Raw genomic sequence first — 57,671 nt, 5'->3', positions numbered from 1 at the left:
CCGGCCACCTCGTTCGACACGTCCTCCACGGCGCCGAAGCCCGCGGTCCCCACCGTCACCAGAACCCCGTCGAGCCCCGCCAGCACCCGCGTCGCCCACGGACCCAGCGCGGAGCACTGGTCCAGGTCGCACGCCTCGAAGCTCCGCGCCGGACAGCCGCCGAGGTCCCGGGCGAGCGCGGCGAGCCGCACCGGATTGCGGCCGGCCAGCGCCACCCGCGCGCCCCGCTCCGCCAGGGCCCGGGCGGCGAGGCCGCCGAGGACCCCGGTGGCGCCGGCCACCAGGACACGGGCACCCGTGAGTTCCATCTCCCTGCCTCCAACAGACGTCGAATGCCCGGTACTTCACCCCTGGGGGCGAGCGTGGATGCACCTTCCCCGCGCCGCCCCTGACGGCGCGCCGTCGGCGTCGGACGCCGCCGTGACGTCTACTCCCCGTCGATGCGTACATCCTCCGGAACCGACGGAGTCCACCCCAGATTGGTGACAGACGGTGAGAGCGGCAACCTGCAGCGGTTGTGCGTCGTATCGTGCCGGGATGGGAGCCACAGGGTGGCCGGGCCCCGCCCGGCACAGCGCCGTCGACGCCGCGCTGACCACAGGATCCGTCGCCCGCAGACTGGGCGTCGCACCCACCACGCTGCGCTCGTGGGAACGGCGGTACGGCATCGGCCCCGCCCACCGCGAGCACGGCAGGCACCGCCGCTGGACCCCCGTCGACGTGGTCCGCGTCGAGGAGATGTGCCGCCTGACCGCGCTCGGCGTCCCGCCCGCCGAGGCCGCGCGGGTCGCCCTGCGGGAAGCCGCCACGGAGGCGCGGGTCCCGCGCGCCCGGCAGCACAGCGACCCCGGCGCGCTCCCGCTCGGCAACGTCCGTCAGGAGTGCCGGGGCCTCGCCCGCGCGGCCGTGCGGCTCGACGCGCCGGCCGTCGAGGCGCAACTGCGCAGCACGCTCGCCGACCACGGGGTCACCGTCGCGTGGGAGGAGGTGATGGCTCCGGCCCTGCACGCGATCGGCCGCAAGTGGGCCTCGTCCGGCGAACGGTACGTGGAGGTGGAGCACCTGCTCTCCTGGCACGTCTCCTCGGCCCTGCGGCGGCCTTGGGGCGCGGCGCCGGAAGCCGGCGGGGATGCCCCCGTCCTGCTCGCCTGTGTGCCCGCCGAACAGCACACCCTCCCGCTGGAGGCCCTCACCGCGGTCCTCGGCGAACGGGGCGTGCCCACCAGGATGTTCGGCGCCGCGCTCCCGGCGGAGGCCCTGTACGAGGCGGTGCGCCGGATCGGCCCGTCGGCCGTGGTGCTCTGGGCCCACTCGCGGAACACCGCCGACCGGGCCCTCGTGCACCTCGTCACCTCGGCGGAGTGGGGCGTGCGGGGTGCGAGGACGCATCCCACCGTGCTGGTCGCCGGCCCCGGCTGGTCGCCGCGGCCGGGGCCGCACGCGCCGGGCGCCGAACGGCTCACCGGCCTGCGGGCGGCGGCGGACCGCATCGGGTCCCTCTTCCCGGACTGAACACGGCCGTTGCGGTTTCAGGGCTGAACACGGCCGTTGCGGCTTCGGGGCTGACCACCGCCGTTGCGGTTTCAGGACTGTCCACGGCCGTCGCGACTTCACGGACCGACCGCCTCCGCGAAGCCACCGCCTCCGCGGACCGACCGCTTCCGCTCCGGCTCGTGACCCGCGCCGTGGCTGAAGCTAGCCTGCTGATCATGTTCACGACGCGCCCCACCCTGCAGGGCACCTTCGGCATGGTGTCGTCCACCCACTGGCTCGCCTCCCAGTCCGCGATGGCCGTACTGGAGGACGGCGGCAACGCCTTCGACGCCGCGGTCGCCGCCGGGTTCGTCCTGCACGTGGTCGAACCCCATCTGAACGGCCCCGCGGGCGAGGTGCCGATCATCCTCGCGCCCGCGGGCGGCGACGTGCGGGTGCTCTGCGGCCAGGGCGGCGCCCCGGCCGGTGCCACGGTGGCCCATTACCGCTCCCTCGGCCTGGACCTCGTGCCCGGCACCGGACCCCTCGCCGCGGCGGTGCCGGGCGCCTTCGACGCGTGGCTGCTGCTCCTGCGCGACCACGGCACGAAGTCGCTCGCCGACGTCCTCACGTACGCGATCGGGTACGCGGAGGACGGGCACGCGCCCGTGGAGCGGGTCGGCGAGACCGTGGAGACGGTACGGGAGCTCTTCGAGCGCGAATGGCCCTCCTCGGCCGAGGTCTACCTCCCCGGCGGGCGCTCCCCGCGCCCCGGCGAGCTGTTCCGCAACCCGGCGCTCGCCGCGACCTGGCGGCGGCTGATAGCCGAGGCACAGGCACAGGCACAGGCACAGGCCGGGGCCGGGTCCGACGCGCGCGTGGCGCAGATCGAGGCCGCGCGCGAGATCTGGCGGAGCGGATTCATCGCCGAGGCCCTCGTGCGGCAGGCGGGCCGGCCGACCCTGGACACGAGCGGCGAACGGCACGTCGGCACGCTCACGGCGGAGGACCTGCGCGGCTGGTCGGCCCGCTACGAGGACCCCGTCACCTACGACTGGAACGGCTGGACGCTGTGCAAGGCGGGCGGCTGGAGCCAGGGACCTGCGTTCCTGCAGCAGTTCGCGCTGCTGCCCGCGCGCGCCGAGGAGCTCCCGGCGTACGGGTCCGCCGCGTACGTCCATCTCCTGGTCGAGGGCTGCAAGCTCGCCATGGCCGACCGGGAGGCCTGGTACGGGGACGCGGGGGAGGGCGCCGACGGCGGCGTGCCGGTGGACGACCTGCTCTCCGCCGCGTACAACGCGACCCGGCGCGCGCTCGTCGGGGACAAGGCGTCCTACGAGTTGCGCCCCGGCGCGCCCGGCGGTCGTGCGCCGCGCCTGTCCGTGCACGCGCGCGGGGCGGCGGCCGGACGTGCCCCCGGTGCCGACGGCGGGGCCGCGTTCGGTGCGGGGGAGCCGACGGTGGCCGGGGACGGCGGGACGCGCGGCGACACCTGCCACGTCGACATCGTCGACCGCTGGGGGAACATGCTGTCCGCGACGCCGAGCGGCGGCTGGCTGCAGTCCAACCCCGTCGTGCCCGAGCTGGGGTTCCCGCTCGGGACACGGCTGCAGATGACGTGGCTGGAGGAGGGCCTGCCGAACTCCCTGACGCCCGGGCGGCGGCCGCGGACCACGCTGACGCCGTCGCTCGCGCTGAGGGACGGCGTGCCGGTGCTGGCCTTCGGAACGCCCGGCGGCGACCAGCAGGACCAGTGGCAGGTGCACTTCTTCCTGGGGGTCGTGCTGCGGGACTCCGTACGGGGCGGACTCGACCTCCAGGGCGCGATCGACGCGCCGAGCTGGCACACGGACGCCTTCCCCGGCTCGTTCCACCCGCGCGAGATGCGCGCCGGGAGCCTGACCGTGGAGTCACGGACGGCCCCCGAAGTCGTGGCGGAGCTGCGGCGGCGGGGCCATGACGTGACGGTGGGCGGCGCCTGGTCGGAGGGCCGGCTGTGCGCGGTGGCGCGGGATCCGCGGACCGGGGTGCTGTCGGGGGCGGCCAACGCGCGAGGGATGCAGGGGTACGCGGTGGGCCGCTGACCGGCCGGGGCGGGCCCGGGTGCACCCCAGGGGTTCACCCGGGGTTCAGGCCGCGTTGGTGCGGGCCGCACGCGTTGTCAGCGCAGCGTGCTCTCATGGACACATGATCGAAGACTTTCTGACGCAGGGTGTACGTGACGTGGAAGAGGCCCTTCGCAAGGCCGCCGCGGCGGAGGTGACCCCCCGGTTCCGGCAGCTCGCCGAGGGCGACATCGTGGAGAAGAGCGGTCCGCACGACATGGTCACCGTCGCCGACCGGCGCGCCGAGGAGCGGCTGACGGCCGACCTCGCCGCGCTGCTCCCGGGCTCGGTCGTCGTCGGCGAGGAGGCCGTGCACGCGGACCCGTCGACGTACGGGGCGATACGGGAAGAGGCGCCGGTCTGGATCGTCGACCCGGTCGACGGGACCCGCCAGTTCGTGAACGGCGACCCGGGCTTCTGCATGCTCGTCGCCCTCGCCGTGCGCGGCGAGGTCCAGGCCTCCTGGACGTTCGCCCCCGCACTGGACGAGTTCGCCGTGGCGGTCCGCGGCGAGGGCGCCTGGCTGAACGGCCGCCGTCTCCAGGCGGGTTCGCCCGCGCCGGGCGCGGACATCGAGGTGGCCACCTCCCACCCGGACTACACCACCGACGACCAGAAGCGCGCCCTGCTCGGCCTGCGCACGGACGGCGTGCGCCCCCGGCCGTGCGGCTCGGCCGGCCTGGAATACCTGGCGATCGCCAGGGGCGCGCTGGACGCCGTCGCGTTCTCCTGGGAGCTGGCCTGGGACCACGCCGCCGGGCTGCTGCTCGTCACCGAGGCGGGCGGCGCCGACCTGACGCTGACGGGCGAGCCGTTCCGCATCGGCGGGGGCAACGCACTGCCGTTCACCGCCGCGCGCGACGCCGCGACCGCCCGCCGGGTCAGGGACCTGCTCGCGGCCGGCGCCTGAGAGGGGCTCGAGGGGCCCTGCCGGTGCCCCGTCCTATCCTGGGCGCCAGTGGCCATCGGCTGACAAAGGAGCCCGAAGGTGCCGTCGATGCTTGATGCCGTCGTCGTGGGGGCGGGACCGAACGGTCTGACCGCTGCCGTCGAGCTGGCCCGCCGCGGCTTCTCGGTGGCCGTCTTCGAGGCCAGGGACACCGTGGGAGGCGGCGCCCGCACCGAGGAGCTGACGCTGCCCGGCTTCCGCCACGACCCCTGCTCCGCCGCCCACCCGCTGGGGATCAACTCCCCGGCGTTCCGCGCCATGCCCCTGGACCGGTACGGACTGGAGTGGCTGCAGCCCCCGCTGCCCATGGCCCACCCCTTCCCCGACGGCACCGCCGCCGTGCTCTCCCGTTCCGTCGCCGAGACCGCCGCCTCGTTCGGGCCGCGCGACGCGGGGGCCTACCGACGGCTCGTGGAGCCCTTCCTGCCCCGCTGGGACACCCTGCTGCGGGACTTCATGTCCCTGCCCGCGACCTCGCTGCCGCGCGACCCCGCGACGCTCGCCCGGTTCGGCCTCGCCGGGATCCCGCCGGCCACCTGGCTGATGCGGCGCTTCCGCGACGAGCGGGCCCGCGCCCTGTTCGCCGGGCTCGTCGCGCACGTCATCGCGCCGCTCGACGGCATCGCCACCGGTGCTGTCGGCCTGGTCTTCGCGCTGGCGGCACACGCCCGCGGCTGGCCCGTCGCCCGCGGCGGCTCGCAGGCCGTCTCCGACGCGCTCACCGCGTACCTGAAGGACCTCGGCGGGACCGTCCACACGGACTACGAGGTCAAGCGTCTCGACGACCTGCCGCCCGCCCGCGCCTACGTCTTCGACACCTCGCCGACCGCCCTCGCCAGGATCGCGGGCCTGGGCCGCAGCTTCGAGGGATACCGGTACGGCGCCGCCGCCTTCAAGATCGACTACGCGCTCGACGGGCCCGTCCCCTGGACCGCCGAGGCGCCGCGCGCCGCCGGGACCGTGCAGATCGGCGCGAGCAGCAAGGAGATCGGCACCGCACTGCGCGCCGCCTCGCGCGAGGGCCGCGCGCCGGACGCGCCCTTCCTGATCACGGTCCAGCCCGGGGTCGTCGACCCCTCCCGCGCCCCCGAGGGCAAGCACGTCTTCTGGGCCTACGGACACGTTCCGCACGGCTGGCAGGGCGACCTCACCGACGCGATCGAGCGGCAGCTCGAACGCTTCGCCCCCGGCTTCCGCGACCGCGTTCTCGCCCGCGCCACGGCGGGCCCGCCCGAACTCGCCGCGCGCAACGCCAACTACGTCGGCGGCGACATCGCCTGCGGCGCGGCGAGCGGACTGCAGCTGCTGCTGCGGCCGAGGCCCACCCTCTTCCCGTACGCCACCCGGCACCCCGCCGTCTTCATCTGTTCGTCCGCCACCCCGCCGGGCCCCGGCGTGCACGGCATGTCCGGGCACAACGCGGCCAAGGCCGTGTGGAAGAGGCTCAGGAGCACCTCGTGACCGTCCGCATCACCCTGGTCCAGGGAGACATCACCCAGCAGCGGGCCGACGCCCTCGTCAACGCCGCCAACTCCTCCCTGCTGGGCGGCGGCGGTGTCGACGGAGCCATCCACCGGCGCGGCGGCCCCGACATCCTCGCCGAGTGCCGAGCGCTGCGCGCCGCGCAGTACGGCAAGGGGCTGCCCACCGGGCACGCCGTCGCCACCACCGCGGGCCGGCTCGACGCCGCGCACGTGATCCACACCGTGGGGCCCGTCTGGTCGGCCGGCGAGGACCGCTCGGCGCTCCTCGTGTCGTGTCACCGCGAGTCCCTGCGCGTCGCCACCGAGCTCGGCGCCCGCACGGTCGCCTTCCCCGCGATCTCCACCGGCGTCTACCACTGGCCCCTGGACGACGCGGCGCGCATCGCCGTCCGCACGGTCCGCGAGGCCGCGGATCCCGCGCTGTTCGACGAGGTCCGGTTCGTGCTCTTCGGCCACGAGGCGCACGAGGCGTTCGCCGCGGCCCTCGCCGAGCAGGCCGACGAGCCCGACGAGCCCGACCAGGCAGGCCAGGCAGGCCAGGCCGATCAGGCAGGCCAAGCCGACCAGGAGTAACGGGTGCCGGGGAAAAGGCCTGGGCAGCGCGACGTCCATGTCGGATTTCCGCCAGCCGGACCGGGCGCGATCCGCGATCCTTGACCGCATGCACACCGACACCGAGCGCTGTGTCCGCGCCGTTCAGTCGAAGGACGCCCGGTTCGACGGCTGGTTCTTCACGGCCGTCGTCACCACCCGGATCTACTGCCGCCCCAGCTGCCCGGTCGTACCGCCCAAGGCCGAGAACATGACGTTCTACCCGAGCGCCGCCGCCTGCCAGCAGGCCGGGTTCCGGGCCTGCAAGCGCTGCCGCCCGGACAGCAGCCCGGGCTCCCCGGAGTGGAACCGGCGGGCCGACCTCGTGGCCCGCGCCATGCGTCTCATCGCCGACGGCGTCGTCGACCGCGACGGCGTCCCCGGCCTGGCCGCCCGCCTCGGCTACAGCACCCGCCAGGTCGAGCGCCAGCTCCGGGCCGAGCTGGGCGCGGGACCGCTCGCGCTCGCCCGCGCCCAGCGCGCCCAGACCGCACGGCTGCTCATCGAGACGACCGACCTGCCGATGGCCGAGATCGCCTTCGCCGCCGGGTTCGCCTCCATCCGCACCTTCAACGACACGGTCCGCGAGGTCTTCGCGCTGGCCCCCGGCGAGCTGCGTGCCCGCGCGCCGAAGCGGCCCGGGGCGCCCGCCGCCGCGCCCGGCGGAGTCCTCTCGCTGCGGCTGCCGTTCCGTGCGCCCCTCAACCCCGACAACCTCTTCGGCCACCTCGCCGCCACCGCCGTGCCCGGCGTCGAGGAATGGCGGGACGGCGCCTACCGCCGCACCCTGAGCCTCCCGTACGGGCACGGCGTCGTCGCCCTCACCCCGCACCCCGACCACATCGGCTGCCGGCTCGGCCTCACCGACCTGCGGGACCTGACCATCGCCATCAGCCGCTGCCGCCGCCTGCTCGACCTGGACGCCGATCCCGCGGCGGTCGACGGCCTGCTGCGGACCGACCCGCTGCTCGCGCCGCTCGTCGACAAGGCGCCGGGGCGCCGCGTGCCGCGCACCGTCGACGAGGCCGAGTTCGCCGTGCGCGCCGTCCTCGGCCAGCAGGTCTCCACGGCCGCCGCCCGCACCCACGCGGCCCGCCTGGTCACCGCGCACGGCGTGCCGGTCGAGGACCCCGAGGGCGGCCTGACCCACCTCTTCCCCGGCCCCGAGGCGCTCGCCGCGCTCGACCCGGAGTCGCTCGCCCTGCCCCGCAGCCGCCGCGCCACCCTGACCACACTGGTCCGCCACCTCGCCGACGGCAGCATCGGACTGGGCGTGGAGCGGGACTGGGACGAGGCCCGCTCCCGGCTCACCGCGCTGCCCGGCTTCGGGCCCTGGACGGTCGAGGTGATCGCGATGCGGGCGCTCGGCGACCCCGACGCGTTCCTCCCCTCCGACCTCGGCATCCGCCGCTCAGCCCAGGAGCTCGGCCTGCCGCACACCCCGGCCGCGCTCACCGCGCGCGCCGCGGCCTGGCGGCCCTGGCGTGCCTACGCCGTCCAGTACCTGTGGGCGGTCGACGACCACCCGATCAACTTCCTCCCCGCCTAGGGGTACGTCCGGGATCTCCGCGGGCCGACCCGCGCAGATCCCGGCGACACCCTCTGACACCTCGCCTTAGGAACGCACTCATGGAACGCCTGCACACCCTCATCGACAGCCCCTACGGGCCGCTCACCCTGGTCGCCACCGACGGCGTCCTGAGCGCCCTCTACATGACCGACCACCGCCACCGCCCGCCGCAGGAGACCTTCGGCGACCGCGACGCGACGCCGTTCGGCGAGACGATCCGCCAGCTGGCGGCCTACTTCGACGGTGAGCTGCGGGAGTTCGACCTGCCGCTGCGCCTCGACGGCACGCCGTTCCAGCAGACGGTCTGGGAGGCGCTGCGGCAGATCCCGTACGGCGAGACCCGCTCGTACGGCGAACTGGCCGAGGCCATCGGCAGACCCGGCGCGTCCCGCGCGGTCGGCCTCGCCAACGGCAAGAACCCGATCAGCGTCATCGTCCCCTGCCACCGCGTCATCGGCGCCAACGGCAGCATGACGGGCTACGGCGGCGGACTCGACCGCAAGCAGCGGCTGCTCGCCTTCGAGGGCGGCGGCACGGGACGGGGCGGCGAGGACGTGCTGTTCTAGGACCGACCGCGGTTCCGCTCCAGAACCGACCGTGGTTCCGGGAGCGACGGCGGTTCGGCGGCCGACGCCGGGCCGCCCGTGGTTCCGGCCGGGAGCGGCCGTCGCACCTCTCCCCGCCGGCCTAGCCGGCGACCCGGTGCCCGTCCTCCAGCTCGGCGGGGCCACCGCCGTTCGCCAGCACGTCGAGGGCGACGGCGACCCGGCGCTCCAGCGGGACGGGCAGGTGCCGCGCGAGGTCCTCGGGCGCGACCAGCCGCCAGGACAGCAGCTCCTCCTCCTGGAGCTTGATCGCCCCCAGCCGCTCCGCGTCGAGCACCCCGCCGTCGTACAGGTACGCCACCAGCGGCGGCCGGCTCCGCTCGGGGCCGGGCGGCACCCAGTCCACGGCGAGCAGCGGCCCGAGCGTGACGTCGAGCCCGATCTCCTCGGCCGTCTCCCTGCGGGCCCCCTGCCGCGGCGTCTCCCCGTCGTCCGACTCGACGGTCCCGCCGGGCAGCGCCCACCCCTCGCGATAGTTCGGCTCGACGAGCAGCACCCGCCCCCGCGCGTCCCGGAAGAGCGCGGCGGCCCCGACGAGGACACGGGGGAGTCCCGCGATGTACGTGGCGTAGTCCTGGATGGTCACGGGGGAAGGGTAGCCGGGGGAGCGGTCAGAGCTCGGGCGCCCGGGCGCCCGGCAACATCCGCAGTGTCGCGAGTGTGGCGGGGTCATCGGAGCCCAGGACGCGTGAGCGCGCCTCGTGGACGGTGGCCGCGACAGCGAGGGCCTCGGCCTCCTGCCCGGCACCGCTGAGCGCCACGGCCAGTTCGTGGCCGCTCGCCAGAGTGTCCGGATGCTCGCTGCCGAGAGCGGCCCGACGCCCGCTGTGGGTGGCTTGCGCCTCGGGCACGGCCTCCCGGTACCGTCCCATCGCGTTCAGGGCGACGACGAGATTGTGGCGGCACAGCAACGTGTCGGGGTGCTCCCTGTCCCGGATGTTCTCCCACAGGCGGAGCACGGTGCGGCAGATCGTGTACGTCTCCTTGTGGCGTCCCAGGTGGTGGAGCACGTAGGCGCGCAGTTGGTGTGCGACCAGGGTGTCGGGGTGTTCCCTGCCGAGCACGGTGTCGCGGCCCGTCGCGCAGTCGGAGAAGGACTCCAGGGCCTCGTCGAGGCGTCCCAGGGCGAGCTCCAGACGGCCGATCTCGCAGCGGGTGGCGAGTGCCTGGGGGTGGTCGGGGCCGAGGTATTCGAGTTGGCGGGCCCTGATCCGCTCCAGGACACCGAGCGTCTCGTGTTGTTTTCCCGGGCGGGCGAAGGACATCGCCTTGCCGAACTGGTCGGCGAGCTGCGCCTCTTGGGGCAGGCGCTGCGGGAGCGGCAGCCGAAAGGGGAAGTCGCGTGAGGCGCCCGCGTAGTGGAGGACCGGGCCGCCGGGTGCGGCGAGGTCGATGCGGAAGTCGAGGCCGACCGGACCCCGCCCGGGCCCTTCGAGGAGAAGGTAGTGAACGCCGGGTTGGTCGAGTCCGCCCGGCCCCCCCGGGGGCTCCGCCGCCTCGCGTACCACGATCAGGCTGGCCAGGGCCGGACGCGGGGCACCCGCCGCACGTGCGGCGGACGTCAGTTCGCGACGGCGTTCGAGCTCGGCACCGAGCGCGGATTCCAGCGTCGGGGTGGTGCCGGTCACCAGGTGCGGCAGCGTGCTGGTCCGCGCCGAACGAAGGAACCGGTCGGTCGAGTCGAGCAGGTGGAACCGGACCTCGGCCGGGGAGAGCCGTGCGGCGAGACCACCGACGATCTCCTCGAGGAGGGTGGAACGATCCGTGCCCGTCCCCTGGACCACACCGTGCGGGCCCATGGCGCGGAAGTCCAGCACGACGTCGGTGCCCTGCTGGTCGCGGCCGATGGGCACGGCGAGAGAGGTCTCGTGCGAACCGCGCGGCGCGGGGGCGTAGGCCTGGGCGGCGACGAACGTGCCGAAGTGGGTGGCGACTTCGTCCGCGCTGGGCCGTTCGTGCAGCAGCGGCGACGAGCATCGCCGCACGATGTCCCTGAAGGGCGCGGGAACGGCGTCGCCCGACGCGCTCAGCAAGGTGAGGCCCAGCTTGGAGATGTCGTGCGCGATGCCGTCCGCGTGCTCCTGCACGCACCAGCCGGTCACACACACGTCGCCGTCCGGGGCGAGCAGTACGCGCCGCGCCGTCAAGTCGCCGTGCGCGAAACCCCGTACGTGGGCGTCCGCGAGGACAGTGGCCAGGCGGTGGCCGAGCCGGGCGAACTCCATGGGATCGGTGAACCGGCGTCCGTCCGAACCGGTGCTCTCCAGGCTCAGGGTCGGCCGCCCGTCCGTCAGGTGGAGTTCGCATGCCAGCCAGGACGGCTCGGGGGCGGCGTCCACTTCGATCAGCCGGGGCGCCCGTGCTCCGCGGAGCACGCGCAGTGCCTCGGCCTGTCGGTGCAGGGAGGCGCCACGCACGGAGCGTGCGCGGGTCACCCGGATGGCGGCGACGTTTCCCTCGGATCGCCGGCCCAGGAACATGCCGCTGGTGGTCCGCGCGTTCACGTGCCGGGCGAACAGCTGCCAGGGGCCCACCCGGCGGGGATGGTGCGGCAGCAGCGAAAGCCACGGTGAGTCCGGTGCGTCGACGTACTCGGGGGGTTCGAGCTCTGTGGGTGGCGCGGGAAGCGTCCCGCCGGCCGTGCCCACCCCGAGCCTGCGCAGCAGCCGCGCATCCAACCAGCCGAACGGCCGGCCCTCGTGCCCGGCCCGTTCCGTGCCGTCCGGGTGGGCGAGCCACGCCGGGAAGTCGGCCGATCGGCCGGTCAGGTCGCCCAGCCGGTCCGTCACCGTGCGGCTTGTCCGCAGCAGTTCGCGGACGGGGGCGGCACCCAGCAGGATGTCGCGGATTCCGGTCGTGACGTCGTAGCTCCGGTGCTGCGGGGCGAGGGCGGTGTCGTCGCAGCGGCGCAGCAGTCCGCTCAGGAAGACCTCGGCCAAGTGCCCGGTGTTCACGTCCGGGCCGAGCGCCTCCTGCACCAGACGCATCACCGGAACGGACGCCGGTGCGACGGCGGCGAGATGGGCGGCGAGCCGGTATGCCGTGGGGGACGCGGTGTCCCGGAATCGCAGGACTCGGCGCTCGGCATCGGGTGCGGGAGGCGTTTCCGGCGCCCTGGTGAAGGGGGCCCGAAGGAGCGGCAGCACGGTGCTCGCCCCGGGCGACGCCAGCAGATCCGCCCAGGCCCCGATCGCACCCGGCTCCGGTGTGAGCACCGGTACCGCCACGTCGTCGAACGCGGCGAGCCCGGGCAGCAGCACGGGATCCGCCACATCCCAGGTGAGGTTGGGTGCGCCGCGCCGCCGGCTGGTGACCCGCCAGGACTCCGCGCGGATGCCTGATCCGTCCCAAAGGTGCGGGGGCAGCGCGTGCAGGACGGCCGTCGGGCCGAACCTCGCCCATTGACCCAGCAGCTCACGCATGCGTCCGTTGTGCCAGGCCGCGCCGATGCCGTCGCTGAGCACAAGGATCAGGGTGTTGCCGCCGGGGTCGGTCACCGTCGCGGGCGGCAGCGCGGCGGTGCCGGGCGTGAAGGGACGACGGCTGATCAGTGGGGCGCCCGGTGTGCGGGTGTCAAGGCCGTGCACGCGTACGTCCCGGAAGGCGCCGCTGCGTTCCAGGAGCAGCCGCGTCTCCAGGGTGAGCTGCTGCCACAGAAGCATGGAGGCGCCGTCGTCCACGAGCAGCGTCAGATCGAGCCAGCGCGCCCGGGCGGGGCGCAGCACGGCGTCGGTCAGGCCGCTGTGGGCCGTCGATTCGGCGGTGGCCGTCTCGTCGAGCTCCCATCGACTGCGGTCTGCCACGGTCTGCTTCAAGGGGCGCAGCGCACGGGCCAGTTGCAGTTGCCGTGAGCCGAAGGCGCGCGCTCCTGGCGCGCGGACGGAACGGACGGGGACGGCATCGTCCCGCGCGTCGCGGGTCGCACCGCCGTACAGAGGGGTGCGGTCGGCCGTCGCGGTGTGCTGGGCCGTCGCGTCCGGGATCGCCTCGGGGGCGGCCCGCCGACCGTGTTCCGGCAGGGGCCCGGTGGCTTCGGGTCGCTGAACGCGGGCCCGAGCCTCGGCCGGCTCCCGCGGCGCCGCGCCGATCTCGGTGGCGGACGGGGGCGCTGTCGGACCCTCGCACGAGGGCAGCCCTTGGTCGTCACCGACGGCCGACCGGGCGGGAACGACCGTCCCCGACAACCGGGCCAGGCCGGTCGACGCCCCCGGAGGCAGCCGCGCCGCCAGCCACAACACGTCGAGAAGCTCCTCCTGAGCGAGGTCGACGCCCCCTTGGGCGAACACCGTCAGCGCCCGGCGCAGCTGCTCGGAGCGGTCATGTCCGGCGGACTCCCCGCGCGTCTCGTCGACCGGGGGTGCGGGATGTTCGTCCCGCACGCCTACACCACCCCGCCGAGCCGGTGCAGCACCGCGTCGAGCAGGGCACCCGGCGGCAGGTCGAGGCCGCCCCGCCGCAGGAACACGGCGTTCAGCAGTTGGTCGGTGGCCAGTTCGCCCGGGGCGCGGCGGCCCAGAAAGCTCTGCAGCAGGTCGTCGACTCCGTCGAGGGCTGCGGCACCGAGGTGGGCCTCGACGATGTCGCGCAACCGTTGTTCGTCCGGCTCCGCCAGGTCAAGGCGCACGCAGCGGCGCAGGAACGCGGGCGGGAACTCACGCTCGCCGTTGCTGGTGATGACCACGACAGGAAACTCGGAGCAGCGCACCCTGCCACGCGTCACCGGAGCCCGTACCTGCGGGTCCGCGGTGAGGACGTCGACCTGCGCCTGGTCGTCGGGCAGCCGGGCCAGTTCGGGGATCTCGAATTCACCCTCCTCGAAGACCGTCAGGAGGTCGTTCGGCAGGTCGATGTCCCCCTTGTCCAGCTCGTCGACGAGCAGCACGCGCGGGCGCCCGCTCGGGATCAGCGCGGTGCCGAGCGGCCCCAGGCGGACGTACGAACCGATGTCGGGGCCCTCGCCCGCACCGTCGGATCCCGTGGTCTCGCGGCGGAGGTTGGACTCGCGCAGCCGACCGATCGCGTCGTAGCCGTAGAGCGCGTCCCGCAGCGTCGAGCGGCTGTTGACCGGCCACGTCAGTACGCGCCCCAAGGTCAGTTCGTGCGCGATCGCGTGGGCCAGGGAGGACTTTCCCGTCCCGGGGTGCCCGGTGACCAGGAGCGGACGGCGCAGCAGCAGTGCGGCGTTGACCACCTCCGACTCGTCGGGTCCGATCAGGTAGGGGCGGGGTCTGCGGGTGCCGTCCGCCGGGCCGAAGCGGCGCCACGGAGGTGCCTCGGGGAATTCCACCTGCCGGGCGTCGCCGTCCCCGCGGAACAGTCGCCAGTCGCCCTTTCCGGTGGGCCGGGATGCCTCAGGTACCTGGGGTGCCGTCATGAACTGCGTGCTCCTTCGTCGGAGAGTGGGCGCGTCGCATCGGGATCCGTCAGCCTCGGTTCGTGGCCGCCCTCCGGCCGGTCCTGCCACGCGAGGTCCTCCCACACGAGGGAGGGGCGCACGGGGAAACCGGCGGGGTCGGGCAGGGCCGTCGCTCTGAACCGGTGCACCCTGAACGGCAGTTCCTGCAGCCGGCCGGTGGGCGCCAGAGGGTCGAGGCGGTGAGCGTGGTCGTGGTCCTCGGCCGCGCGGTCCCAGAGCACCACCGGCACGCCGAGGGCCAGGCAGAGGTCGAGCAGCTGTGCGCGCAGCGAGGGCGGGCCGTGCAGGACGACGTGATTGGCGTCTCGGTGAGTGGAGTTGAGCAGCGCGGCGACCTGTCGGCCGTCGGCGCAGCTCGGGTCGATGACCAGCACCCTGCCGTGTCCGTCGCCCCAGCGGCGCCGGTGCTCCACCTCCCGGCGTGGCACCCGGCGGCTCATCTCCGGACAGCGCAGCGTGAGCGGGAAGGACGCGCCGAGGGGGAGACTCGGCACGAATTCGTTGGGGCTGCCCGCGTCCCATTCGTCGACGGGCAGGTGGAGCCCCGCGCGGTCGACCTCGATGTCCACGGCGGGCAGCCCGTCGCCGGAGCGCTCGGCGCCTTCGCGGATCAGCGCACCGACCTGCTCCGGTGACAACGGGGCGTCTCCCGCCCCCGTCTCCAGCCGGCGCACCGAGCCGTCCGCGTGCTGTTGCCAGAGCCTGCACCGGTAGCGCTCGGCCCGTTCCGCCCCTTCGCCCTCCGGCTCGCTCCTGGTGAGCCGGGCGAGCAGGCGGGTGACCGGGGGCGTCCGCGCGTCCGCCCAGTGCGCGGCGTCGGCCCTGCGCTGGTCACGTGCCGCAGGGTGGACGCCGAGTCGGGCGCAGACCCGCTCGCTCCAGCGGCTCAGCCGCTCGCCGAGGAGGCCGCCGACAGCGGCGGCGATGAACTCCACCAGATGGACGAGTGCGGGCACGCGTGGTGTTCCCGCCGGCACGCTTCCACCGTCCTGGTACTGCTCCAGGTCCGAGATGACCTGGGCCAGTGCCCCCGGCGGCAGCCGCGCGGTGCACAGGGCCGGTGGGAGCGGGGTGTAGCGCAGTGCCTCCTGGGCCGCGCGGGCGGGCAGGGTCGGGTCGGTCAGGACGACGAGTTCCAGCTGTCCTTCCAGGAAGGCGTGCTCGCCGCGGGACAGCAGGCCGGCCGCGTCGACGGCGCGTCCGGTGCCCAGCAGTGCGGTGAGCCGGTCGGGGCGCTCACCGCCGGGCCCTGCGGTGAGCAGGGATTCGCTGAGGGTGGGCAGCGCGCGGTGCCGGGTCAGCAGTACGGCGGTCAGCTCCTCGACGCTCGGTGCCGAACCGTCCACCGGTGCGGTGAGGCCGAGTTCGGTGGCGAGCCGTCGTGCGTGCTCGGCTCGCGCCGCCCCGCCGGGCAGCAACGACCGCAGCAGGTCGGACAGCTCGGCGGCCACCGGATCGTCCTGCGGGGCGGTCCGGGTGGTGCGGCAGTCGGCCACGACGTCGCCCGCCCCGACGGCGTACAACTGCTCGCGTACGGCCTGCCAGGACAGCGCCCAGGTGCGCCGCAGGGTCTGGCCGGGGTGGGTGGGGGCTTCCGGTTGGCCCAGCTGTCCGACGACGAGTCCGGCCGCGCTGTCACCCGTGTCGGTCCACAGCGGTCCGCCGCTGAACCCGGGGCCGATCGCTGCGCCCGACAGAGGCCCGTCCAGGTAACCGACCTGACCGTCGAGGAGCTTGAGGACCGTGTCGGCGAAGGTGATCGGATCCCCGCAGCCGTGCCAGGCCCGCAGCGACTGCCCCGCCGTCATCTCGGTCCAGACGACGGGGGCGGCGCCGGTGGGCGCGGGCTCGGCGAGGCGGAGCACGCACAGGTCGCCCTGCCAGGCCGCGGTGGTGTGCCGCGGCGGCACCCACACCTCGATCTGTGCCTTGATCCGGACCGTGCGCCGCGCGAATCCCACCTGGAGCACTTCGTCCGCGGGCCTCGTGCCGCTCAACAAGGGCTGTCCCAACGCCTGGTTGACGACATGCGCGCAGGTCAGTACCCGGCCTGGGGAGAGCAGCGCGGCCGCGCCGACGGCCGTGTCGCAGTTTTGCCCGAGGACGGCGACGGCCTGTGGCGTCCGGGTCTCCCTGAACCAGCCCACGGCTACGTACCGGTGGTGCCGCCGGGCGTTCCATCGGCTCCGGTGCCTGGCTCCTGCGTACGACGCCACGTCGCCGAGACGGTCATGGTGGCTGTCCCCTTGACCCCCACGAGGCCGAGCTTGAGATCCTTGCCCACCTCGATGCCGAAGTCGACGGTGAACTCCTCAGGAGGGTGCTCGGCGCGCGACACCGACGCGTGCACCTCGTCCAGGAGCGGGCCGAGCGGCTTCAGCGTGGCCCGCAGCGCGTCGGCGGCCAGGGTCGTGACCCGTCCTCCGGTGGAGACGGCCCCTGGTACGCCGAACTCCGCCGGGAGGGCGCCGGCTTCGCTGACTTGTCCCACATCGGCGAGTTCGACGCGCAGCGCGGCCCCGGCCAGGTCGAGTTCCAGGTACTCAGGCATGGAGTCATTGTGCGGCCAACGCCACCGTACGGGACGCCAGTTCGCTGATCCGTGTTCCGTCGAAGCCATCTGTCGGGTCTACCGAATCCGGGGCGGTTCCGCGCGGCCGGGTTCCCGTCCGGGCGGGGCGCGGGAGGAGGGGCGGTGCAGTGGGGCGGTGGGGTGGGCTCCGTCGCACCGGGCGCGCCCCGCCGCCCCGCCCGGACGCGGCCCCACCGCCCCACCCGGACGCCGCAGTCGAAGAGGGTCCGTCAGTCGCCGTCCTGGCTGCGGGACTTGGCGATCCGGCGCAGCCGGTGGTGGCGGTCCGGGGTCTGCTCGGTGATCGCCTCGCCGACCATCGTGCGCACCGCGTCCCGCAGTCCGTGCAGCGCGTGGCCGCGCGCTGGGCCCGCGCCCGGGTCCTCGCGCAGCTCCTTCAGGAGCGCCCAGCACAGCGCCAGCATCACCACGACGAACGGCAGTGCCACCAGGATCGTCGCGCTCTGCAGCGAGTCGAGGCCGCCGGCGACCAGGAGCACCGCGGCCACCGCCGCCATCAGGACGCCCCACGTGACGACCAGCCAGGTCGGCGGGTGCAGCGAGCCGCGGCTGCTGAGCGAACCCATCACCAGGGACGCGGAGTCGGCGCTGGTGACGAAGTACGTCATGACGAGGAGCATCGCGACCCAGGACGTGACCGTGCCGAGCGGCAGCGCGTCCAGCATCGCGAAGAGCGAGGCCTCCGCGCCCTCCTTGACCTTCTCCGCCATGTCGACCCTGCCGGTCGCGTCGAGCCGGATGCCGGTGCCGCCCATCACGCAGAACCAGATGATCGTCGCGCCGCTCGGCACCAGCAGCACGCCGATCAGGAACTCGCGGATCGTGCGGCCGTGCGAGATGCGGGCGATGAACGTGCCGACGAAGGGGGCCCAGGACAGCCACCACGCCCAGTAGAAGATCGTCCAGGCGCCCAGCCAGCTGCTGTCGGTGAACGCGCCCGTGCGCGAGGCCATCGGGAGCAGTTGGTGGAGGTAGCCGCCGACGCTCGCCGGGATCGCGTCCAGGACGTAGACGGTCGGGCCGAGGACGAACACGAACAGCATCAGGCAGGCGGCCAGCATGATGTTGAGGGTGCTGAGCCACTTGACGCCCTTGTGCACCCCGGAGAACGCGGAGAGCACGAAGGCGGCCCCGAGCGACACGATGATGATGAGCTGGAGCGTGGTCGAACTCTCCACGCCGGTGGTGAGGTTGAGCCCGGTGGCGACCTGCAGCGCGCCGACGCCCAGGCTGGTCGCCGTGCCGAAGACGGTGGCGAAGACCGCGAGCAGGTCGATGACCCTGCCCTGCCAGCCGGCCGCCCGCCGGGCGCCGAGCAGCGGCACGAAGACCGAGCTGAGCCGGTTGCCGCGGCCCTTGCGGAAGCCCGCGTAGGCCAGCGCGAGGCCCGCGATGCCGTAGATCGCCCAGGGGGTCAGCGTCCAGTGGAAGAAGGAGTACTCCAGGGCCGTGCGGGCCGCGCCGCCGGTGCGGGGTTCCACGCCCGAGGACGGCGGCGGGTTCAGGTAGTGGGTCAGTGGCTCCCCGACGCCGTAGAACATCAGGCCGATGCCCATGCCCGCGCTGAACATCATCGCGATCCACGCGAGGTTGGTGAACTCCGGCCGCGCGTCGTCCGTGCCGAGCCGGATCCGGCCGAAGCGGCTGAGCGCGAGGACCACGCACAGCACGAGGAAGACGTCCGCGGCGATGACGAAGAGCCAGGCGAAGTTGTCCAGGACCCAGCCGAGCGCGGTGTCCGACGCGCGGTCGAAGGACTTCTTGCCGAGCGCGGCCCAGGCGACCACCCCCAGCACGGCGGCCACGCCGACGCCGACGACCACGAAGTCCGGGGAGCCGTCCGGGGGCGCGCCGCCCGTGGACTCGCCGCCGGGCGGGGGAGGGCCCGGCGGGCCGTCGCCGGGGTGGGGCTGATCGATCATTTCCGTGCTCATGGCGCACCACTATGGGCTGATATCGGGGGATTTTTCGCCGGGACGCGCCGTCTCGCGCCCCGGTCGGCCATGGGCAGGGGGCCCTGTCTGCGGTTATGGTCGCAGCGGCGCGACTGCCTTGACGCGAGCAAGGCCCGGAAAGCAAGGGGAAACCAAGGTGGCGGACGCTGCAGGGACGGCGGGACACGGCCAGCAGGCGCAGGCTCGGGACGAGCGTGCGCGGCGCGTGCTCATCGCCGCGGACAAGTTCAAGGGCTCGCTGACGGCCGTGCAGGTCGCCGAGCGGGTGACGGCCGGGCTCCACCGGATCGCCCCCGACGTCGCCGTCGAGGCGCTGCCGGTGGCCGACGGCGGCGACGGCACGGTGGCCGCGGCCGTCGCGGGCGGCTTCGAGCGCCGCGAGGTGCGCGTCACGGGCCCGCTGGGCACCGAGGTGACGGCGGCGTACGCGCTGAAGGACGGCACCGCCGTGGTGGAGATGGCCGAGGCCTCGGGCCTCCAGCTGCTCCCCGACGGCGTCTTCGCGCCGCTCACGTCCACGACGTACGGCTCCGGTGAGCTGCTGCGCGCGGCGCTCGACGCGGGCGCCCGCACCATCGTCTTCGGCGTCGGCGGCAGCGCCACGACCGACGGCGGGGCCGGCATGCTGGCCGCGCTCGGCGCGCGTTTCCTGGACGCGGACGGCGACCCCGTCGCGCCCGGCGGCGGCCCGCTCAAGGACCTCGCCACGGCCGACCTGTCGGGCCTCGACCCGCGCCTGAAGGACGTCGAGATCGTCCTGGCCAGCGACGTCGACAACCCGCTGACCGGGCCGAAGGGCGCGCCCGCGGTGTACGGGCCGCAGAAGGGCGCGGAGCCCGCGGACGTCGCCGCGCTGGACGCCGCGCTCGCCCACTTCGCCACGGTCCTGGAGAAGGCCATCGGCCCCAAGGCCGCCGAGTACGCGCAGTCGCCGGGCGCGGGTGCGGCGGGCGGCATCGGGTACGGCGCGCTGGTCGGGCTCGGGGCGGGCTTCCGGCCCGGGATCGAGGTCATGCTCGACGTGCTGGGCTTCGCGCCCGCGCTGGAGCGGGCCACCCTCGTCATCACCGGCGAGGGCTCGCTCGACGAGCAGACGCTGCACGGCAAGGCCCCCGCGGGGGTGGCCGCCGCCGCGCGCGCCGCGGGCGTCGAGGTCGTCGCGGTCTGCGGCCGCCTCGCCCTGGCCCCGGAGGTCCTCGGCAAGGCGGGCATCCGCCGCGCGTACGCCCTGACCGACGTCGAGCTGGACGTGCAGCGCTGCATCGCGGAGGCGGGCCCGATCCTGGAGACCGTCGCGGAAGGCATCGCGCGGGACTTCCTGGCCTGACCCGCCCCCTCAGCGCCTCCGGGGCGCCCGGCCCCGCCCCGGGCCGGGCGCCCCGCCGCGTGGGCGACGCGCTCCGCCCCGTCGCCGGTTCCGGGGGCTGCCCCATCGGCGGTTCCGCAGGGCGGCTGCCGTAGTGGCTGTCCCACCCGAGTCGCGCCCCTTCGCCCCATTTGCCCCCGCTCACTCATACGCCCCACGCCCCCACCCGTGTCGTACCGGGCACGTGATCGTTTCTTCAGGGCGTGATGAGGAGTCGATCTTGACCGGCTGGGTGCGGCTCGGCGGTCTCGGCGTCGTCGCGACGCTGTGTCCGGTGGGTGGCCTGACCGTCGACGCGCACGTCGAGGCGCTCGGTGTCGCCCTGTCGGAGCGGCTGGAGATCTGCCGCGAGGACCTGCCGGGCGGTGCCGGGGCGACGGAGCCCGACGCGGCGCCGCGGACCGCGCCCCGCCCCGCCGTCGACGCGCGCGCGGGTTCCCCGCCGACGCGGCCGACGCACCCCGGCCCGCACCGCCCGGAGCCGCCCGAGCCGCACCCCGGCCCGCCGGCGGCGCCCCCCGCGCCCGCCGCGCACCCCGCGCCCCCGGAGCGCCCGGCCCCGCCCCGCGTGCGCGAGCTCCTCGTCCCCGTACGCCTGGAGTCCCGGGCGCGGCCCGCACGGCCCGCGCCCGCCCCGCCGCCCCGGCCGTCCTTCGGGGCGCCGGGGTACCGCGCCGCCGAGGCGGCGGAACGCGTGGGCGGCCGGTCCATGGTCACCACCACCATGGTCGTCACCACCCCCGCGGTCCTCGCCGCCGCACTGCTGCGCCCGCGGTCCCGCTCCGCCGCGTCCGGTGCCCGCTCCCGCCCCAACCCGCCCTCCGGAGGCCCCTCGTGACCGAATGGTTCGTATCGTGACGGAATGGTTCGTACTCGGCCTTGCCATGGTGCTGGCCTGCGCGGTCGTGCTGACCGTCACCGTGCTCCGGCACCGCCGCGTGCCCGAGGACGACGACCCCAGCCAGACCCCCGACGTGCTCGAGTACATGGTGATGATGGTCGGCGTCGTCTACGCGATCGTCCTCGGCCTCGCCATCGCCGGCGTCTGGGAGGCCCGCGGCGCCGCCGAGGACGGCACCCGCCAGGAGGCGCAGGCGCTGCACGAGATCAACAGCCGCGCCCAGGTCTACCCGGCGCAGGAGCGCGAGCGCATCGAGCAGGACGTGCGGCGCTACAGCGAGCACGTCACCTCCGTCGAGTGGCCGCGCATGATCGAGGAGCACGAGCTCACCGACCGGGGCGGCGAGCTCCTGGACACCCTGCGCAGGGACATCGCCGCGCGCCCGCCCGCCAGCGAGCTGGAGGCACAGACCTACCAGCCGCTCCTGGACCAGGTCGCCGCCGCCGACGAGGCCCGCAGGGCCCGCGCGGACAACGCGGAGGAGACCCTGCCCGGCGTGGTCTGGTTCGGCCTGGTCGCCGGGGCGCTCGTCACCGTCGGCCTGATCTTCATGCTGCAGATCAGACGCTCGTCCAGAGAGCTGCTGCTCGCCGGGACGTTCAGCGCCCTGATCGCCTTCCTGCTCTTCCTCGTCTGGAACTTCGACGCACCCTTCGGCAGGTCGGCGGCCGAGACGACCACCGCCTTCCAGGACCTGATCAGCGCCTGACCGGCACCGCGCACAGGGGCCCGTCCGGTTCACGCCGGGCGGGCCCCCTGCGCGAGCCGGTGCGCCTCCACCGCGAGCGCCACCTCCACCAGGTCCCGCGGCCGGGTCAGCGACCGCGCGGTCAACTGCTCCAGGCGGCGCAGGCGGTTGAACACCGTGTTGCGGTGGCAGTAGAGCCGCCCCGCGGCCCGCCCCGCCGACCCCTCGCAGGCCAGCCACGCGTCCAGCGTCTCCAACAGCACCGCCCGGTCGGCGGGTTCGAGCGTCAGGACCTCGCCGAGCACGTCCGTCACCAGCCGCCCCGCCAGCTCCGGCTGGCTGACCACCAGCGCCGTCGGCATCCGCCGGTCGAGCCGTACGATCCCGGTCGCGTCCGGCGGACAGGTGCGCAGCGCCAGCTCCGCGAGCCGCCGCGCATGCCCCAGCTCCGCCAGGCCGCCGACCACGGGACTGATCCCGCCGGGCCCCGGGCACCGCCCGTCGAGCAGCCGGGCCAGCCCGTCCAGGCCGCCCGCCTCGCCCTGCTCCGCCGCCCCCAGCGCGACCACGCCGACCTCGCAGTCCGTCCGCATGCGCCAGATGAAGCGGAACCCGGCCCGCTGGATCTGCCGGTGGAACGTCTCGCGCCCGTCGCGCCGCTCCACGCGCAGCACCACCACGGCGTACGGGCCCTGCTCGGGCAGGTCGAGCGCGGCAGCCGCCCGCGCCGCGAGGCCGGGCGCCGAACGGCCCTCCAGGAGCGCGTCGAGCAGCGCCTGCGACTGCTCGTCCGTGCGCCGGCGCAGTTCGAGCTCCGTGGCGCGGTACGCGTCGGACGCCGCAGCTGCCTGCGCGTCCACCGCCGACCACACCATCGTCGCCGAGCGCATCAGGACCGCCAGCTTCTCGGGCTCCTTGCCCGCCGTGCCCTCCAGGAGCGAGTCCCACACCAGATAGCCCGCGGAGCGGTACGCGTGCACCAACAGGTCCAGCGGCAGCCCCTGGTGGGCCCGGCGCCGGCCCGCCTCCTCCGCGTACTCCAGATCGCGGCGCGGCGAGGCCCGCGGCGCCGAGATCGTCTCGATGCCGATCCGCATGGCCTCCTCGGCCTCCCGCCACTGCAGGTCGTACGGCAGGACACGGCCGTACACCGTGGAGTGCTCGACGAGTTGGCGCAGGTGCTCGTCGACCAGCTCGGGCAGGCGGGGCAGGAGAGCCGTGCACGCCTCCTTGAGGAGCTTCCAGTCGTGCCCGGTCCGAGGCCTGCGCCCGTTCGTGGGCCCGGTCATCGTTCCCCTCCCGCCGCCGCGCGCTCCAGGTCGCCGTCGGGACGGCGTTGCTGCGGAGGATGCCACCGGCCGGCGCCGCCCGCAGGCCCCTGACACGCGGTGTTGTGCGCGTGCACAACCGGGGGGCGTCCCCGCTGGTCTCCCGCAGCGTTTCCCCGGCTGCCCGTGGACGGGCCGGTCCCGCGGTGCTGGGGTGAGCGCCACGCGACGGCGGACGGGCCGTGCGGGACGAGGGGACGGCACGTGGGTTGGTCCGATGTGGGAGGCACAGGCAAGGCCGGTCCCGGTGGGCGCGGGACGGGACTCGTCGTGCGGGACGTGTCCGTCGGCTACGGCCCCGTGCGGGCGCTGCGCCGGGTCTCGCTCGACCTGCCCGAAGGGGCCGTCGTCGCCGTGCTCGGCGGCAACGGCGCGGGCAAGTCCACGCTGCTGCGCGCCGTTTCGCGCACCCTCTCCTTCCAGGGCGGGACGCTCACCTCGGGCAGCATCCACTTCGACGGGCGGCGCGTCGACGGCCTCGCGCCGGACCGGGTGGTGGCCGCCGGGATCTCCCAGGTGCCCGAGGGCAGGCGGGTGTTCGCCCGGATGACGGTGACCGACAACCTGCGCGCGGGAGCGCTCGGCTCCACCGGGTCCCGCGCCGCCAAGGCGGACGCCCTGCGGCGCGTGCACGACCTCTTCCCCGTCCTCGCCGACCGCGGCGCCCAGCGCGCCGGACTGCTCTCCGGCGGCGAGCAGCAGATGCTCGCGGTCGGCAGGGCCCTCATGGCCTCCCCGCGGCTGCTCCTCCTGGACGAACCGTCCCTGGGACTGGCGCCGTTGATGGCCGCCCGCATCGCCGACACCATCCGGGAGATCAACGCCCAGGGCACCGGGGTCCTCCTGGTCGAGCAGAACGCCGCCCTCGCGCTGCGCCTCGCCTCCACCGCGTACGTCCTCGACGTCGGCGAGGTCGCCCTGGCCGGGCCCGCCGACGACCTCGCCGCCTCCGACGAGGTGCGCCGCCGCTACCTGGGCGTGGTCGACGAGGACGCCGCCGACGACGCCTCACGGGGCCTGGGCGCCCTGCCCGCCCTGCCCCGCTGGGAGGCCACCTCATGAGCGGGTACGACCCTGTCACGGCGCCGGACGCCAGCACGTCCGTGCCACCCCTGGAAGTCACCGGCCTGACCGTCCGCTTCGCCGGGCTCACCGCCCTGGACGCCGTCGGCTTCACGGTCGACCCCGGCACCGTGCACGCCGTCATCGGGCCCAACGGGGCGGGCAAGTCGACCTGCTTCAACGTCCTGTCCGGCGTCTACCGCGCCACCGGCGGCAGCGTCCGCTTCGGCGGCCACGAACTCACCGGGATGCGACCGCACCGCATCGCGGGCCTCGGCGTCGCCCGGATCTTCCAGAACCTCGCCCTGCCGCCGCGCGCCACCGTCGCCGACAGCCTGCTGCTCGGCCGCCACCGGCTGACCCGCACCGGCTTCGTCGCCGCGGGCCTGCGGCTCCCCTCGGCCGCCCGCGAGGAGCGCCGCCACCGCGAACGCGTCCGCGAGATCGCCGCGTTCGTCGGCCTGGAACGCCAACTCGGCCAGCCCGCGGGCGCCCTGCCCTACGGCCAGCAGAAACTCGCCGAGCTCGCCCGCGCCCTGTGCATGGAGCCGCGCCTGCTGCTCCTCGACGAGCCCGTCGCCGGCATGACCGCCGACGAGCGGCGGCGCACCGCGGCCGTCATCGCGGGCGTCCGCGACAGCCTCGGCATCTCGATCGTCCTGGTGGAACACGACATGGGGGTGGTGATGCGGCTCGCGGACGCGGTGACCGTACTCGACTTCGGACGCCGGATCGCCTCCGGCGCACCCGCGGACGTCCAGCGCGACCCGGCGGTCGTCCGCGCCTACCTGGGCGAGGACGGCGGACCGGACGGCCCGCGGGACACCGGACCCCGGACCGGCCGGCCGGGCGAAGGGGAGGCCCGGGGATGACCACCTTCACCGAACTCCTGCTCAACGGCGTCTCGCTGGGATCCGTCTACGCCCTCATCGCCCTCGGCTTCGTCGTCATCTTCCGCGCCACCGAGGTGGTGAACTTCGCGCACGCCTCGCTGCTCCTGGCCGGCGGCTACCTCACCGCCTCGCTCCACGACGACCTCGGCTTCTGGCCCGCCCTCCTGGTCGGCATCGCGGGGGCGGCGGTGGTCGGCGCGGCCGTCGAGTTCCTCGTCATGCGCCGCTACCGCGGCACCGACCACAGCGTGCTCGCCATCGTCACCATCGGCGTCGACATCCTGCTCACCACCGAGCTCACCCGGCGCCTGGGCACCGACGTCCTGCCGCTCGGCGACCCCTGGGGCGACGACGTCCTGACCGTCGGCCCGATCTCGCTCGCGCACACCCGCATCGCGGCGTTCGTCGCGGCCGCGCTGCTCATCACCGTCTTCCTCCTCGCCTTCCGGTACACCTCGTGGGGCGTGGCGATGCGGGCCGCCGCCGAGAGCCCGGAGACCGCCGCGCTGATGGGCGTCAGGCTCGGCAGGGTCTCGCTCGGGGCCTGGGCGGTGGCCGGCGCGCTCGCCGCCGTGGCCGCCCTCTTCCTCACCGTCTTCCCGACCCCGGGGCTCGAACGGGCCACGTCCCTCGCGGCGCTGAAGGCGTTCCCCGCCGCGATCCTCGGCGGCCTCGACTCCACGACCGGCGCCCTGGTCGGCGGCCTGGTGGTCGGCATCACCGAGTCCCTCGCCACCGGCTACCAGAGCGAACTCAGCTTCCTGGGCCGGGGACTCGGCGACCTCGCGCCCTACCTCGTCATGACCGCCATCCTGCTGATGCGGCCCGCCGGTCTCTTCGGCACGAAGGAGCTCGCCCGTGTCTGACGTCACCGAAGCCGCCGCACCCGCCACCACGGCCCGCCGGACCCCCTTCGGCCGCCCCCGCACCTACCTGTGGGCCGTCTGCGCCGTCGTCCTGCTCGCCGTGCCGTTCTACCTGGACCGCTTCTGGCTCCAGGCGGGCCTGTTCGCAATGGCCGCCGCCATCGGCGCGATCGGCATCAACCTCCTCACCGGCGCCACCGGCCAGCTGTCCATGGGACACGCCTTCTTCCTCGCCGTCGGGGCGTACGGGTACTGCGTCCTGGCCGGGGACGGCGGCGACGGACTGACCGGGCTCGGCCTGCCGACCTGGCTCGCCGCGACCCTCGCGGTGGCGATCGCGGGACTCGCGGGCGGCCTCTTCAGCCCCATCGCGGGCCGCCTCAGCGGCGCCTACCTCGGCATCGCGACGCTCGCGCTGATCTTCATCGGGCAGCACGTGCTCTTCAACGCGCACGACCTGACGGGCGGCTCCAACGGACGTGACGTACCGCCCCTGAACCTCTTCGGCGTCACCTTCGACGAGAGCGAGACCCTCGTCGCCGCCGTCCCGTTCGGCGCCGCGGAGAAGCTCTGGTACGCGGGTCTCGTGCTGCTCCTCGGCTGCGGACTGTTCGCCCGGGGCGTGCTGCGCGGCCGTCCGGGCCGCGCCATGAACGCCATCCGCGACCACCGCGTCGCCGCGGGCGTCATCGGCGTGCCGGTGGCCCGCTACCGCGCCGGGGTCTTCGTCCTGTCGTCCATGTACGCGGGCCTCGCCGGCGTCCTGCTCGCCCTGGTCTTCCAGCGCACCGTGCCCGACTACTTCGGCATGACGCTCTCCCTGGAGTACCTCGCGATGATCGTCATCGGCGGGCTCGGCTCGGTGGCCGGAGCGGTGGCGGGCGCCGCCCTCGTCTCCCTGCTGCCCCAGCTGCTCAGCAGGTACAGCGACGCCCTGCCGCTCGTCTCGGCGCCCGGCACCGGCGGGATCTCGCCGGGCGAGGCGTCCCGCTATCTGTACGGCGCCGCCGTCGTGGCGGTGGTGCTCTTCCTGCCCGGCGGCCTGGTGCGCATCGCCGACCGGCGCAGCAAGGCAACTCCAGGCACTCCAGGGGAGGAAGCATGAACACACGGACCACCAGGTCGACCGGGACCCGCACCACGGCGGCCGTCACGGTCCTCGCGGCGCTTCTCGCGCTCGGCGCGTGCAGCTCCAAGGCGAAGGACGACGACGGCCCAGGCGGCGGTGCGGGCGGGGTCAAGACCGGTGACGGCGTCACGGGCCGGACCATCGACCTCGGCGTGCTCACCGACATGACCGGCGTCTACGCGACCCTCGGCAAGAGCGTCACCCAGGCCCAGCAGCTCTACGTCGAGCAGACCAACGCGGACGGCGGCATCTGCGGCCGCAAGCTGAAGCTCACCGTCCGCGACCACGGCTACGACCCGCAGAAGGCCGTCGCGGCCTACACCGAGCTGGAGCCCAAGGTCCTCGGCTTCGCCCAGTTCATCGGCTCCCCGTTCGTGGCCGCCGTCAAGCAGCGCGTCGACGGCAACAAGGGCCTCGTCCTGCCGCAGGCCTGGTCGTCGAACCTGCTGGGCAGCCCGTACGTGCGCGTGGTCGGTTCGACGTACGACCTGGAGACGATCAACGCGATCGACTTCCTGATGAAGGAGAAGGGGCTCAAGAAGGGCGACAAGCTCGGCCACGTCTACTTCGAGGGCGACTACGGAGAGAGCGCCCTCAAGGGCTCGCAGCACATGGCGAAGGCGGCCGGGCTGACCGTCGTCGAACAGAAGATCAAGCCGACGGACAACGACATGACCGCACAGGTCTCCGCCCTGAAGAAGGCGGGCGTCAAGGCCGTCGTGATCAGCGCGGGCCCCCGCCAGGCCGCGTCCCTGGTCGGCGTCGCGGCGGCCGGACGCTTCGACGTCCCGGTCATCGGCAACAACTCGGCGTTCGCCCCGCAGCTCCTCGCCACCCAGTCGGGACCCGCCCTGTCGAAGAACTACTACGTCGCCTCGCCGACGCTGCCCATCGGCGCGGACACGGCCGCCGCGAAGAAGCTCGTCGCCGACTACCGGAAGGCCCACCCCAAGGACTCCCTGGACAACGGCGTCGTGGCGGGCTGGACCGCGGCGTCCCTGTTCGGCGAGGCCCTGAAGAAGGCCTGCACCGCCAAGGACCTCACGCGCGAGGGCGTCGACAAGGCCCTCCTGACGATCGACGACTTCGACGCGGGCTTCGGGGTCGCCCAGGACTTCACCGACCCCAAGGCGCCCTCCTCCAAGGAGAGCGTGATCCTGCAGCCGGACAAGAAGGCGGTCGGCGGCATGAAGGTCGTGCGCGAGCCCGGCGCGGCCGACGCGGCCCAGGGGTACACGGCGGGGGAGTGACTCACCCGCGCGGGTCCCGCGCGAGCCGCCGCCAGTGGCGGTCGGCGGGGCCCCGCAGCGCACGCCAGGTGTCGACGAAGAGCTTCGTCGACACCAGCCCCGGCCACCCCGGCGGCAGGAGCGCCGCCGGCAGGCGCGGGTCCCGTGCGAACGTGCCGCGCCACGCGTGCACCAGCCGCGTGCGCAGCACGAACGCCTCCTCGTCCGTGCCGGCGCGCACTCCGGCGAAGCGTCCGACGAACGCCTCGTGCGCGGCCCGCACCGCCGCCAGGTCCCAGGCCCGGCCGACCAGCTCCCCGTCGTCGTCGGCGCGCGAGACCAGCCAGGTCGCGTGCGCCGCGACGCCCTGCTCCCGCAACAGCGCATCGAGGGCGGCCACGCCCCCCGCGTCCGCCGCGATCCACACCCCGGGACCCAGCCGCCCGAACCCCTCGAACGCCAGCTGCTCCTCGACCAGCGCCCGGCCCTGCGCGGGCCCGTGCAGCACCAGCTGCTGCCACGCGCCCTGCCACGGCGTCTCCCCGGTCGCGCGCTCCAGGCGCCGCGTCCACGCCGTGAGCAGCGCGACCAGGCGCGGCTCCAGGACGAGGACCGTCCAGCGGCCCGCCCGCTCCGTGCCCAACCAGCCCTCGGCCACGAGCCGGGCCAGCGCCCGCCGCGTCGCCGCCTCGCCGGTCCCGCAGGCCGCCAGCGCGTCGACGACGGCACGCGACCAGACCCGCGCCTCGCCCGCATGGCGCACGTACTCGCCGAGGACCGTCAGCAGCAGGGTGCGCGCGCTGGGCGAGCCGTCCGTGCGCCGACGGGTGCGCGGAGTCTCCAACGCAGCTCCCCCTCACGCCTGTTGACCTCTTCGACGCCCCGGTATAGGACGTAAGAATTCGAGTGCTCGATGTTACGTCCGGTGTCATCGTCCACGGAAGGCGTCCGCATGGATCACCAGGGCCCCACCCGCTTCGGCACCTTCATCGCCCCGTACCACGGCCTCGACGGCAGCCCCGCGCTGCATCTGCGCCGCGACCTCGACCTCGTGCGCCACCTCGACGGGCTCGGCTTCGACGAGGCGTGGATCGGCGAGCACCACTCCGCGGGCTACGAGACCGTCGCGTCGCCGGAGGTCTTCATCGCCGCCGCGGCCGAGCACACCCGCCGCATCCGGCTCGGCACCGGCGTGAACTCCCTGCCGTACCACCACCCGCTCATCCTCGCGGACCGCATCCGCCAGCTCGACCACCAGACGCGGGGCCGCGTGATGTTCGGCGCGGGCCCCGGCCAGCTCGCCTCGGACGCGTTCATGATGGGCATCGACCCGATGCGGCAGCGGGCGATGATGGCCGAGGCGCTGGACGCGGTCGTCCGGCTGCTGCGCGGGGAGACGGTCACGCGGCGCACGGACTGGTTCGAGCTGGCCGAGGCCAGGCTCCAGCTGCGCTCCTTCGCGCCTGGGGGCGTGGAGATGGCGGTGGCGTCCACGGTCTCGCCGTCCGGCTCCGTGCAGGCGGGCCGGCACGGCATCGGCCTGCTCTCCCTGGCAGCCGCCGACCCCGCCGGGTTCGCCGCGCTGAACGGCAACTGGGCCGCGTACGAGAAGTCCTGCGCCGAGCACGGCCACACCCCCGACCGCGCGGCCTGGCGGCTCGTCGTGCCGATGCACCTGGCCGAGAGCGCGGCCGACGCGCGCGCCCAGGCCGCGTACGGCGTGCTGCACATGGTCCGCTACCTGGAGGGGCTCTCCGGTACGACGCTGCCCTGGGGGCACCGGGCGGCGGACGCGGTCGACCGCTGGACCCACGAGGGGTTCCCCATCTTCGGCGTCGCGACCGTCGGCACCCCGGCGGACGCGATCGCCCGTATCGAGGCACTGGCCGGGGCGTCCGGCGGCTTCGGCACGCTGCTCCTGCTCGACCTGCCGATGAGCACGCCGGAGGCGAAGCGGCGCAGCTACGAGCTGTTCGCCGAGTACGTGGTGCCGCACTTCACCGGCGCGAACCGGGACCGGCGGGCGTCCATGGAGTGGGCCCGCGCACACAGCGAGCGCTTCATGCGGGTGACGCACCAGGCGATCGAGGCGGCCGTCCGCGACCCCGCGGGGGCCGGGCGGGCGCACACGGGCCCCGGGGCCGGGACGGGGCCGGGAGCGGCCGGGGACGCGCCATGAGGGCGGCGGTCCTGCGCGCGGGGCGCTTCGTCGAGGACGACGTCCCCGAGCCGCCCGCGCCGGGGCCGGGGCAGGTGCGCGCCGAGACCCTGGCCACCGGCATCTGCGGCTCGGACCTCTCGGCGGCCCGCCACACGGACGACTTCCTGGCCGCCTCCCGCGACTCGGACACCGCGGCCTTCCTCTTCGACCCGGACGCGGACCTGGTCATGGGCCACGAGTTCTGCGCGCGCGTGCTGAGCCCGGGGCCGTGGCAGGACAAGGTCGTCGTCGGTCTGCCCTGGGCCCTGGACGCCTCGGGGACCCTGCGCACGATCGGCTACTCCACGACCTTCCCCGGCGGCTTCGGGGAGCGCATGACGCTGCAGGAGGCCGCGCTCGTGGCGGTCCCCGACCACGTCCCGCCGCACGTCGCCGCCCTCACCGAGCCGCTCGCCGTCGGCTTCGGCAACGTGGCGCGGGCGGACCCCGCCCCGGGCTCGGGCGCCGTGGTCCTGGGCGCGGGCCCCATCGGCCTGGGCGCCACCGCGGCGCTCGTCGAGCGGGGCGTGGCCCCGGTCGTCGTCTCGGAGCCCACCGCGCGCCGACGGGAACTGGCCGGGCGCTTCGGAGCGCACACGGTGGTGGATCCGGCCACGCGCGACCCCTTCGACGTCTGGCGGCAGGAGAGCGCCCCCGGGCAGTCACTGTCCGTGTACGAGTGCTCGGGCCGGCCCGGCATGCTCGACACGATCCTGCACCGCGCCCCGCGCACCACCCGGGTCCTGCTGATCGGCGCATGCATGACGGAGGACGTCTTCCGTCCCGTGGTCGGCATCTACAAGGACATCACGGTCACCATGTGCATGACCTATCCGCCGCGGGAGTTCGCCCGCACCCTGGACCGCATCGCGGCCGGCGGCGTGGACGCGGCGGCGCTGATCACGGGGACGGTGGGCCGCGCCGGTGTCGGCGCGGCGATGGAGACGCTCACACATCCGGCGGACCACGTGAAGGTCCTGGTCAGCCCGGGAACGTCCGGGCCGTCCGGCGTTTGAGGGCGGGCCCGGAGGGTGACTGGGGGTACGCGAAGGGGCCCGGACCAATGGTCCGGGCCCCTGAATCCGCTCGGGCGCCGCTCGGGCCCCGCGCCGTTACGGCAACTGGGCCGCGCGCGCCTCACGCCGGTTGTCCCGGAAGTTGTTCACCCTCCGGGCCGTGGCGAAGAGGGGGATCACCGCGCCGAGGACGACCTGCAGGGCGCAGCCGGTCTGTAGCAGCACCTGGCCGCCCGGGGCGTCGAACGCCCAGGCCGCGAGCAGCCCCATGGCGGCGACGATCCACGACAGCATGGCCACCGCGAGGGGGCCCCGCGGCTTCGGGTACTCGACGCGGCTGACCATGAGCCAGGCCGTGCCGATGATCGCCAGGAGCGTCGCCACGAAGGGCAGCTCCAGGAGCACGATCGAGACGACCGTCAGCGCGCCGAACGGCGACGGCATGCCCTGGAAGGTGCCGTCCTTCACGGTCACGCAGCTGAACCGCGCAAGCCGCAGCACCACCGCCAGCAGCACGACGATCGCGCCGACCGCCGCCACCCGCTGGTGGGCGTCGTCGGCGACCATGCCGTAGACGAGGACGAAGTACGCCGGCGCCAGACCGAAGCTGATCAGGTCCGACAGGTTGTCGAGCTCCGCGCCCATCGGCGAGGACCGCAGCTTGCGGGCGACGAGTCCGTCGAAGAGGTCGAAGACGGCCGCGCAGAGCATCAGGATCACGGCGGTCGCGGCGGAGTGCCGCGCCATGCCGCTCTCGTTGCTGCCCTGGAGGTGCGGGATGAGGATGCCCGTGGTAGTGAAGTACACCGCCATGAACCCGCACGTGGCGTTACCGAGCGTGAGGGTGTCCGCTATCGAGAGGCGGAGTGAGAGAGGCATCTCCTCGTCGGCCTCGTCCTCCGCGGCCTCGGGCACCCAGCCCGCCTGTGTCTCTGGATCAACCACGGTCAATGCGAGTCACCCCAGCCACGGTCTTCTGACCGACCTCGACGTCCACCTCGACACCCTCGGGGAGGTAGATGTCGACGCGCGAGCCGAAACGGATCAGGCCGATCCGCTCGCCCTGCTCCACCTTCGTGCCCTGCGGCACGTACGGCACGATGCGCCGCGCGACCGCGCCCGCGATCTGGATCATCTCGATGTCGCCGAGCTCGGTGTCGAAGTGCCAGACAACGCGCTCGTTGTTCTCGCTCTCCTTGTTGAACGCCGGGACGAACCCGCCGGGGATGTGCTCCACGGACGTCACCGTGCCGGCGAGGGGCGCGCGGTTGACGTGGACGTTCAGCGGGCTCATGAAGATGGCGACGCGGGTACGCCCGTCCTTCCACGGCATGATGCTCTGCACCACACCGTCGGCGGGGGAGATGACCCGGCCCTGAGCGATCTCGCGCTCGGGGTCGCGGAAGAACCACAGCATGCCCGCCGCCAGTGCGGTGGCGGGTACGGCGACGGCCGCGGCGCCCTTGGAGCGACGCGCACGGGCGAGACTGAGTGCCGCGGTGGCGACGGTCGGCAGGAGCCACGGCGATGCTCCGCGAGCAAGGCGTCCCTGAAGAATGCCGTCGCGTGGTGCAGAGGTTTGGCTGTGGGGCATGGATGACCTTCGTAGCGGATGATGCCGCGCAGTGAACGGGGGACGGCGGCTTTTTCCGGATGCTATCGGTTGCGAGCCACAACTGGGCAAGCCAGGAAGCCGAGTCGGCGGCCGAAGAGTGTTGACAGGGTGTGATCTTCTTCTCGGCGAAAGCGGCCCAAACCGGGCATCTAGCCCTGGAATCGATACTCTTCGAGTAGTCGTCGGCCAATGATCATTTTCTGGATCTCGGCGGTACCTTCACCGATCAGCAGCATCGGTGCCTCCCGGTAGAGACGCTCGATCTCGTACTCCTTCGAGAAGCCGTAGCCACCATGAATCCGGAACGCGTCCTCCACGACTTCCTTGCAGTACTCGGAGGCGAGGTACTTCGCCATCCCTGCTTCGAGGTCGTTTCGCTCCCCGGAGTCCTTTTTGCGCGCTGCATTCACCATCATCGCATGGGCGGCCTCGACCTTGGTAGCCATCTCGGCCAGCTTGAACTGGATCGCCTGGTGCTGGGCGATCGCCTTGCCGAAAGTGTGGCGTTGCTGGGCATACGAGACGCCCAGCTCAAAGGCACGCTGAGCGACGCCGCAGCCACGTGCCGCGACATTGACGCGCCCGACCTCGACGCCGTCCATCATTTGGTAAAAACCTCGTCCGGTCGTGCCGCCGAGCACGCGATTGGCCGGAATTCGTAGCCCGTCCATGATGAGTTCGGTCGTGTCGACGCCCTTGTAACCCATCTTGTCGATCTTGCCGGGGATGGTGAGGCCGGGGCGGACCTCGCCGAAACCGGGCTCCTTCTCCACGAGGAAGGTCGTCATCGACTTGTGCGGGGCGGTGCCTTCGGGGTGTCCTTCGTCACTTCGGCACAGAACGGCCACCAGGGTCGACGTGCCGCCGTTGGTCAGCCACATCTTCTGACCGTTGAGGACGTACTCGTCGCCGTCCTTGACGCCCTTGGAGGTGATCGCCGACACATCGGAGCCGAGGCCGGGCTCCGACATGGAGAACGCGCCGCGCACCTCGCCGGCCGCCATCCGCGGCAGGAACGTCTCCTTCTGCTCCTGCGTGCCGTGCTGCTTGAGCATGTAGGCGACGATGAAGTGGGTGTTGATGATGCCGGAGACCGACATCCAGCCACGCGCTATCTCCTCGACGCACAGCGCGTACGTGAGCAGCGACTCGCCCAGACCGCCGTACTCCTCCGGGATCATGAGCCCGAACAGGCCCAACTCCTTGAGGCCGTCGACGATCTGCTGCGGGTACTCGTCACGGTGCTCCAGGTCGGTCGCGACCGGGATGATCTCCTTGTCGACGAAGTCCCTGACCGTGGACAGGATCTCCTGCTGGATGTCGGTGAGACCGGCGGTCTGCGCGAGTCGGCTCATGGCTGCTTCTCCGTGCTCTTCGAAGGGGCGTTCAGCTCCGGGCGGCCCGGCTGCTCGCCGCCGCGCTCCTTGATGTACGTCTCGGTGGGCACCATCACCTTGCGGCGGAAGACGCAGACCAAGGTGCCGTCCTGCTTGTAACCCTTGGTCTCCACGTACACGATCCCGCGGTCCGACTTGGACTTCGACGGGGTCTTGTCGAGGACGGTCGTCTCGCCGTAGATCGTGTCGCCGTGGAAGGTCGGCGCCACGTGCTTGAGCGACTCGACCTCCAGGTTGGCGATGGCCTTGCCGGAGACGTCCGGGACGGACATGCCCAGGAGCAGCGAGTAGATGTAGTTGCCCACGACGACGTTCTTCTTGAAGTCCGTCGTCCGCTCGGCGTAGTTGCTGTCCAGGTGGAGCGGGTGGTGGTTCATGGTCAGCAGGCAGAAGAGGTGGTCGTCGTACTCGGTGACCGTCTTTCCGGGCCAGTGCTTGTACACGGCGCCGACTTCGAACTCTTCGTAGGTGCGGCCGAACTGCATGTGTCTTACGCCTCCGGGGCCTCGAACTTGGACGTGCGGGTCATCCCGGCCGCACGGCCCTTCCCGGAGATGACGAGCGCCATCTTCCGGCTCGCCTCGTCGATCATCTCGTCGCCGAGCATCGCCGAGCCCTTCTTGCCGCCGGCCTCGGACGTGCAGTACTCGTACGCGTCCAGGATCAGCTCGGCGTGGTCGAAGTCCTCCTGCGAGGGGGAGAAGACCTCGTTGGCGGCCTCGACCTGGCCGGGGTGCAGCACCCACTTGCCGTCGAAGCCGAGCGCGGCGGCGCGGCCCGCGACCTCGCGGTAGCCGTCCACGTTCTTGATCTGCAGGTAGGGGCCGTCGATGGCCTGGAGGTCGTTGGCGCGGGCGGCCATGAGGATTTTCATCAGGATGAAGTGGTAGGCGTCCGCCGGGTAGCCGGGCGGCTGCTCGCCGACGACCAGGGACTTCATGTTGATGGACGCCATGAAGTCGGCCGGGCCGAAGATGATGGTCTCCACGCGCGGGGAGGCCTCGGCGATCGCGTCGACGTTGTTGAGGCCGCGCGCGTTCTCGATCTGCGCCTCGATGCCGATCTTGCCGACCTCGAAGCCCATCGTCTTCTCGATCTGGGTCAGCAGCAGGTCGAGGGCGACGACCTGGTCGGCCGTCTGGACCTTCGGCAGCATGATGCAGTCGAGGTTCTGGCCGGCGCCCTCGACGACCGTGACGACGTCGCGGTACGTCCACTCGGTGGTCCAGTCGTTGACCCGCACGACCCGGGTCTTGCCCGTCCAGTCGCCCTCGTTGAGGAACTTCACGATGGTGTGCCGCGCCTCGGGCTTGGCGAGCGGCGCGCAGGCGTCCTCCAGGTCGAGGAAGACCTGGTCGGCGGGCAGGCCCTGGGCCTTCTCCAAAAAGCGCGGGTTCGATCCCGGTACCGCCAGACACGAGCGGCGCGGACGGAGACGGTTGATGGGCGCGGTCATGCGGGGACCTCCAGGGGGTCGAGGTGGTTCGCTTTCCGGATCTCGTCGACGATACGGCCGATGATCTCGGTGATGCCGAAGTCCTTGGGGGTGAAGACGGCGGCCACACCCGCCGCCTTCAGGGTCTCGGCGTCCTTGTTGGGGATGATGCCCCCGGCGATGACGGGGATGTCGGGCGCGCCGGCCTCGCGCAGCCGCACGAGCACGTCCGGCACGAGCTCCGCGTGCGAGCCCGACAGGATGGACAGGCCGACCGCGTGCACGTCCTCGGCGAGGGCCGCGTCGACGATCTGCTCGGGGGTGAGGCGGATGCCCTGGTAGACGACTTCGAAGCCGGCGTCGCGGGCGCGCACCGCGATCTGCTCGGCGCCGTTGGAGTGCCCGTCGAGGCCGGGCTTGCCGACCAGGAAGCGCAGCCGGCCGCCGCCGAGGTCCTCGGCGGTGCGCGCGACCTTCTCGCGCACCAGGGCGAGCGGCGAGCCCTCCTCCGCCACGACCGCCACCGGGGCGCTGGAGACGCCCGTGGGCGCCCGGAACTCCCCGAAGACCTCCCGCAGGGCCCCGGCCCACTCACCGGTCGTCACACCGGCGCGTGCGCACTCCAGGGTGGCCTCCATGAGGTTGCCCGTGCCGGCCGCCACCTCCTTGAGGCGCTCCAGGGCCTTGCAGGGGCGCGGGTGGTTGAACGGCGGCTGGTAGCGGGTGTCGCGCCACTGTCCCAGCTCCCGCACCAGACGCGCCTCGACCGTGGGGTCGACCGTCATGATCGCCGCGTCCAGGTCCGCGGTGAGCGGGCTCGGCTCGGTCGACTCGTAGGAGTTCACACCGACGATCTTCTCCTCGCCGGACTCGATGCGCGCCCGGCGCTCGGCGTGCGAGGAGACGAGCTGCGACTTGAGGTAGCCGGACTCGACGGCGGCCATCGCGCCGCCCATCTTCTCGATGCGCTCCATCTCGGTGAGCGCCTCCTCGACGAGGGCGCCGACCTTGGCCTCGACGACGTGCGAGCCCGCGAAGATGTCCTCGTACTCCAGGAGGTCGCTCTCGTGCGCGAGGACCTGCTGGATGCGCAGCGACCACTGCTGGTCCCAGGGCCGGGGCAGCCCCAGCGCCTCGTTCCAGGCGGGCAGCTGCACGGCACGCGCGCGTGCGTCCTTGGAGAGGGTGACGGCCAGCATCTCCAGGACGATGCGCTGGACGTTGTTCTCCGGCTGGGCCTCGGTCAGGCCCAGCGAGTTGACCTGCACGCCGTAGCGGAACCGGCGCTGTTTCGGGTTCTCGATGCCGTACCGCTCGAGCGTGATCTGTTCCCAGATCCGCCCGAACGCCCGCATCTTGCACATCTCCTCGATGAACCGCACACCGGCGTTCACGAAGAAGGAGATGCGGGCCACGACGTCCCCGAACTTCTCCTCGGGGACCTGCCCTGAGTCGCGTACGGCATCGAGAACCGCGATGGCGGTGGACATCGCGTACGCGATCTCCTGGACCGGTGTGGCCCCCGCCTCCTGGAGGTGGTAGCTGCAGATGTTGATCGGGTTCCACTTGGGGATGTGCGCCACCGTGTACGTGATCATGTCGGTGGTCAGGCGCAGCGAGGGAACCGGCGGGAAGACGTGCGTCCCGCGCGAGAGGTACTCCTTGACGATGTCGTTCTGCGTCGTGCCCTGGAGCTCGGCGATGTCCGCGCCCTGCTCCTCCGCGACCACCTGATAGAGCGCCAGAAGCCACATGGCGGTGGCGTTGATCGTCATCGAGGTGTTCATCTGCTCCAGGGGGATGTCCTGGAACAGCCGCCGCATGTCACCGAGGTGCGAGACGGGCACACCGACCCGGCCTACCTCGCCGCGGGCGAGGATGTGGTCGGGGTCGTAGCCGGTCTGCGTGGGCAGGTCGAACGCGACCGAAAGGCCCGTCTGCCCCTTGGCGAGGTTGCGCCGGTACAACTCGTTGGACGCCTCTGCCGTGGAATGACCGGCGTACGTCCGCATGAGCCACGGCCGGTCCTTCTGGCGCTCTGTCATGTTCCGCTGCTCCTCAGTGCGTTCAGACGTTGCGGAAACGGTTGATCGCGTCGATGTGCCGGGCCCGCAGCTCCGGGTCGCGCACGCCGAGGCCTTCCTCGGGTGCGAGGGCGAGGACGCCGACCTTGCCCTGGTGGAGGTTGCGGTGGACGTCGTAGGCGGCCTGGCCGGTGTCCTGAAGGTGGTACACCTTCGAGAGCGTCGGGTGGATCTTGCCCTTGGCGATCAGGCGGTTGGCCTCCCACGCCTCGCGGTAGTTGGCGAAGTGGGAGCCGATGATGCGCTTGAGGGACATCCACAGGTAGCGGTTGTCGTACTCGTGCATGTAGCCCGAGGTGGACGCGCAGGTGGTGATGGTGCCGCCCTTGCGGGTCACGTAGACGCTGGCGCCGAAGGTCTCCCGGCCGGGGTGCTCGAAGACGATGTCGATGTCCTCGCCGCCGGTGAACTCGCGGATGCGCTTGCCGAAGCGCTTCCACTCCTTGGGGTCCTGGGTGCGCTCGTCCTTCCAGAACTTGTAGCCCTCGGCGTTGCGGTCGATGATCGCCTCGGCGCCCATGGCGCGGCAGATCTCCGCCTTCTGGGGGCTGCTGACCACACAGACCGGGTTGGCGCCGCCGGCCAGCGCGAACTGCGTCGCGTACGAGCCGAGGCCGCCGCTCGCGCCCCAGATCAGGACGTTGTCGCCCTGCTTCATGCCGGCGCCGTTGCGGGAGACGAGCTGGCGGTACGCGGTGGAGTTCACCAGGCCGGGGGAGGCGGCCTCCTCCCAGCTGAGGTGGCCCGGCTTGGGCATCAGCTGGTTGGACTTCACCAGGGCGATCTCGGCGAGCCCGCCGAAGTTGGTCTCGAAGCCCCAGATGCGCTGCTCGGGGTCGAGCATCGTGTCGTTGTGGCCGTCGGAGGACTCCAGCTCGACGCTGAGGCAGTGCGCGACGACCTCGTCGCCCGGGTTCCAGGCGTTCACGCCCGGGCCGGTGCGCAGCACGACGCCCGCCAGGTCGGACCCGATGACGTGGTACGGCAGGTCGTGGCGCTTGGTGAGCTCGCTGAGCCGGCCGTAGCGCTCCAGGAAGTTGAAGGTCGACAGCGGCTCGAAGATCGAGGTCCACACGGAGTTGTAGTTGACCGAGGAGGCCATGACGGCCACCAGGGCCTCGCCCGGGCCGAGTTCCGGGATCGGCACGTCGTCCAGGTGGAGGGACTTGCGGGGGTCCTTGTCGCGGGTCTCGAGGCCCGCGAACATCTCCGCGTCGTCCTTGTGCACGGTGATCGCGCGGTACGACTCGGGCAGGGGGAGAGCGGCGAAGTCGGCGGACGTGACGGCGGCGGTGCCGCTCTCGGTCACGGTCTGGGCCTGAATCGCGTCCAGGATTTCCTTCACGGTTTTGCCTCCGGCGAAGAAGCGTCTGAGGGGAACGCTCTTGAGGGTTGCGTCGGGTGCTGAAGTTGCGGTGGAGGGTGTGCCGTCGGTTCGGCGAGGTGTGGTGCTCGGCGACGCCTTGGTGGGGCGTGAGAGGTGCCTGTGACGCAGGCGTCCGGGCGCTCAAGCCGTGGCTTGTGGGGACAGCCGACGTACGCAAGATCCCTGTACGCCGGCCGCCCGGACAACATCAACGTATGGCACCGCGTGCCAACGGGCAAGACACTGGGTGCCATTATTTTTTGACCGATGATCGATCAGTGCAGGTCAGAGGGGGTGGCGGGCATGCGGAAGGGGGCGCTACCGGTCGGTAGCGCCCCCTGAAAAGGCACGGGCAAAACGGGTCAAACGGGTGACTACTGGCGCTCGCGCAACGCCTTCTCGATGGTCCGCATGACCTCGTCCAGCGGGGCGTCCGTCCGGGCCACCGTGACGAGCACCTCGCCCTGCGTGGACGCCGTCGCCGCGGCCGTGGCGGGCAGCGTGTCGCGGCCCGCGCCGATGCCGCTGCCGAAGGTGCGGCGCACGATCGCGAACGCGTGGTCCAGCTGGTTCTCCACGTCGCCCTGGCCGCCGGCCCGCAGCCAGCGCCGCAGGACGTGGTTGTGGGCGGTGACGACCGCGGAGGCGGCGACCTCGGCCAGCAGCGGATCGTCGTTGCCGTCGTGGTGCGCCTGCTCGTCGAAGTGGCCGAGCAGATAGCGGGTGAAGAGCCGTTCGTAGCGGGCCACCGAGGCGATCTCGCGCTCGCGGAGCGTGGGCACCTCACGGGTGAGGCGGTAGCGCTCCACGGAGACCGCGGGCGAGGCCGCGTACATCTTCATGACTTCCTTGATGCCCCGGCACACCGTGTCCAGCGGGTGCTCGTGCGGCGGTGCCGCGTTCAGCACCGCCTCCGCGCGGATCAGGGTGTCGTCGTGGTCCGGGAAGATCGCCTCTTCCTTGGAGCGGAAGTGGCGGAAGAAGGTGCGCCGGGCCACGCCCGCCGCGGCGGCGATCTCGTCGACCGTCGTCGCCTCGTAGCCCTTGGACGCGAAGAGCTCCATGGCCGCGGCCGCCAGCTCCCGGCGCATCTTGAGGCGTTGGGCGGCGGCACGGCTGCCCGCGGCGCTCTCCGGAGCGTCGGGGGTCGCGTTGCGTGAGGACTTGACGGCCTTGGACATGCCACGAACGTACTGCATGTGCGCGGCGAGGTGCTCCTGAGGGACGGGGCTGCCCGAGGGTTCGAGCAGCCCGCCCCAGTCCGTCCGTTCGCCCCTGCGCCCCTCGGCCGCCTCAGCGCCGGGCATATTCGCGGAAGCCACGGCCCGTCTTGCGGCCGAGGCAGCCCGCGGCCACCAGGTGCTCGAGCAGCGGCGCCGGGGCCAGGCCCGGGTCGCGGAACTCGCGGTGCAGGACCTTCTCGATCGCCAGCGAGACGTCCAGGCCGACCACGTCCAGGAGCTCGAAGGGGCCCATGGGGTAGCCGCCGCCGAGCTTCATCGCGGCGTCGATGTCGTCCAGCGTGGCGTAGTGCTCCTGCACCATCTTGATCGCGTTGTTGAGGTACGGGAACAGCAGCGCGTTCACGATGAAGCCCGCCCGGTCGCCGCAGTCCACCGGGTGCTTGCGGATCCTCGTGCAGACCTCGCGGACCGTGGCGTGCACGTCGTCGTCGGTCACGACGGTGCGGACCACCTCGACCAGCTTCATCGCCGGGGCCGGGTTGAAGAAGTGCATGCCGATCACGTCGCGCGGCCGCGTGGTGGCCCGGGCGCAGGCCACGACCGGCAGCGAGGACGTCGTGGTGGCGAGGATCGCGCCCGGCCTGCAGACCTTGTCGAGCGTCGCGAACAGCTCCTGCTTGATCTCCAGGTCCTCGGCGACGGCCTCCAGGGCCAGGTCGACGTCGGCGAACGCCTCGTACGACCCGGCGGGCGTGATCCGCTCCAGTGCCTGCGCCGCGGCCTCGGCCGTCATCCTTCCCTTGTCGACCGAGCGCGCCAGGGACGTGCCGATACGGGCCTTGGCCCGCTCGGCCTTCTCCTCGCTGCGCGCGGCGAGCACCACGTCGAAGCCCGCCTTGGCGAAGACCTCCGCGATGCCCGACGCCATCGTCCCGGAGCCCGCGACACCGACCGAGCGGACCTCGCGGCCCGGCCGCCGCGCCTCGCCCTCCAGCGGGGTCAGCGCGTCGTGCACCACCTCGGAGCCGCCCGGCGCGGCGTACGTGTAGAAGCCGCGGCCCGACTTGCGGCCGGTCAGCCCCGCCTCGCTGAGCTGCTTGAGGATCGGCGCGGGCGCGTGCAGCCGGTCCTGCGACTCGGCGTACATGGCGTCGAGGACCGTGCGGGCGGTGTCCACGCCGATCAGGTCGAGCAGCGCGAGCGGGCCCATCGGCAGGCCGCAGCCGAGCTTCATCGCCGCGTCGATGTCCTCGCGGGAGGCGTACTTCGCCTCGTACATCGCCGCCGCCTGGTTGAGGTAGCCGAACAGCAGCCCGTCGGCGACGAAGCCGGGCCGGTCGCCGACCGCCACCGGCTCCTTGCCCAGGGCGTACGCCAGGTCGGTCACCGCGGCGACGGCGGCGGGCGCGGTCAGCACGGACGAGACGACCTCGACGAGCTTCATCGCCGGCGCCGGGTTGAAGAAGTGCAGGCCCAACACCCGCTCGGGGCGCTGCGATTCGGCGGCGAGCCGGGTCACGGACAGCGCGTTGGTGCCGGTCGCGATGATCGTGCCGGGGCGCACGATGCCGTCCAGCTCGCGCACGACCCGCTGCTTGATCTCGTACGACTCCGGGACGACCTCGATGACCAGGTCGGCATCGGCCGCCGCCCGCAGGTCGGTGAAGGTGCGGACGCGGGCGAGGATGCCGCGGCGCTCCTCCTCGGTGAGCCGCTCGCGGCGCACCGCGCGGGCGGTCGAGGCCTCCAGGGACTCGACGGCCTGGGTCGCGGCGGTCCGGCAGATGTCGATGCCGATGACCTCGCGGCCCGCGCGGGCCAGGACCTCGGTGATGCCGGTGCCCATCGTGCCCAGACCGATGACGGCGACGGTGTTCAAGGGAGTGTCCATGCGTGGACTCCAGGAAGAGAGTGACGACTGAGGGGCGCGCGCGGGTGCGGCTGCTGCCGCACGGCGGGCGGGAGGTGATGCCTGTCGCGTCCGGGCGGCGCGAGGGGAACGCCCGGTGAGAAGCCGACCGGCCCTGTCCCGGGGCCACGTCGTACTGAGGTACATGAAGTACCGAACCGACCACAGCGCTCGCGGCGGCTGCGTCACCAGGCCACCGCGAGAAAGAACTGCTACGGGGAGTGTGCCCCGCTCACATGAGACTAACCGGCGGGTAACGAGCGCGCCAGTCCCGGAAGTTTCCCGATGTCTGTGATCTACATCGCGACCGCTGGGTAAGGCTTAGGCTCGCGGCCATGGATGAGGAGTTGCGGACGGTGACGGAACGCTTACGCGCCGAGGCGGGTGGATCGAAGGAGTACGAGAGGCTGGTCGCCACCGGTGACCTCGACGAGCTGGCCGAGGTGCTCGTCTCGCCCGGGCGGCCCTTGTGGGCACGGGAGTTGGCGGCGTTCAGGCTGGGCGTCGCCGGGGACCGCAGGGCCTTCGAGTCGCTCGTCCTCCTCCTCAACCACCGGGACCCGCCCCGGTGCGCCGCCGCGGCCCACGCGCTGGCCCGGCTCGGCGATCCGCGCACGGCGCGGGCGGCGGCGGCCCTCGCGACCAACGAACTGCGCGTCGCCTACGCGCTGTACCCGGTGCGCCTGCTCACCGAGCTGCGTGCCCCGGAGTCGGCCCCCGCCCTGATCACCACCCTGCAGCGGAGGCTGGCCCCGCACGACCCCTACGGCAAGATCGCGCTCGCGTGCGTGGAGGGGCTGGGAGCCCTCGGGGACGCGAGGGCCAGGCCGGTCCTGACGGCCGCGCGCGGCCACCCGCGCCTGGCGGCGGCGGCATCGGCGGCGCTGGCCAGGCTCCCGGAGTGAGCCGGGGCGGGCGAGCGGCGCGCGCCCGCCCCGGCTGCGGGGCTGCGGGGCTGTGCGGAACGCCTACGGCGCTCCGCGGCCGGCGACCGGCAGCGCCCTGCGGGGGATGTCGTCGGCGGCGCGGGTGGCGTTGCGGGGCTCGGGGTCCGGCTGGGCCTTGCACACCGCGTCGACCTCGCCGCCGCTGTCCGGCAGCTTGCCCGACGTCAGGTACGCGGCCAGGTGCCGGTCCAGACAGCCGTTCCCGCTCAGGGTGACGCCGTGGTTGCCGCCGCCCCGCTCGACCACCAGGCGCGAGCCGCGCAGCTTGCGGTGCAGGGCGATGGCGCCGTCGTACGGCGTCGCCGGGTCGTCGGTCGCCTGGAACAGCAGGACGGGCGGCAGCGCGGAGGTGGCGACGTCCGGCGGGACCAGGGAGCGCGTCGGCCAGAACGCGCACGGCGCGTTGTACCAGGCGTTGTTCCAGGTGGAGAACGGGGCCTTCGCGTGCACCCGGTCGTTGTCCTCGCGCCAGGTGCGTCCGTCACGGGGCCAGTGGGCGTCCCGGCACTGCACGGCGGTGTAGACGCTGTAGCCGTTCTCGCCCGCGGTGTCGACCGCGGCGAGGTTCTCGTACGCGGTGACCAGCGGGACGGCGTCCTTGTCGTTCACGTACGCCGCGAACACCTTGGCCAGGTAGGGCCAGTAGCCGTTGTAGTAGCCGCCCGGCAGGAAGGTGTCCTCCAGCTCGGCGGCGCCCACCTTCTTGCCCGCGGGCTTCTCGGCGAGCGTCGTGCGCAGCGCGTTCCAGCGGGCCTCGACCTTCGCGGGGTCCTTGCCGAGGTGGTACGTCGCGTGGTGCCGGGCGATCCAGGCCATCAGCGCCTTGTGGCGGTCGTCGAAGGCGTAGTCCTGGCGGAGGTTGTCGTGGTACCAGACGCCCGTCGGGTCGACGAGGGAGTCGAGCGCCATGCGGCGCACCCGGTGCGGGTAGAGCTTGCCGTAGAGCGCGCCCAGGTAGGTGCCGTACGAGTAGCCCAAGTAGTTGATGCGTTCGGCGCCGAGGGCGGCACGGACGGCGTCCAGGTCCCGGGCCGCGCTGACGCTGTCGATGAAGGGCAGGACGTCGCCGTACTTCTTGCCGCAGGCCCGGGCGAAGGCCCGCGCCCGGTGCACGTTCGCCTGCTCCACGGCCGCCGACGTCGGCACGGAGGCGGGACGGGTGGGCGTGAAGTGCCCGGGGCGGCAGTTCAGCGCGGGCTTGCTCCTGCCGACGCCCCGCGGGTCGAAGCCGATGACGTCGTACTGCGCGGCGACCTTCTTCGGCAGCGACTTGGCGACGGAGCCGGCCATGGTCAGCCCGCTGCCGCCGGGGCCGCCGGGGTTCACCAGGAGCGGCCCCTGGAAGGCCTTCCCGGAGTGCGCGACGCGGGACAGGGCCAGGGTGATCTTCCGGCCGTGCGGATCGCGGTGGTCGAGCGGGACCTTCAGGGACGCGCACTGGAGCTTCGGGTACTCCTCGGTGGCGCACTTCTTCCAGCCGAGGGGGCCGGGCCCGGTGCGCACGGCGTACGGGCCGCCGGGGGCCGCCGGTGTGCCCGATGCGGTCGGCACCGCCGTGACCATGGCGGCTGTCGCGGCGGCGACTGAGCAGAGTGCGACGGCGCGTTTCTTCATCCGGCCTCCCAGAGCGGCGGGTTCGGGGCCCCGCAGGCCGTGGCCCTTGGCGCATGTTCCCGAAATCACCACCTGCCGGAAGCCGCCGGTGGGGTAAATGACCCGAAAGGGGCACGCCGCTCACGGCCAAGCCGCCCAGCCGCCCGGCCGGGCAGCCGCTCAGCCGCTCAGAGCAGGGTCAGCTGGGTGGGCCCCTCGGCGGGCGCGGTGTGCGCGGCCCCGGGGCCGTCCGGCTCGGGCGGCCGGATCCGTCGCGCGGCCGCCGCCCGCGTGGGCCCGATGCCGAACTCCTCGGCCAGCTCGTGCACGTGACGGGTGATCCGGCGCTGGTACCACTTCGGGGCGTAGGCCCCTTCGGCGTAGAGCCGCTCGTACCGCCGCACCAGATGCGGGTGGTGCCGCGCGACCCACGTCATGAACCACTCGCGCGCGCCGGGCCGCAGATGCAGCACCAGCGGGGTCACCGAGGTCGCGCCGGACGCCGCGACGGCCCGCACCGTGGCCCGCAGCTGGTCGGGGTGGTCGCCCAGGAAGGGGATGACGGGGGCCATCAGGACCCCGCAGCCGATGCCGTGGCCGGTCAGCGTGCGGACGACGTCCAGGCGCCGCTCCGGCGCGGGCGTGCCCGGCTCGACGGTGCGCCACAGCTCCTGGTCGGTGAAGCCCACGGAGACGGATATGCCGACGTCCGTCACTGCGGCGGCCTGGCGCAGCAGGTCGAGGTCGCGCAGGATCAGCGTGCCCTTCGTCAGGATCGAGAAGGGGTTCGCGCGCTCGCGCAGCGCCTCGATGATGCCCGGCATCAGGCGGTAGCGGCCCTCCGCGCGCTGGTAGCAGTCCACGTTCGTGCCCATGGCGATGTGGTCGCCGTGCCAGCGCGGCGAGGCGAGCTGGCGGCGCAGCAGTTCGGCGGCGTTGACCTTGACGACGATCTGGCTGTCGAAGCCGAGGCCGGTGTCCAGGTCCAGATAGCTGTGCGTCTTGCGCGCGAAGCAGTAGACGCACGCGTGCGTGCAGCCCCGGTAGGGGTTCACGGTCCATTCGAACGGCATGCGGGACGCGCCCGGCACCCGGTTCACGATCGACCTGGCCCGCACCTCGTGAAAGGTGATCCCGGCGAATTCCGGGGTGTCGAAGGTTCGCGTGGTGACCGCGTCCGCGCCGAACAGCGCGGCGTCCGCGGTGCCCCGGCGCGGTCCGTCGGAGAGGTTCTCCCAGCGCATGACGCCTCCTCGGTAGCACTGACCACAGAATAGAACATACGTTCCCTTGATCGTGCGAACCCGTTTCGCACCCGGACGGCGGCGGCCAGGGCCGGGACCCCGTTCGGCCCCGGCCGCCGCGGGATGGATGATCGGAACATGCTCGTCGAGTCCCTCTCCGTCGCCGCCCTGGGTGTGGTGCTGGTCTGTGCCGTCATCCGCCCCTTCCGCTGGCCCGAGGCCGCCTTCGCCGTGCCGGCCGCCGGCGTGGTGATCCTGGCCGGGGCGATCCCGCTCGACGACGTACGGGACGAGGCGGAGCGGCTCGGACCCGTGATCGGCTTCCTGGCCGCCGTCCTCGTGCTCGCCAAGCTCTGCGCCGACGAGGGCCTCTTCCGTGCCTGCGGCAGCTGGATGGCGCGCCGGGCCGCGGGCCGCCCCCGGCGGCTGCTCGGCGCCGTCTTCGGCCTCGCCTCGGTGATCACCGCGGCGCTCAGCCTGGACGCCACCGTGGTCCTGCTGACCCCGGTCGTCTTCGCCACCGCCGCCCGCATGGGCGCCCGGCCCGCGCCGCACGTCTACGCCAGCGCCCACCTGTCCAACACCGCGTCCCTCCTGCTGCCCGTCTCGAACCTCACGAACCTGCTGGCCTTCACCGCGGCCGGGCTGAGCTTCACGCGCTTCGCGCTGCTCATGACGCTGCCCTGGCTGGTGGCCATCGCCGTCGAGTACGTGGTCTTCCGGCGCTTCTTCGCCGCCGATCTCGACGCGCCCGCCGAGGGGAGCGAGGCCGCCGAGGCGCCGCGGATGCCGCTGTTCGCCCTCGTCACCGTCGCCGCCACGCTCGCCGGCTTCGCCGTGGCCTCCACCCTCGGCATCGATCCGGCCTGGGCGGCCGCGGCCGGGGCGGGCGTCCTCGCCGTACGGGACCTGCTGCGCCGCCGGACGACCCCGGTGGCCATCCTGCGCTCGGCCCAGCTGCCCTTCCTCGCCTTCGTCCTCGCGCTCGGCATCGTCGTCAGGGCCGTCGTCGACAACGGCCTCGGCGACGCCCTCGGCCGGGTCCTGCCGGACGGCACGAGCCTGCCCGCGCTGCTCGGCACCGCCGCCGTCGCCGCGCTGCTCGCCAACCTGATCAACAACCTGCCCGCCGTGCTCGCCCTGGTCCCGCTGGCCGCCCCGGCCGGTCCCGGGGCCGTCCTCGCCGTGCTGATCGGCGTGAACATCGGACCGAACCTCACCTACGCGGGATCCCTCGCGACCCTGCTGTGGCGGCGCATCGCCCACCAGCACGAACACGAGGTGGACCTAGGCCGGTTCACCCGGCTCGGGCTGCTCACCACCCCCGCCGCCCTGGTCCTCTCCACCCTCGCCCTGTGGGTCTCGCTGCGGCTCCTGCCCGGCTGACCACCGCCCCGTGCGGGGACCCGATTTGGGGGCCCGGTGTGCCGGGTGGTTGGCTTTCCGTGAAGCCCCCGAGAAACAAGTGCTGGAGGAAGTGCAATGGCGCAGGTCGAGGCGACCGCGGAGCGGATCATCACGGCACAGCCGGACGACGTCTTCGACGCGCTGGCCGACTACAACGGCACGCGAGAGAAGCTCCTTTCGGAGCACTTCAGCGAATACGAGGTGCGCGAGGGCGGCGACGGCGAGGGCACCCTCGTCCACTGGAAGCTGCAGGCCACCAGCAAGCGGATCCGCGACTGCCTCCTCGAGGTCAGCGAGCCCACGGACGGCGAGCTGGTCGAGAAGGACCGCAACTCCTCCATGGTCACGACCTGGCGGGTGACCCCGGCGGGCGAGGGCGCCTCCCGGGTCGTCGTCACCACCGTGTGGAACGGCGCGGGCGGCATCGGCGGCTTCTTCGAGAAGACCTTCGCGCCCAAGGGCCTCGGCCGCATCTACGACAGCGTGCTCGGCAACCTCGCCGCCGAGGTCGAGAAGAAGTAGTCCCGCGGTACCGGGCGGGGGGGGGGGGGGGGGCGGGCCCCCCCCCCCCCCCCCCCCCCCCCCCCCCCCCCCCCCCCCCCCCCCCCCCCCCCCCGCGGCGGGGGGGGGGGGGGCCGGGGGGGGGGGCCCGGGGGGGGGGGGGCGCCCCCCCCCCCCCGCCCGCCCAACTCCCTTGTAGCCCATCAGGGTTGTTCCCACGCTCACCGTTTCGAGTGGTTTTCCGTCCGGCTCCGTTGTACGCCGTAGGGCTCCGACCGGCGCTTACGCCCGTGAGGCCCCGTGCGGGGCCGACTCGTCGCGCTTGCTCGTAGTTGTCGCGTAATGCGAGAAATGGGCGGCGCAGGCGCGACGACGGGAGCAGTACGTGGGCGGGACGACGCTGGTGAAGGTCGCCGGGCAGGACGAGCAGAGCGAGCGGGACGGACGGCCGGCCACGGTCGCCGACGCCCCGCCGGCGCCGGGAGGCCGCGGGCCGGGCGGGGCGCCGCCCCCGCCGCCCGACCCCGCCGCGCACGGGCTCAGCCCCAGCCGGGTGCGGATGGTCTTCGTCGGGCTCATGCTCGCGCTGCTGCTCGCCGCCCTGGAGCAGATGATCGTCGCCACCGCGCTCCCGAAGATCGTCGGAGAGCTGCACGGCCTCGACAAGATGTCCTGGGCGATCACCGCGTACCTGCTGACCTCCACCATCGGGCTGCCCATCTACGGCAAGCTCGGCGACCTCTTCGGCCGCAAGGGCGTCTTCCAGTTCGCCATCGTCATCTTCATCATCGGCTCGGCGCTCGCCGGCTGGTCACGGACGATGGACCAGCTCATCGCCTTCCGCGCCATCCAGGGAGTCGGCGCGGGCGGCCTGATGATCGGCGTACAGGCCATCATCGCGGACATCGTGCCGCCCCGGCAGCGCGGCCGCTACATGGGCCTGATCGGCGCCGCGTTCGGCCTCGCCTCGGTCGCCGGACCGCTGCTCGGCGGCTTCTTCACCGACCACGCCTCCTGGCGCTGGTGCTTCTACTTCAACGTGCCCTTCGGCCTGGTCACCCTCGTCGTCGTCTCACTCGTCCTGAAGCTGCCCAGGCCCACCGCCAAGGCCCGCATCGACGTGCTCGGCGCGCTGCTGCTCGCCGCGGCCTCCACCTGCCTGGTCCTGCTGACCAGTTGGGGCGGCACCGAGTACGCGTGGGGCGACCGGGTCATCATCGGACTCGGTGCCGGGGCCGTCGTGGCCGGCGTCCTCTTCCTGGTCGCCGAGAAGTACGCGGCAGAACCGATCATCCCGCTGCGGCTCTTCCGCGACCCGGTCTTCAACATCACCAGCCTGATCGGCATGGTCGTCGGCGTCGCCCTCTTCGGAGCGGCCAGTTACCTGCCGACCTTCCTGCAGATGGTCGACGGCGCCAGCGCCACCGAGTCCGGCCTGCTCATGCTGCCGATGATGGGCGGCATCGTCGGCGCCTCGATCATCTCCGGCCAGCTCATCAGCCACACCGGCCGCTACAAGATCTACCCGATCGTCGGCGGGGTGCTCTCCGTCGTCGGCATGTGGCTGCTGTCCCGGCTCGAGGTCGACACCTCCCGGCTGGAGTACAGCGTCTGGATGGCCGTGCTCGGCGCGGGCATCGGCCTGGTCATGCCGGTCCTCGTGCTCGCCGTGCAGAACGCGGTGCGCCCCGCCGACCTCGGCACCGCCACCAGCGCGAACAACTACTTCCGGCAGATCGGCGGCAGCGTCGGCGCCGCGATCTTCGGCACGCTCTTCGCCGACCGGCTCGCCGACGCGCTCACGGACCGGCTGCCCACCGGGCCGGGCCCCGGCCTGCCCGACGCCGAGTCCATCACCCCGCAGCTGGTCCACGCGCTGCCCGCGCCGCTGCGCGAGGGCTACATCCAGGCCTACGCCGACGCGATGCCGCGGATCTTCCTCTATCTGGTGCCGGTGCTCGTCCTCGGCATGCTGCTCGCCTTCTTCCTCAAGGAGACCCCCCTGTTGTCCAGTGCCGCTTCCCAGAACACCGCCGTCCCCGCCCCCGCGCCCGCCGCCGACCCCGTGACCGTCCCCCAGGCCCGTACGACGGCGTACGCCGCCGGGGTCCCCGTCTGCGGCACCGTGCAGCACCCCGACGGCACCGTCGTGCCCCGCGCGGCCCTCACCCTCATCGACGTCGCCGGGCAGCAGATCGGGCGCGGCGCGAGCGGCGACGACGGACGGTACGCCCTGGCCACCCCCGGCACCGGCTCGTTCGTGCTGATCGCGGCGGCGGGCGGGCACCAGCCGCAGGCCGTCACCGTCACCGTCGGCGAGCGGCCCGTCGAGCTCGACGTGGTCCTCGGCGGGGCGGGCCGCCTCGCCGGCACGGTCGTCACCGCCGACGGCATGCCCGTCAGGGACGCCGCCGTCACCCTCACCGACGTCCGGGGCGAGGTCGTCGCCACCACCCGCAGCGGGCGCGAGGGCAGTTACGTCATCACGGAGCTCGTGGCCGGCGAGTACACCCTCGCGGCGAGCGCCCCCGCGTTCCGCCCCGCCGCGCTGCCGGTCAGCGTCCAGGCCTCCCGCGAGACCCGCCAGGACGTGGAGCTCGCGGGCGGCGCCGTGCTGCGGGGGACCGTGCGGGCCAGCGGCGGGCGGACCGTGGAGGACGCACGCGTGACGCTGCTGGACGCCGCGGGCAACGTCGTGGACACCCTCACCACCGGCGCCGACGGCACGTTCCGCTTCGTCGACCTGTCCTCCGGCGAGTACACCGTGATCGCCGCCGGCTACCCGCCGGTCGCCACCGTGCTCCAGGTCGCGGGCGGCGGCCGCACCGAGCGGGACCTCCAGCTCGGCCACGAGGACTGACCGCCGCGGACGGAGGGGGGCGTGCGCCGGTGGCCCGGCGCCCGGGCCAATTCCCGCATTGCCCCGCACGGCAACCTGCCACGGCCGTACGGTGGTTGGTGGCGGCTCAGATCTTGCGCCGCCGCGGGAAGGAGCATGAGCCATGGAACGAGGCACTCCGGGCGAGCCGGTGACGCAGAGTGCCGCGTCCGGCCGCATTCCCCTGGCCGTGGTCGTCGTGGACGGCGCCGGCCTCGTCTCGCACTGGAGCGTCGGCGCGCGCCGCCTCTTCGGGTGCGCCAAGGAGGAGGCCGTCGGCCGCCCCGTCGGCGACCTGCTCCCGGTGCACGGCGCGATACCCGAGGACCGCGAACCCTACGGGGCGTACGGGACCTACGGGGCCGTCGACGGTCTGGGCCCCGACCTGGAGACCTCCCTCGACGGACGCATCTCCTACCCGGCCACCGGCCGGGCCCGGCTGACCGAGCCGGGCGCGGGCCCCGACGGCGGCCGCACCCGGCTCGACGTGCTCTGGTGGGCCTATCCGCTCGTCGGGCCCGGACCCGAGCGGCTCCTCGTGCTCGCCGCCGACGCCGGGCGGCTGGCCGCGGCCGACGAGGCGCGCAGCGAGCCGGGCGAACCGGGCGGGCGTGCGGCGCAGGTCGAGCGGATCGCGCCCGGCTTCGCCCTGCACACCGACTTCCCGGGCGCGGACGAGCTCGCCGCCCGGCTCCCCGAGATCCTGCCGAGCATGAGCGTCGGCGAGAGCGCCCGCATCGTCGCCCAGATCCTCGAACTGGGCTATCCCGTCCTGGAGTTCAGCCACCAGGACCGGGTGCCCGTCACGCCGGACTGGGGCGTGGCCCGCCGCGTCGAGCGCAAGGAGCGCAAGCAGCGCGCCGCCCGCGCCGCGGCCCACGGGCTGCCCGCGCCGGAGGCCCTGCACGGAGAGGGCGACGAGGGCGAGGACATCGAGTACACCGCGGTGCGCGAGCGCCTGGAGTTCCTCAACGAGGTCAGCGGGCGCATCGGCTCCTCGCTCGACCTGTCGCGGACGATCCTGGAGGTGAGCCGCGCGGTCGTGCCCCGCTTCACCGATGTGGCCGGCACCTATCTGCGCGAACAGGTCGTCGCGGGCGAGGGCTTCCCCGAGGGCCCGCCGGACGAGACCACCCTGTGGCACCGGGTCGCCGTGGAGCACACCGACGAGCCGGGCCGCTGGGACGACGTCGTGCCGGTCGGCGAGTCCATGCCCTTCCCCGCCCACACGCCGTTCTTCCAGTGCATGACGTCCGGCGATCCGGTCCTCGTGCCCCGCATCACCGAGGAGATGGGCAACGCCATCGCCTCCCAGTTCGAGAAGCGGGACATCCGCCCGCTGATCAACCACCGTTCGATGCTCGTCGTCCCGCTGAAGGCGCGCAATGTGGTGCTCGGCTTCATGATCCTGCTCCGCCACCGGGAGCGGCCGGTCTTCAACGACATGGACCGCGTCACCGGCGCCGAACTGGCCGCCCGCGCCGGGCTCGTGCTCGACAACGCCCGCATGTACACGTACCAGGAGAGCGTCGCCGACACCCTCCAGGACAGCATGCTGCCGCACATCCAGCCCCGGATGTCCGGCTGCGACATCGCCACCCGCTATCTGCCCGGCACCCTCCTCGGCCGGGTCGGCGGCGACTGGTTCGACTCGGTGAAGCTGCCCGGGTCGCGGACCGCGCTCGTCGTCGGGGACGTCATGGGCCACGGCCTGAACTCGGCGGCGATGATGGGCCAGTTGCGCACGGCCGTGCAGACCATGGCCGCCCTCGACCTGCCGCCCGAACAGCTCCTGCGCAACCTCGACGACCTCGCGCAGCGACTCGGCGAGCACTACCTGGCGACCTGCCTGTACGCGGTCTACGACCCGATCGCGGGCGTCCTGCACCTCGCCAACGCCGGTCATATCCCGCCCGTCCTGGTCCGCGCCGACGACGGCCGCAGCGAACTCCTCGACCTGCCCACCGGGGCGCCCATCGGCGTCGGCGGCGTGCCCTTCGAGTCGGTCCTGATCCCGGTGGCGCCCGGCGACCGGCTGCTGATGTGCACCGACGGCCTCGTCGAGGTCCGCGGCGAGGACATAGGCGTCGGTCTCGCCACCCTGACCGAGTCCGCCGCGCACCCCGCCGCCTCCATGGACGACGCCTGCGACACGATCATCAGGGCGCTCAACACGCGGGGCGGCCGCAAGGACGACGTGGCGCTCCTGATGGCCCGCCTCAACGGCATCGCCCCCGAGGACGTCGCCCTCTGGCGGCTCGCCGTCGACCCCAGCGAGGTGAGCCGGGCCCGCGAGCTGGTGGCCGCCCGGCTGCGGTCCTGGTCCCTCGAACCCCTGGTGGACGCCGCCGAGTTGCTCGTCAGTGAGCTCGTGACGAATGTCGTGCGGCACTCCCGCAGCAGCCGGATCGACCTGCGCCTGGTCCGCTCCGGGGTGCTGGCGTGCGAGGTCGAGGACGACGACCAGACGCTGCCGACGCTGCTGAGCGCGGGCCCCGCCGACGAGTTCGGGCGCGGTCTGCGGGTGGTGAGCGCGCTGGCGAAGGAGTGGGGCACGAGCCGGACGCGTACGGGCAAGACCGTCTGGTTCGAACTACCCCTGCCCCGGCGATAGTTCACCGGACGGATCGCCGGACAGGCCTGCGACGACGGCCGCGGCGCCCGGCCTCGTGGTGCGCGCCCGGCGGGCGGGGGCACAAGGGGCCGTGCGGGATCGGGCGCGCGCCTTGTCTGCGGGCGCCGGGCGCGATACACCGATCTTGCCGCCGGCTTCGGCGGCTCTCGTCGCACCCCGGGGAGCACGGACATGAGCGTCACGAGTCGGTACAGGGAGGCATGGGAGGGGTTCTGGCGGGCCGCCCCGGAGGAGCAGGGGGCCGTCTTCTGGGACGCCGAGCCCGCCCGTACGGCGGCCCGCCACCTCGCCCTCTTCGAACCGCACCTGGCCGCGGTCGGCCTGCCCGTCGTCGACCTCGGCTGCGGCAACGGCACGCAGACACGGTTCCTCGCCGACCGCTTCCCGCGGGTCCTCGGCGTCGACCTGTCGGCGGCCGCCGTCGAGCACGCCCGGCGCGCGGACCCGGCGGGGCAGGCCGACTTCCGGCAGTTCGACGCGGTCGAGGGCGGCGAGGCGCGGCAACTGCACGCGGAACTGGGCGACATGAACGTCTACATGCGGGGCGTCCTGCACCAGTGCGAGCCCGCCGACCGGCAGCCGCTGCTCGACACCGTCGCCACCCTGCTCGGCGACCGCGGCCGCGCCTTCGTCGTGGAGCTCTCCGAGGCGGCGCACCCCGTCCTGATGGGCCTGGTGCAGGGGCCGGCGGGCCCGCCGCCGAAGCTGGCCCCGGTCTTCGCGCACGGCCTCACGCCCGCCGGGGTCGACGACGACGCGGTGCCGGGCTACGTGGGCGCGGCCGGACTCGCGGTCGTCGCGCAGGGCGAACTCCCCCTGGCCACCACCGAACACACCCCGGACGGCACGCCCATCGAGTTGCCCTCCCACTGGATGGTGCTGGGGCGCGGCGACTGACGGAGGCCGACCGAGGCCCCGGCGGGTGGCCGGGGCCTCACGGCGTCCGGTGGAAGGGCGGGCAACGGGTTGACAGCGCGGCAGCCGCCTCCTAGCTTCCCTGTTTGAAACGATTCACGGACTCTCTCGTGACGTTTCGCCCGCACCTCCCGGTTCACGCACCTGTGCACGCCGCTTGCCGTCCTTGCCGTCCTTGCTGTCCCTGCCGTTCCTCGACGCCCGCGTCGCCGCCGACCTCAGGAGCTCCGTTGACCGACCGCGAACCGACGTACGACGCACCGGCCTTCGCGGCCGTCGACCTCGGCGCGTCCAGCGGGCGCGTGATGGTCGGGCGGGCGGGCCCCGGGGGTCTCTCGCTCCAGGAGGTGCACCGGTTCCCGAACCGCCCGGTGCGGGTCGGGGCCACGTTGTACTGGGACGTGCTCGCCCTGTACCGGGGCGTGCTGGACGGCTTGCGGGCCGCCGGTGCCGCCACGGGCGGGCGCATCACCTCGGTGGGCGTGGACAGTTGGGCCGTCGACTACGGCCTCCTGGACGCCGACGGCGACCTGCTCGGCAATCCCGTGCACTACCGGGACGCCCGTACGCAGGGGGTGGGGGAGCGGGTCGGCAAGGTGCTGTCCGCCCAGGAGCTGTACGGGTACACCGGGATCCAGGCCCTGCCGTTCAACACCGTCAACCAACTCGTCGTCGCCCGGGGCGGGTCCCGGCTCGCCGCGGCCCGCACGCTCCTGATGATTCCCGACCTGGTCGTCCACTGGCTGACCGGCGGGGCGGCGCGCGGCACCGAGCTGACCAACGCCTCCACCACCCAGCTCGTCGACCCGCGCACCCGCGACTGGTCCCGGCCCGTCGCCGACGCGCTCGGCATCGACCTCGGGCTGTTCCCGCCGCTGCGGCAGCCCGGCGACCATCTCGGCGAACTGGCCCCCGAAGTGCTGGCCGAGACCGGCCTCGCCGGCCCCGTGCGGGTCACCGCGGTCGCCTCGCACGACACGGCGTCCGCGGTGGTCGCCGTCCCGGCCGCCGACCCCGTCGTGGCGTACGTGGCGACCGGCACGTGGTCGCTGGCCGGTCTCGAACTGGACGCGCCGGTCCTGACCGAGGAGAGCAGGCGGGCCGACTTCAGCAACGAACTGGGTGTCGACGGGACGGTCCGCTATCTGCGCAACACCATGGGCCTCTGGCTGCTGCAGGAGTGCCTGCGGGAGTGGGGGTACGGGCCGGGGGGCGGCGGCGCGGGGCCCGGGGCGCTCGACGACCTGCTGCGGGAGGCCGCGCTCGTCGCCCCGCTGCGGGCCGTCGTCGACGCCGGTTCCGCGGAGTTCCTCGCGCCCGGCCGGATGCCGGAGCGGATCGCGGCGGCCTGCCGGCGGGCCGGGCGGCCGGAGCCGCGCGGGCGCGCGGAGACCGTCCGGTGCGTCCTCGACTCGCTGGCGCTCGCGCACCGTGTCGCGCTCGGCGACGCGCAGCGCCTGTCCGGGCGCACCGCCGCCACCGTGCACGTCGTCGGCGGTGGCTCCCGCAATGAACTGCTCTGCCGACTGACGGCCGACGCCTGCGGCCTGCCGGTGGAGGCGGGCCCTGCCGAGGCCGCCGCGCTCGGCAACGTCCTCGTGCAGGCGCGCGCGGCGGGCGTACTCGCCGGAGGCCTGCCGGAGCTGCGTGCGCAGGTGCGCGCGAGCGAGCGGATCCGGCGGTACGAACCCACCGGGGATACGGGGCGTACGGGGGACTGGGCGGCGGCGGAAGCGGTCGTGGGGAGGCGTCCCGTGTCAGCGCCGTGCATCGCGCCGTGAATCGATTCATGCGCATCGATGCCGACCGCCCGGCGGCTCCGGGCGGATCACTTCGCGCGTATCAATGACGGAGGGTACCGCCGCGCCCTCCGCACTTCGAGTTAGGCTGCCCTAACTCGCGTGGTGGCCCGGTCGCCGCCGCGCACCGCTTGGAGCGGAAGGGGAACGACTGTGACGAACGGTGGAACCGCGGGAGCGCAGGGCGCGGCGGACGCCCCGGACCCCCGGCGGCTGGTGCAGCTGGTGTTCGGCAGCATGGCGGCCCAGACCCTGCGCGCGGCCACGCGGCTGAGGGTGGTCGAGCTGATCGGGGACAAGGAACGGTCGGCCGTCGACGTCGCCGCCGAGGCCGGGGCGCACCCGGAGGCGATGAACCGGCTGCTGCGCGCACTGGCGAGCCTGCGGCTGCTGGAGGAGCGCGCGCCGGGGACCTTCGCGGTGACGCCCACCGGCGCGCTGCTCGACCCGGGGCGCCCCCAGTCCGTGGCGTCGCTGGTGAACGCGCTCACCGACCCGACGATGCTGCGCGCCTGGGACCACCTCGACGACGCCGTGCGGACCGGCACCACCACCTTCGACGCGGTGTTCGGCACGGACTTCTTCGGCCACCTGAAGGAACACCCGGCGCTGTCGGCGCAGTTCAACGCGGCGATGAGCCAGAGCACCCGCTCCACCGCCGAAGTCCTGCCGGGCGCCTACGACTTCGGCCGGTTCAGCACGGTCGCCGATATCGGCGGCGGAGACGGCACCCTGCTCTCCGGCATCCTCCGCCGGCACCGGGGCCTGACCGGCATCATCTACGACACGGAGGAGGGCCTCGCCCAGGCACCGGCGACGCTGGAACAGCACGGGCTCACGGACCGCTGCTCGCTGGTGACCGGCGACTTCTTCCGCGCGGCACCCCAGGGCGCCGACCTGTACCTGTTGAAGAGCATCGTGCACGACTGGTCGGACGAGCGGGCGGTGACCCTCCTGAGCCACATCCGCGCGGTGCTCCCCGCCGACGGGCGGGTGCTGATCCTGGAGCACGTGCTGCCTGAGACGGTCGACGCGGGCGACGCGGGATCGGCGTACCTCAGCGACCTGAACATGCTGGTGAACCTGGGCGGGAAGGAGCGCACCCGGGCGGACTTCGACGAGGTCTGCGGCCGGGCCGGTCTCGCCGTCCTCGCCGTGACCCCGGTGGGGGCGCCCAGCCCGTTCAGCGTCATCGAGGCCGGGGCCGTCTGACGCCCGCGCGGGCGGGACTTCCGACACAAGCCCTAGGGGGCGTCTCTCCGATCTTCGTGGGTCCGCGACGCCTGGCACGGCACCTCGCCGCACGGCCGGGCCGCCCTCGTACCACCAGTACGAGGGCGGCC

Annotated in this window: 45 protein-coding genes (1 of these 45 running past the window's edge); 25 read left to right on the top strand and 20 right to left on the bottom strand. The window is 73.4% G+C overall.

The annotated features are described in order from the left end of the window. Positions 1 to 308, bottom strand: the start of a protein-coding gene (locus tag ACFYXE_RS36550; RefSeq protein WP_389320339.1) for an SDR family NAD(P)-dependent oxidoreductase. Its footprint begins 538 nt before the window's first position; 308 of the gene's 846 nt are visible here — the first part of the coding sequence; it begins with the start codon at positions 306 to 308; its stop codon lies off the left edge, out of view. Positions 309 to 537: 229 nt separating this feature from the next. On the opposite strand from ACFYXE_RS36550, the gene ACFYXE_RS36545 reads away from it, so the two are divergent. From ACFYXE_RS36545 to ACFYXE_RS36515, 7 genes are all read left to right on the top strand, one after another. Continuing rightward, positions 538 to 1,512: a MerR family transcriptional regulator gene (locus ACFYXE_RS36545; protein ID WP_389320336.1), complete on the top strand. Its 975-nt coding sequence runs from the start codon at positions 538 to 540 to the stop codon at positions 1,510 to 1,512. Positions 1,513 to 1,709: 197 nt separating this feature from the next. Continuing rightward, positions 1,710 to 3,557 carry a gamma-glutamyltransferase family protein gene (locus tag ACFYXE_RS36540; RefSeq protein ID WP_389320333.1) on the top strand — a complete coding sequence of 616 codons (1,848 nt, stop codon included), beginning with the start codon at positions 1,710 to 1,712 and terminating at the stop codon, positions 3,555 to 3,557. A gap of 103 nt (positions 3,558 to 3,660) precedes the next feature. Next, on the top strand, positions 3,661 to 4,488 hold the full coding sequence (locus tag ACFYXE_RS36535; RefSeq protein WP_389320330.1) for an inositol monophosphatase family protein: 828 nt from the start codon (positions 3,661 to 3,663) through the stop codon (positions 4,486 to 4,488). 87 nt (positions 4,489 to 4,575) lie between these two features. After that, complete coding sequence (locus tag ACFYXE_RS36530; RefSeq protein ID WP_389320327.1) at positions 4,576 to 5,988, top strand: phytoene desaturase family protein; 1,413 nt, start codon at positions 4,576 to 4,578, stop codon at positions 5,986 to 5,988. Then, the gene (locus tag ACFYXE_RS36525) at positions 5,985 to 6,584 is read left to right on the top strand and encodes an O-acetyl-ADP-ribose deacetylase (protein ID WP_389320324.1); all 600 of its coding nucleotides are present in this window, start codon (positions 5,985 to 5,987) and stop codon (positions 6,582 to 6,584) included. The genes ACFYXE_RS36530 and ACFYXE_RS36525 overlap by 4 nt, the downstream gene beginning before the upstream one ends. Positions 6,585 to 6,672: 88 nt before the next feature. Then, the gene (locus tag ACFYXE_RS36520) at positions 6,673 to 8,151 is read left to right on the top strand and encodes an AlkA N-terminal domain-containing protein (protein WP_389320321.1); all 1,479 of its coding nucleotides are present in this window, start codon (positions 6,673 to 6,675) and stop codon (positions 8,149 to 8,151) included. An 80-nt stretch (positions 8,152 to 8,231) separates the two neighbouring features. Further along, positions 8,232 to 8,738: a methylated-DNA--[protein]-cysteine S-methyltransferase gene (locus ACFYXE_RS36515; RefSeq protein WP_361174588.1), complete on the top strand. Its 507-nt coding sequence runs from the start codon at positions 8,232 to 8,234 to the stop codon at positions 8,736 to 8,738. Positions 8,739 to 8,859: 121 nt separating this feature from the next. On the opposite strand, the gene ACFYXE_RS36510 is transcribed toward ACFYXE_RS36515, so the two are convergent. From ACFYXE_RS36510 to ACFYXE_RS36485, 6 genes are all read right to left on the bottom strand, one after another. Then, positions 8,860 to 9,363, bottom strand: coding sequence for an NUDIX domain-containing protein (locus ACFYXE_RS36510; RefSeq protein ID WP_389320316.1), 504 nt, complete (start codon positions 9,361 to 9,363; stop codon positions 8,860 to 8,862). A gap of 25 nt (positions 9,364 to 9,388) precedes the next feature. Next, the gene (locus tag ACFYXE_RS36505) at positions 9,389 to 13,156 is read right to left on the bottom strand and encodes an SAV_2336 N-terminal domain-related protein (protein ID WP_389320313.1); all 3,768 of its coding nucleotides are present in this window, start codon (positions 13,154 to 13,156) and stop codon (positions 9,389 to 9,391) included. A 2-nt stretch (positions 13,157 to 13,158) separates the two neighbouring features. After that, positions 13,159 to 14,151 (bottom strand): AAA family ATPase, encoded by a 993-nt coding sequence (locus ACFYXE_RS36500; RefSeq protein ID WP_389320310.1) that lies wholly within the window; start codon positions 14,149 to 14,151, stop codon positions 13,159 to 13,161. Then, positions 14,148 to 16,340, bottom strand: a complete 2,193-nt coding sequence (locus tag ACFYXE_RS36495; protein WP_389320307.1) for a trypsin-like peptidase domain-containing protein — start codon at positions 16,338 to 16,340, stop codon at positions 14,148 to 14,150. The genes ACFYXE_RS36500 and ACFYXE_RS36495 overlap by 4 nt, the downstream gene beginning before the upstream one ends. Before the next feature lie 2 nt (positions 16,341 to 16,342). Then, on the bottom strand, positions 16,343 to 16,744 hold the full coding sequence (locus ACFYXE_RS36490) for a CU044_2847 family protein (protein WP_389320304.1): 402 nt from the start codon (positions 16,742 to 16,744) through the stop codon (positions 16,343 to 16,345). 251 nt (positions 16,745 to 16,995) lie between these two features. After that, a complete protein-coding gene (locus tag ACFYXE_RS36485) occupies positions 16,996 to 18,720 on the bottom strand; it encodes a BCCT family transporter (RefSeq protein ID WP_389320301.1) in 1,725 nt (574 codons plus the stop codon). A 226-nt stretch (positions 18,721 to 18,946) separates the two neighbouring features. Between ACFYXE_RS36485 and ACFYXE_RS36480 the strand changes: the two genes are divergently transcribed. From ACFYXE_RS36480 to ACFYXE_RS36470, 3 genes are all read left to right on the top strand, one after another. Further along, positions 18,947 to 20,068, top strand: coding sequence for a glycerate kinase (locus ACFYXE_RS36480; protein WP_389320378.1), 1,122 nt, complete (start codon positions 18,947 to 18,949; stop codon positions 20,066 to 20,068). A gap of 259 nt (positions 20,069 to 20,327) precedes the next feature. Further along, positions 20,328 to 20,945 (top strand): hypothetical protein, encoded by a 618-nt coding sequence (locus ACFYXE_RS36475; protein WP_389320298.1) that lies wholly within the window; start codon positions 20,328 to 20,330, stop codon positions 20,943 to 20,945. 16 nt (positions 20,946 to 20,961) lie between these two features. After that, entirely contained in the window at positions 20,962 to 21,717 is a 756-nt protein-coding gene (locus ACFYXE_RS36470) for a hypothetical protein (RefSeq protein ID WP_361176618.1), read from the top strand. A 29-nt stretch (positions 21,718 to 21,746) separates the two neighbouring features. Here ACFYXE_RS36470 and ACFYXE_RS36465 read toward each other — a convergent pair whose 3' ends face one another. Next, positions 21,747 to 22,985 (bottom strand): PucR family transcriptional regulator, encoded by a 1,239-nt coding sequence (locus ACFYXE_RS36465; RefSeq protein ID WP_389320294.1) that lies wholly within the window; start codon positions 22,983 to 22,985, stop codon positions 21,747 to 21,749. 309 nt (positions 22,986 to 23,294) lie between these two features. Here ACFYXE_RS36465 and ACFYXE_RS36460 point away from each other — a divergent pair, with 309 nt between their 5' ends. Genes ACFYXE_RS36460 through ACFYXE_RS36440 form a run of 5 tightly spaced genes read left to right on the top strand, consistent with a single transcriptional unit; the run spans position 23,295 to position 28,224 of the window. Further along, positions 23,295 to 24,086 carry an ABC transporter ATP-binding protein gene (locus ACFYXE_RS36460; RefSeq protein ID WP_389320291.1) on the top strand — a complete coding sequence of 264 codons (792 nt, stop codon included), beginning with the start codon at positions 23,295 to 23,297 and terminating at the stop codon, positions 24,084 to 24,086. Further along, complete coding sequence (locus ACFYXE_RS36455; RefSeq protein WP_389320288.1) at positions 24,083 to 24,958, top strand: ABC transporter ATP-binding protein; 876 nt, start codon at positions 24,083 to 24,085, stop codon at positions 24,956 to 24,958. The genes ACFYXE_RS36460 and ACFYXE_RS36455 overlap by 4 nt, the downstream gene beginning before the upstream one ends. Continuing rightward, positions 24,955 to 25,845: a branched-chain amino acid ABC transporter permease gene (locus tag ACFYXE_RS36450; RefSeq protein WP_361176624.1), complete on the top strand. Its 891-nt coding sequence runs from the start codon at positions 24,955 to 24,957 to the stop codon at positions 25,843 to 25,845. The genes ACFYXE_RS36455 and ACFYXE_RS36450 overlap by 4 nt, the downstream gene beginning before the upstream one ends. Beyond that, the gene (locus ACFYXE_RS36445) at positions 25,838 to 26,950 is read left to right on the top strand and encodes a branched-chain amino acid ABC transporter permease (protein WP_389320284.1); all 1,113 of its coding nucleotides are present in this window, start codon (positions 25,838 to 25,840) and stop codon (positions 26,948 to 26,950) included. The genes ACFYXE_RS36450 and ACFYXE_RS36445 overlap by 8 nt, the downstream gene beginning before the upstream one ends. Next, on the top strand, positions 26,947 to 28,224 hold the full coding sequence (locus tag ACFYXE_RS36440) for an ABC transporter substrate-binding protein (RefSeq protein ID WP_389320281.1): 1,278 nt from the start codon (positions 26,947 to 26,949) through the stop codon (positions 28,222 to 28,224). Before ACFYXE_RS36445 ends, ACFYXE_RS36440 begins: the two co-directional genes overlap by 4 nt. A gap of 1 nt (position 28,225) precedes the next feature. Here ACFYXE_RS36440 and ACFYXE_RS36435 read toward each other — a convergent pair whose 3' ends face one another. Further along, the gene (locus tag ACFYXE_RS36435; RefSeq protein WP_389320278.1) at positions 28,226 to 29,047 is read right to left on the bottom strand and encodes a PaaX family transcriptional regulator C-terminal domain-containing protein; all 822 of its coding nucleotides are present in this window, start codon (positions 29,045 to 29,047) and stop codon (positions 28,226 to 28,228) included. 108 nt (positions 29,048 to 29,155) lie between these two features. On the opposite strand from ACFYXE_RS36435, the gene ACFYXE_RS36430 reads away from it, so the two are divergent. Both ACFYXE_RS36430 and ACFYXE_RS36425 read left to right on the top strand, forming a co-directional pair. Then, complete coding sequence (locus ACFYXE_RS36430; RefSeq protein ID WP_389320275.1) at positions 29,156 to 30,382, top strand: LLM class flavin-dependent oxidoreductase; 1,227 nt, start codon at positions 29,156 to 29,158, stop codon at positions 30,380 to 30,382. Then, positions 30,379 to 31,419 carry a zinc-binding dehydrogenase gene (locus ACFYXE_RS36425; protein WP_389320272.1) on the top strand — a complete coding sequence of 347 codons (1,041 nt, stop codon included), beginning with the start codon at positions 30,379 to 30,381 and terminating at the stop codon, positions 31,417 to 31,419. The genes ACFYXE_RS36430 and ACFYXE_RS36425 overlap by 4 nt, the downstream gene beginning before the upstream one ends. 96 nt (positions 31,420 to 31,515) lie before the next feature. Here ACFYXE_RS36425 and pssA read toward each other — a convergent pair whose 3' ends face one another. From pssA to ACFYXE_RS36380, 9 genes are all read right to left on the bottom strand, one after another. Further along, positions 31,516 to 32,370, bottom strand: coding sequence for a CDP-diacylglycerol--serine O-phosphatidyltransferase (gene pssA, locus ACFYXE_RS36420; protein WP_361176634.1), 855 nt, complete (start codon positions 32,368 to 32,370; stop codon positions 31,516 to 31,518). Further along, positions 32,357 to 33,013: a phosphatidylserine decarboxylase gene (locus ACFYXE_RS36415; RefSeq protein ID WP_078593758.1), complete on the bottom strand. Its 657-nt coding sequence runs from the start codon at positions 33,011 to 33,013 to the stop codon at positions 32,357 to 32,359. The genes pssA and ACFYXE_RS36415 overlap by 14 nt, the downstream gene beginning before the upstream one ends. Positions 33,014 to 33,183: 170 nt before the next feature. Next, positions 33,184 to 34,389, bottom strand: coding sequence for an acyl-CoA dehydrogenase family protein (locus ACFYXE_RS36410; RefSeq protein WP_098245862.1), 1,206 nt, complete (start codon positions 34,387 to 34,389; stop codon positions 33,184 to 33,186). Further along, the gene (locus ACFYXE_RS36405) at positions 34,386 to 34,916 is read right to left on the bottom strand and encodes a MaoC family dehydratase (protein ID WP_389320266.1); all 531 of its coding nucleotides are present in this window, start codon (positions 34,914 to 34,916) and stop codon (positions 34,386 to 34,388) included. The genes ACFYXE_RS36410 and ACFYXE_RS36405 overlap by 4 nt, the downstream gene beginning before the upstream one ends. A gap of 5 nt (positions 34,917 to 34,921) precedes the next feature. After that, positions 34,922 to 35,887, bottom strand: a complete 966-nt coding sequence (locus tag ACFYXE_RS36400; protein WP_389320263.1) for an HpcH/HpaI aldolase/citrate lyase family protein — start codon at positions 35,885 to 35,887, stop codon at positions 34,922 to 34,924. Then, positions 35,884 to 37,911, bottom strand: coding sequence for a protein meaA (locus ACFYXE_RS36395; RefSeq protein WP_389320260.1), 2,028 nt, complete (start codon positions 37,909 to 37,911; stop codon positions 35,884 to 35,886). The genes ACFYXE_RS36400 and ACFYXE_RS36395 overlap by 4 nt, the downstream gene beginning before the upstream one ends. A 22-nt stretch (positions 37,912 to 37,933) precedes the next feature. Continuing rightward, on the bottom strand, positions 37,934 to 39,295 hold the full coding sequence (ccrA, locus tag ACFYXE_RS36390) for a crotonyl-CoA carboxylase/reductase (RefSeq protein ID WP_389320257.1): 1,362 nt from the start codon (positions 39,293 to 39,295) through the stop codon (positions 37,934 to 37,936). Between the two features lie 395 nt (positions 39,296 to 39,690). Next, a complete protein-coding gene (locus ACFYXE_RS36385) occupies positions 39,691 to 40,515 on the bottom strand; it encodes a TetR family transcriptional regulator (protein WP_361176663.1) in 825 nt (274 codons plus the stop codon). A gap of 94 nt (positions 40,516 to 40,609) precedes the next feature. Further along, positions 40,610 to 42,391: a 3-hydroxyacyl-CoA dehydrogenase family protein gene (locus ACFYXE_RS36380; RefSeq protein ID WP_389320254.1), complete on the bottom strand. Its 1,782-nt coding sequence runs from the start codon at positions 42,389 to 42,391 to the stop codon at positions 40,610 to 40,612. 353 nt (positions 42,392 to 42,744) lie between these two features. On the opposite strand from ACFYXE_RS36380, the gene ACFYXE_RS36375 reads away from it, so the two are divergent. Next, positions 42,745 to 43,314 (top strand): adenylosuccinate lyase, encoded by a 570-nt coding sequence (locus ACFYXE_RS36375; RefSeq protein ID WP_361176646.1) that lies wholly within the window; start codon positions 42,745 to 42,747, stop codon positions 43,312 to 43,314. A gap of 63 nt (positions 43,315 to 43,377) precedes the next feature. Here ACFYXE_RS36375 and ACFYXE_RS36370 read toward each other — a convergent pair whose 3' ends face one another. Both ACFYXE_RS36370 and ACFYXE_RS36365 read right to left on the bottom strand, forming a co-directional pair. Then, entirely contained in the window at positions 43,378 to 44,970 is a 1,593-nt protein-coding gene (locus ACFYXE_RS36370) for an alpha/beta hydrolase (RefSeq protein WP_389320250.1), read from the bottom strand. A gap of 167 nt (positions 44,971 to 45,137) precedes the next feature. Next, positions 45,138 to 46,193: an Rv2578c family radical SAM protein gene (locus ACFYXE_RS36365; RefSeq protein ID WP_389320247.1), complete on the bottom strand. Its 1,056-nt coding sequence runs from the start codon at positions 46,191 to 46,193 to the stop codon at positions 45,138 to 45,140. A gap of 138 nt (positions 46,194 to 46,331) precedes the next feature. Here ACFYXE_RS36365 and ACFYXE_RS36360 point away from each other — a divergent pair, with 138 nt between their 5' ends. The 7 genes from ACFYXE_RS36360 to ACFYXE_RS36330 all read left to right on the top strand — a co-directional run bounded on the left by ACFYXE_RS36360 (position 46,332) and on the right by ACFYXE_RS36330 (position 57,540). After that, positions 46,332 to 47,579 (top strand): SLC13 family permease, encoded by a 1,248-nt coding sequence (locus ACFYXE_RS36360; protein ID WP_389320244.1) that lies wholly within the window; start codon positions 46,332 to 46,334, stop codon positions 47,577 to 47,579. Between the two features lie 96 nt (positions 47,580 to 47,675). Next, on the top strand, positions 47,676 to 48,122 hold the full coding sequence (locus ACFYXE_RS36355) for an SRPBCC family protein (protein ID WP_389320241.1): 447 nt from the start codon (positions 47,676 to 47,678) through the stop codon (positions 48,120 to 48,122). Positions 48,123 to 48,486: 364 nt separating this feature from the next. Further along, on the top strand, positions 48,487 to 50,961 hold the full coding sequence (locus ACFYXE_RS36350; protein WP_389320238.1) for an MFS transporter: 2,475 nt from the start codon (positions 48,487 to 48,489) through the stop codon (positions 50,959 to 50,961). A 142-nt stretch (positions 50,962 to 51,103) separates the two neighbouring features. Continuing rightward, a complete protein-coding gene (locus ACFYXE_RS36345) occupies positions 51,104 to 53,593 on the top strand; it encodes a SpoIIE family protein phosphatase (protein WP_389320235.1) in 2,490 nt (829 codons plus the stop codon). Positions 53,594 to 53,785: 192 nt separating this feature from the next. Further along, positions 53,786 to 54,511, top strand: coding sequence for a class I SAM-dependent methyltransferase (locus tag ACFYXE_RS36340; RefSeq protein WP_389320232.1), 726 nt, complete (start codon positions 53,786 to 53,788; stop codon positions 54,509 to 54,511). A gap of 323 nt (positions 54,512 to 54,834) precedes the next feature. Then, positions 54,835 to 56,310: a rhamnulokinase family protein gene (locus ACFYXE_RS36335; protein WP_389320375.1), complete on the top strand. Its 1,476-nt coding sequence runs from the start codon at positions 54,835 to 54,837 to the stop codon at positions 56,308 to 56,310. 255 nt (positions 56,311 to 56,565) lie between these two features. After that, positions 56,566 to 57,540: a methyltransferase gene (locus ACFYXE_RS36330; protein WP_389320372.1), complete on the top strand. Its 975-nt coding sequence runs from the start codon at positions 56,566 to 56,568 to the stop codon at positions 57,538 to 57,540. Positions 57,541 to 57,671 lie beyond the last annotated feature (131 nt).

Origin of the sequence: Streptomyces sp. NPDC002564 (genome assembly GCF_042889645.1) — a bacterium.
Taxonomy (GTDB): Bacteria; Actinomycetota; Actinomycetes; order Streptomycetales; family Streptomycetaceae; genus Streptomyces.
This window is presented reverse-complemented; position numbering and strand designations above follow the sequence as displayed.

Excerpts from the sequence above, each read along its gene's own strand:
- ACFYXE_RS36530 (WP_389320327.1), top strand. The coding sequence starts at position 4,576 with ATGCTTGATGCCGTCGTCGTGGGGGCGGGACCGAACGGTCTGACCGCT.
- ACFYXE_RS36400 (WP_389320263.1), bottom strand. The coding sequence starts at position 35,887 with ATGACCGCGCCCATCAACCGTCTCCGTCCGCGCCGCTCGTGTCTGGCG.
- ACFYXE_RS36365 (WP_389320247.1), bottom strand. The coding sequence starts at position 46,193 with ATGCGCTGGGAGAACCTCTCCGACGGACCGCGCCGGGGCACCGCGGAC.
- ACFYXE_RS36380 (WP_389320254.1), bottom strand. The coding sequence starts at position 42,391 with ATGGACACTCCCTTGAACACCGTCGCCGTCATCGGTCTGGGCACGATG.
- ACFYXE_RS36415 (WP_078593758.1), bottom strand. The coding sequence starts at position 33,013 with ATGCCCCACAGCCAAACCTCTGCACCACGCGACGGCATTCTTCAGGGA.
- ACFYXE_RS36545 (WP_389320336.1), top strand. The coding sequence starts at position 538 with ATGGGAGCCACAGGGTGGCCGGGCCCCGCCCGGCACAGCGCCGTCGAC.
- ACFYXE_RS36485 (WP_389320301.1), bottom strand. The coding sequence starts at position 18,720 with ATGAGCACGGAAATGATCGATCAGCCCCACCCCGGCGACGGCCCGCCG.
- ACFYXE_RS36430 (WP_389320275.1), top strand. The coding sequence starts at position 29,156 with ATGGATCACCAGGGCCCCACCCGCTTCGGCACCTTCATCGCCCCGTAC.
- ACFYXE_RS36340 (WP_389320232.1), top strand. The coding sequence starts at position 53,786 with ATGAGCGTCACGAGTCGGTACAGGGAGGCATGGGAGGGGTTCTGGCGG.
- ACFYXE_RS36540 (WP_389320333.1), top strand. The coding sequence starts at position 1,710 with ATGTTCACGACGCGCCCCACCCTGCAGGGCACCTTCGGCATGGTGTCG.
- ACFYXE_RS36465 (WP_389320294.1), bottom strand. The coding sequence starts at position 22,985 with ATGACCGGGCCCACGAACGGGCGCAGGCCTCGGACCGGGCACGACTGG.
- ACFYXE_RS36500 (WP_389320310.1), bottom strand. The coding sequence starts at position 14,151 with ATGACGGCACCCCAGGTACCTGAGGCATCCCGGCCCACCGGAAAGGGC.
- ACFYXE_RS36395 (WP_389320260.1), bottom strand. The coding sequence starts at position 37,911 with ATGACAGAGCGCCAGAAGGACCGGCCGTGGCTCATGCGGACGTACGCC.
- ACFYXE_RS36425 (WP_389320272.1), top strand. The coding sequence starts at position 30,379 with ATGAGGGCGGCGGTCCTGCGCGCGGGGCGCTTCGTCGAGGACGACGTC.
- ACFYXE_RS36375 (WP_361176646.1), top strand. The coding sequence starts at position 42,745 with ATGGATGAGGAGTTGCGGACGGTGACGGAACGCTTACGCGCCGAGGCG.
- ACFYXE_RS36335 (WP_389320375.1), top strand. The coding sequence starts at position 54,835 with ATGGTCGGGCGGGCGGGCCCCGGGGGTCTCTCGCTCCAGGAGGTGCAC.
- ACFYXE_RS36330 (WP_389320372.1), top strand. The coding sequence starts at position 56,566 with ATGGCGGCCCAGACCCTGCGCGCGGCCACGCGGCTGAGGGTGGTCGAG.
- ACFYXE_RS36385 (WP_361176663.1), bottom strand. The coding sequence starts at position 40,515 with ATGCAGTACGTTCGTGGCATGTCCAAGGCCGTCAAGTCCTCACGCAAC.
- ACFYXE_RS36410 (WP_098245862.1), bottom strand. The coding sequence starts at position 34,389 with ATGAGCCGACTCGCGCAGACCGCCGGTCTCACCGACATCCAGCAGGAG.
- ACFYXE_RS36440 (WP_389320281.1), top strand. The coding sequence starts at position 26,947 with ATGAACACACGGACCACCAGGTCGACCGGGACCCGCACCACGGCGGCC.
- ACFYXE_RS36535 (WP_389320330.1), top strand. The coding sequence starts at position 3,661 with ATGATCGAAGACTTTCTGACGCAGGGTGTACGTGACGTGGAAGAGGCC.
- ACFYXE_RS36515 (WP_361174588.1), top strand. The coding sequence starts at position 8,232 with ATGGAACGCCTGCACACCCTCATCGACAGCCCCTACGGGCCGCTCACC.
- ACFYXE_RS36455 (WP_389320288.1), top strand. The coding sequence starts at position 24,083 with ATGAGCGGGTACGACCCTGTCACGGCGCCGGACGCCAGCACGTCCGTG.
- ACFYXE_RS36520 (WP_389320321.1), top strand. The coding sequence starts at position 6,673 with ATGCACACCGACACCGAGCGCTGTGTCCGCGCCGTTCAGTCGAAGGAC.
- ACFYXE_RS36405 (WP_389320266.1), bottom strand. The coding sequence starts at position 34,916 with ATGCAGTTCGGCCGCACCTACGAAGAGTTCGAAGTCGGCGCCGTGTAC.
- ACFYXE_RS36360 (WP_389320244.1), top strand. The coding sequence starts at position 46,332 with ATGCTCGTCGAGTCCCTCTCCGTCGCCGCCCTGGGTGTGGTGCTGGTC.
- ACFYXE_RS36370 (WP_389320250.1), bottom strand. The coding sequence starts at position 44,970 with ATGAAGAAACGCGCCGTCGCACTCTGCTCAGTCGCCGCCGCGACAGCC.
- ACFYXE_RS36345 (WP_389320235.1), top strand. The coding sequence starts at position 51,104 with ATGGAACGAGGCACTCCGGGCGAGCCGGTGACGCAGAGTGCCGCGTCC.
- ACFYXE_RS36450 (WP_361176624.1), top strand. The coding sequence starts at position 24,955 with ATGACCACCTTCACCGAACTCCTGCTCAACGGCGTCTCGCTGGGATCC.
- ACFYXE_RS36355 (WP_389320241.1), top strand. The coding sequence starts at position 47,676 with ATGGCGCAGGTCGAGGCGACCGCGGAGCGGATCATCACGGCACAGCCG.
- ACFYXE_RS36490 (WP_389320304.1), bottom strand. The coding sequence starts at position 16,744 with ATGCCTGAGTACCTGGAACTCGACCTGGCCGGGGCCGCGCTGCGCGTC.